Here is a 57,671-nt window from a genome sequence, read left to right as displayed (position 1 = left end):
TTTTTTAATCCCACCAATTGCTTGCATAGCAGCAACAACTGACTCAGAGCCCATAGATATTCTTAAGCCCGAGAAAGATTCGATACGATTTTTCCAAGCCTCTGCGCCTTTCGCTCCGCCGTAAAATGTTACAGCCGACATTCCCATTACAAGGTAGTCAGGGGCACAGGTAAGTACGCCTCTTACAGCTTCTTCTGTACCCTGGTCGATTAAATTTGTGCCCGCCATAAAACTCTCATTAGAGACCGCATTGGCGTTTTCAATCACGATACGACTGTAATGATTTGTCACTCCTGCTGGGCGCATATCATCAAATTCAGGTTGTACAATAGTATTAGTTGATGGACCTAACACACCAAATTTAGCTCGATATCCGAGTGCGTCTTTCATAATTATTCCTATTTGATTTTGTTTGCTTCTTCAAGGCTGGTAAACATGGCTTGTCGTCTAAGGAAAGCTAAACGTTTTTCGTCATCATTACAGATATCGTGCATTTCTTGTAAACGCATAGCATGGTTTTCTTCAGGGCTATGCTCTAACAACTTTTTGTTCTGCATGGTTTGCGCCTGAATAAAACTATGGGTAACTGGACGACGTTGGGCGTCATACAATTCAAAATTAGCGTCATCGTGACCTTCGGTAAGGTTTAACTTAATTTTATCTGCTAAATTCCAACCGTCATGAATACCGCTGTTCATGCCAAAGCCACCTAATGGGTTATTCATGTGACAAGCGTCACCCACTAAACAAACTCGACCATGATTAAATTTCTTGGCAACGCGCTGATGTACCCGATAAATCGTTCGGTGTTCAGTTTCCACATCTTCACGGCCAATAAGATCACGGAAAACTTGGTTTTTCTTTTCGTCTGAAAGTAAGTAATCGTCTGGTTGATCTTCACTCGCAGGTACCAAAATTCGCCATACACTTGGCACACGAAGAAGCACCATCCATTCTTTAGGATCAGAGACATAACTCACGTATGCAAGGTTGTCGATGTAGTCTTTTAGCTCAACTTTAGTAGATAAAGTTAGGAACTTCTCAGGATAAGTGAAGCCTTCAAATTCAACCCCTAACCATTTACGAATAATGGAATTACCACCGTCTGCTGCAACCAAATATTTAGCTTTCACTTTTTCGATGGCAAAAGGCCCCTCTAAAGCGACTTCAACGCCATCTTCGGTTTGCTCAAAATGGACTACTCGGTGACTAAATTTCACCTCTGCTTTTGGATGTTTATCTAATTTTTCAGCAACCATGCTGGCTAACACATGCTGCTCGCATTGTAAGCGATAAGGAAACTTCTCTTTGCCCTCTAATTCAGATAAATCGAACTCGACAACTTCGCCAGTAGCACGTTCGCGAAAATGATAAATTGGCGCTTTTAAACCACGTTCAATTAATTCATCCGCCATCCCTAATTCATCGAGCATTTCTAATGTTGGTGGATGAAATGTTGAAGCACGCAAATCAACTGCGCAATTTGGACCCGCTTCACATAACATTACATCAAACCCCATACTTGCAAGTCGATAAGCAGTAACGGTTCCCACTGGTCCTGCACCTGCCACAATGATTTGTGTTGATTTCATAGTTACTTAACCTCTTATAATAAGTGAGTGTTCACTTTTTCTATTAATCGCTTTTATAGCTAACATTCATAGGTTAACTCAAAGCAAAATTGCTCTTTATTTGCAGCTCAAATCAGACCAATATTGATGAATGGGAACTTGAGTGTTACCACTCTTTGTTCCCATTTTGCGTGTCACATATCTTGCAGTCTTTTAACTAGCAAAATCATCCTTCGCTGAACTGGGTTTACAATTCGTAAGACACACTAAGTCGCCAAGTCATTGGGTCAGCCATAAAACGCGGTTGCAATAAACTAAATCCAAAACCAGTAAAGGCGTATTTTTCATTACCTAGATTTTTACCTGATAAAGTGACTTTCCAACCGTCGTAGGCATAGGCCAAATAGGCATCAATTAATGTGACTGGCTCGATATGGCCGATTTCAGAATTGTCTGCAGTTGAATAGTAGTCATCGCGATGGTTAAGGTTGGTCCCCATCATCAAGGTGCCATCACCAATGTCTTTTGTATAATCCAGACCCATGGCATATTGGAACTCAAATACGTTGGTCATTTAATTTCCGACTAAACCACCGTTTGTAGCAACACCATTAACGTTTACCGACGTATATTCGCTATCCTGAGAAACACCGTTAGCCCAGAAATTTAAATTGGAGGTTAAACGCACATAGAGTTCAACTTCCAGACCAGTGTGCTCAGCATCATAGTTTTCAGTAACGAAAGAACCTACTTCGTCCACAGATTGTTGTTGTAAACTTGAGTATTCATTGAAGAATCCCGCAACATTGATTCGTAAACGGTTATTTAACCACTCACTTTTCATACCCGCTTCATAGGCGTCCATCACCTGCATATCAAACGGTGTATTTAAGCCTTCAGCATTGGATGCCAAACTATTATAACCACCCGCTTTAAAGCCTTCGGTAAAGCTAGTGTATAAAAGCAAGTCATCATTCGCCTGGTAATTAAAGGCAATTTTTGGTGTGAATTTTTTAAAGGTGTCTTGGCGTGCTACAGGAGCCGTTTCTAAAGTGGCATCGAGTTCTTTATCATCCCGAGTATAGCGAGCCCCAAGGGTGAGTCCCAACTTATCCGTAAGGCCGATATTGACCTGACCAAAGGCAGCATAACTCTTAGTATCAATATCAAAAGCACCATAGGAAGGTGCAAAAAATACTTCAGAATTGACTATTTGCTCGCCAGATTCAGTGAAATAATACAAGCCTGCTATATAGCTAACTTTGTTGTCATAGGCTTCACCCTGCAATTGCACCTCTTGACTAAAGCTTTTTTGGTCACTTGTTGAGATGCGGGTAAAGAGTTCTGCGTAACCATCAACGGGAACCCCTAGCAAAGCGTAATCCACACCACCACTAAAGCCCGTTGACCAGTCATTCTTTAATTTTGACCAAGAAGTAATAGACAACAGCCTCATGGACTCATTTATCTCTTTAGTCAGGTGTAAACTTGAGCCGTATTGCTTATCGTCAGTGAAAGATTCAAAAGGAGATAAGACTGTATCAAATTCACCTGAAGTAAAGGGTATTTCATCGTATTCGTTATCTAATTGCAGAGGATCAAGTGCCGATGCATAAAGCCCATCACTTTCATAATCGGTGTAAAACAACTTCCAGCGCGCCGTGAAAGTATCACCCTCATAAAACAAATCGCTTTGAAAACCTGAATAGTCTTCTGCGCCAACTTCTTTGTCTAAAGAAGCATTATATTGACGGCCACCATCACGTGTACGGATCATCCCGGTGATGCCGCCTCGCAAGCTTTCGTCGTCATTTAGTGGGCCGCTCACGGTAAATTTATCGTATATTTCGTTCCAACTACCTATTCCAAATTCATTTTTAAATCGAAACAACTCATCGGGTACGCGGGAAATAATTTTCAGGGCACCAGCAGAACTATTTCGGCCATACAGGGTACCTTGAGGACCCCGCAATACTTCTATTCGCTCGAGGTCTAAGGATTCAATAAATGAAGCAGCTAAACGAGGTTGATAGACATCATCAACGTAAATTCCAACTTCGGGTTCTGAGGTAATAAGCGCCCCATCAGTCACCCCTCCACCACGAATAAATGGAGTAATTCCAGCACTTCCCCCTGTTACACCTTTAATCATGACATTTGGCATAACTTGGCTTAGGTCCTTGGTATTATCAATCTGCATTCTCTCAATGTCTTCTGGACCAAGAGCAGAAATAGAAACCGGTGAGTTTTGAATATTTTCAGCTTTGCGCTGGGCAGTAACCGTTATTTTCTCAATAGCCAAATCATCTGCAGATGTCTGTTGAGCTAAGGTTGTACCTGATGTAGCAAGCAAGGAACCTGCCGCTAAACTTGCATAAAGTTTTATTTCAGCTTTTTTCATACTTTTTTCTCCGACCTATTTGTTATAATTTTTTTTATAGTGCTAGTTTTTACTTGGTTGGTTGAAAATCATGTCATTCTAATGTTTAAACTTTAAGCAAAATTCAAATTAACAAAATCCCTCTAACTACATGATTTAACGTGACTTTTTAAACGTTCGAAGCTATATTTATGCGTCGTCCGCCAGTTAAATCTATCCTTATCCAGCTCACTTCACTATGACATTTATCAATGTCTACTCACTAAATTCGTGACTTTTTAATGGGGTCTCTACATACATCGGTAACAAAATTGCGCCATGTAATTTTTTAACTGCAACGGATTCAGCAAGCACGGTTAACTCCCATACCAGAGGTATCAAAACTTCCTTGGGAATAGTAATCTTGAGGATTGAGCTTGTTCTGTAATAGTGTTAATTGTAATCGTTCTAACAAAAGCACAGGACCCGTTGCGTACACCACCACATTGCGAAGTTCCGGGCGCATATTCAAAATAATATCGAGTGCTTCTGTAACTTCTTCCGATAAATTTGCACAGCCAGGTGGCAAGGTTTGAATCACTTCAAATCCACCATAGGTGCTAGTTAAATCCAGGTAGAAATCTTCAGCAGCTTGACCTTGCCAAATGACAGTAACACTGGCGGCTTGCATTGCTTTTGGCAAAGCCTCTAGGGTTGCTAACATTGACAATACGGGAGAAACATTACGGCCATAAATGACAAAAAACACATCACGCTGGCTGACATTTCGTAAGAAAAACGCGCCTTTAGGTCCTTCCAGACTAAGTAGATCTGCAACTTTCGCCTGTTTAAACCAATAGAGGTCCATAGGATCTTGATTATTTGCTAATACATGCAATGCAATTTTTTGTGGTTGGGTGTTGCCATTTAGTTCAGTAACACAATATCGACTTGAAACCCCACCCGCCTGAGATAAGTCTACATACTGACCGGCAAGGTAGGAGAATTTGACTATCAGCGGTAACTGCAAAGTCACTTCTAAAACATCTGGAGTTAACCACTCTAGAGAATCAATAGCACATGGTATGGAGCAAACTTTAGGAACGGAGACTTGTTGCAGTTGGCCAGCATCAATGTGCACATCGGTCAGTGCAGTGTGGCAACAAGTTAAAATCCAATTCTCATCGATTTCTTGTTGTGAAAGTTGTTGGCAACGATAACTCTCAGATTGACCTGTTAGCAACTTCACTTTACAAAAACCACAGCGACCAGCACGACAGCTATGGTTGATTGGATAGCCGGCTTCAATACTGGCATCAAGAATGGTCTGCCCGTCTTTTTGCTGAAAGACTACACCATTTTGAGTGCTAATTTTCATGAATGAAACTTGCTCAGAAACCACATTATGCAACCGCTATCATTGCTCAGTTGCCATTTGAAAACCTTTCGGCAAACCGGCATCTGGAGTGAATCCAAACAATTCTACCTCAGCGGGTAAGCTGTCACGCAGGATCTGTCTAGCCAATAATAAACGTTGATAATTAACCCCAGTTTTTAGGCCCATACCTTCTAGTAAAAACACCAAATCTTCGGTGATGATATTGCCTGATGCACCAGGTGCAAATGGACAGCCACCAATGCCAGCCATCGACGAATCAATTGTTTTGAGGCCGACTTCCAATGCAGCCATTACATTTGCCAGGCCCTGACCACGGGTGTTATGAAGATGTATTCCGGTAAGTTTATCTTTACCCACTAAATCCCATATACCTAGGGTTAACCGTTTAACTTGGGTAGGCGTGCCAAATCCTGTGGTGTCAGAAAGGCCCACTTCATCACAGCCAGCTGCAATTAGTTTATCCGCCATCTCGAAGACTTTAGATTCAGGTACGTTACCTTCCAGGGTGCAGCCAAAAGCGGTAGACAGTCCCCCTTCTAAAATAATGCTATGGGGATTATCAGACTGATCAATAAGCTCACGTATTTTAACCACTTCTTCAATTACCTGAGCGTGTGTGCGACGCACATTTTTTAAACTATGGGTCTCTGAAACGGAAAGCGGAATGGTAATTTTATGGGCGCCAGCTTTCACAGCATTCTGAGCACCTCTAAAATTAGGAACAAGTACAGCGACATTTAAATTAGGAATTGAACGGGCAAATTCGACTATTTCAGCGGTATCAGCTAATTGCGGAAGAACGCTGGCGGGAACGAAGGAACCCACTTCAATTTCAGGAAGTCCAGCAGCGGCCAAAGCACTGATCCAACGCTTTTTATCAGCCGTTGACATAATCGGTTTAATACTTTGCAGACCATCTCGTGGGCCAACCTCACTAATTTCAACATCAATTTCTGACTTCATTCACTACCACCAACCAAATAAAGATATAACCATATATCATTCTATCTTTTACTTCAACAGTAACAAGCTAGAATCAATAGCAATGCCAAATTGAATTGGAGTCTGTAATCGTATCTAATCGAAAATTGAAGCTAAATTCACCCATATCTTAGGGAATCACCTGACGACTTATTGCATCAATGTTATAATAATAGTACATTATTAAATATTGTGTAATTCGGTTGGTTGAAAATTATGTATATTATTGAACCGAACTCATCACTAAACACTGCTATAGAAGTGTAACCAATTATATTTATGGAGAGCGTGTGAATACCAAAAGTAAAGCATCGATTGTTTTAGATAAGTTGGCTGGCATAGTTGGTCAAGACTACGTTTTAACTGATGCCGACTCATGTAGCTTATATGCACAAGACGTCTTTACTAAAGATATACCGGCCCTTGCCGTTGTTCAGCCAAGTTCGACCCTTGAGTTATCTGAAGTCGTGAAAAATGCAACCGCCCACAACTATATAACCATTCCCCGTGGTGGAGGTATGTCTTACACGAGTGGATATGTACCGCAACATGAAAACTCAATCATCATTGATATGAGCCGAATGTCAAAAGTGGTCGAGATCAATAAAGAAGACATGTACGTCACTGTCCAATGTGGTTGCACTTGGAAAGCACTTTATGAAGCGTTAAAGAATACCGGCTTACGTACTCCTTGCTGGGGAACCTTGTCGGGTATATACGCTACTGTGGGTGGCGGTTTATCACAAAATGGTATGTTTTGGGGTTCAGGTCAGTTTGGTGCCATTGCCGACTCAGTAGTGAGTATGGAAGTCGTCCTTGCCGATGGTTCCATACTAGAAACCGGTGCAGCAGCGCAAGTCAATGGAACCCCCTTCTTCCGCCATTTTGGACCTGATTTAACAGGTTTATTCGTAGGTGACACAGGTGCACTCGGCTTTAAAGCGCAAGCGACATTTCGCCTAATGCCAGAATTGACCGCCAGAGAATATATTTCTATGGACTTCAAAACTTCCGATGATGCATTGAGCACCATGAGTGAAATTTCTCGCCGTGGCTTGGCCATGGAGTGTTTCGGATTCGATCCTTTCTTGCAAGCTCAGCGCAAGCAACGTGAAAGCTTAGCCTCAGATGCAAAAGCCTTAGTTGGCTTCATGAAATCAGCAGGATCCATCGGTCAAGCTATTAAACAAGGTTCAAAGATTGCCTTCGCTGGTCGTGGATTTATGGATGATGTTGATTTTTCAATTCATGCATTTATTGAAGAACGCTCAACTCACGGGGCTAAACAATGCTTGGAAGAAATTCGAGCCATTGTGAAAAAGAACAATGGTAAAGAAATAGAAAATACAATACCTAAGATTTTGCGGGCCAATCCTTTTGGCCCAGTCAATAATATGGTTGGCCCACAAGGCGAGCGTTGGGTGCCGGTTCACGGTCAATTCCCTCATTCAAAGGTGATTCCCGCATTTAACGCTGCTGAGTCAATTTTTAATAGCCACAAAAAAGAAATGGAACGATTAAATATTGGTGTTGGTTATTTATTTGCCGTTATCTCTACCAATGCATTCGTAGTGGAGCCGGTATTCTTCTGGCAAGACTGTCTCAATGAACTACATGAAAAGAGCGTAGAGTCTGGGCATTATAATAAATTGAAAAAGTTTGACGAAAACATCGAAGCACGAGATACAGTAACCCGCATTAAAAATGAAATTGCCGCTAAGTTCAGTGAAATGGGAGGCGTACATTTCCAGATTGGAAAAGCTTATGCATATAAAGAAGGTATAAAGCCCACCGCTTTAGATCTTATTAAACGCATCAAAGAGCTTGTTGATCCCAACAGACTTGTTAACCCTGGATCTTTAGGTTTATAAACGACTAAATGCATCAGTATGTTGTAAAGGCATAATCATTGAAAAGGGCAGCGTGAATGACAAATAGTGTTAAAATGTTGGATGGTAGGTCAATACCAAAACTTGGTTTAGGTGTTTGGCAAGCGACGAATGAACAAGTTATCGAAGCAATTACCACGGCTTTCGAAGCTGGTTATCGGTTAATTGATACAGCATCTGTTTATGAGAATGAAACGGGTGTGGGTGAAGCGCTTAAGATGAGTACTTTACCCAGAGAAGAAATGTTCATCACCAGTAAACTTTGGAATCCGGATCAAAGCAACGTTGAACAAGCGCTAGAGGATAGTTTGACTCGTTTGCAACTTGATTATTTGGATTGTTATTTAATTCATTGGCCTGCACCTTCTTTAGGGCAATACACCAACGCCTGGAAAGGATTGATCAAAGCGCAACAAAGTGGCTTGATTAAGTCCATTGGTGTGAGTAACTTTTTACCCGAACATATCGATACATTGATTCAACAAACCGGTGTGACACCTGTTATTAATCAAATCGAAAAACACCCCCTGTTTAGCCAACAATCTCTGTCTGAATGGTGCACACAGAGAGGTATTCTTGTTCAAGCGTGGAGTCCGTTAGCACAAGGTGGAAAAGGTATTTTTGAGCAACCAGAAGTAACCACTATTGCCGCTAAATATGCAAAATCTCCAGCACAAGTCATTTTGCGCTGGCACTTGCAACACAACACCTTAGTGATACCAAAATCAGTGACAAAATCTCGTATTGTAGAAAATATTCAAGTTTTTGATTTTACCTTAACACCTGAAGAAATGACGTTAATTGATGGGTTAGACAAGCATCAACGACTTGGACCCGACCCTCTCGAATTTGTTTGAGAAAAATAGATACCTAAAACACAATGACTAACATTGGGAATAATATGAACAAACATTATCCATGGCTCATCGCCTTTATCGCGTGTATCGCATTGCTTGTCAGTAATGGCATGAGTATTTCCGGTTTATCCGTTTTTGATGAATCACTGCTTAACGAATTTGGTTGGTCGCGGGGCTCTCTCAAATTTAGAGATATGATCACCTTTGCCACCAGCGCATTACTCGCGCCTTTTGGCGGTATCATACTCGATAAAATCGGCGTTAAGCGTTCACTATTGTTTGGTTGGTCATTACTTGCCATTGCTTATACTTTGTATAGTCAAATTGAATCACTGCAAGGATTGTACGTGGTCCATGCGATGCTAGGCTTAGTGCTAATATTCTGTGGTCTAAACCCAGCGGTTATTTTGGTATCCAATTGGTTTACTAAAAAACGTGGAGCCGCCATAGGAATAGCGTTAGTGGGAACTAGTCTAGGGGGCGTATTATTTCCCCAGTATGGTTTATATATGAACGAGCTATACGGATGGCGTTCAGCAAAGCAATGGGCTGCGCTATTCCCAATTGCCATGTTGGTTATCGTGTTATTTTTTGTGCAAGACAATCCATCTAAAAGAAAACAAAACACTCAATCCAGTGATGAAGCAGAACCAGCCTTACCTCCCACCGGAATGGATTATTTAGACGCTATTCGCACTCGTACTTTTTGGGCGTTAACCTTAGTGGCGATGACAACATTCTATACGGTATTAGGGGTTCAAGCGCACTTATTCCTTTACATGCGCGATCTAGGATTTGAAGCAAGCACTGCTGCTAACGGCATTAGCTTATTTTTCACTTGTGCACTTATTGGGAAGTTTGTATTCGGATTTTTAGCCGACCACATTCACTTCAAAAAAGTGTTTATTGGCAATATTTTAGTGATGTTGAGTGGTTCTTTATTGTTAGCTTTGATGAACAAATCCATTTTATGGGAAGCAATTATTTTGTTCGGTCTTGGTTGGGGTGGCGTTTACACTACAATTCAGTTGTCAGCGGTTAACTGTTTTGGCTTAAAGTCGGCAGGAAAAATACTTGGAACCATCACGGTTTTAGATTGCCTAGGGGGCGGTTTAGGTATTTGGCTTACCGGTGTGTTTTATGGCATGAACTCAAATTACGACTTAGCGTTTTGGGTGTTCTTTGGTCTGATATTAGTGGCAATTCCTTGTATTACTCAAGTAAAAGAAACGGCTTTCACCCAATCCAGCAAAAATCCGACTTAGATATTAAAACATTCTATGGCTCTAATTCGTTAGAGTCATAGAAAATACTTGGCTATTTTTGCATTTCACCTAAACACATTTCTCATATTGGTTTCCAACTAGCCCATCAATTTAACCCTCCCCCCTTTGCATTAGAAAACCAGCCTGCTTTTTGAGACTACATTCTTTACCAATGTTGACGGATTACCCCGTTGAAATTAGGTGAATATCGAACTGATTCGCTTTTACTCAAAAATTAAGCAAAAAAATACCTTATTTTTGACTTTTGTTAAGGCGGCTAAATTTTATGCTGCATATGCTGGCTAGCACATTCGCACAATGTTTACGAGTGCAGGTTAACGATAAAATGTTACAAGCTATGAATAAAAACAAAATTTGTTAATTACACTAAAAAATAGCAAAGCATCACATAAAAGGAAAAATTATGAGCAACTTTAAATTACGCAGATACGTGTGTATGGCTGGAACAGCATTCGCTTTATCCCCCATAGCAACATCATTGGTACACGCTCAAGATGCTAACGCAGCAACGGAAGTCAATACGAACTCTCTTGAGAGAATTACAGTTAGCGCACGTAAGACCGATGAATCAATTATAGAGGTGCCATTATCAATTCAAGCCTTTACCAGTGCAGATTTAAAGGAAAAGGGTATCTCTGACTTAGAGGTTTTAGCTAATTTTGCACCAAATTTAGATTTCCAAAACGTGGGTAACTCTCAACCAGGTAGATATAACCCAGGTATTCGTTTTAGAGGCATGGATATAGCCATCACCACTCCTACCACACAAACAGGTGGTTTCTTGGTAGATGGAGTTGCCATGCTCGGTGGGGCAAGCTCAGTTTCATTTAGTGATATTGCCCAGGTAGAAGTCATCCGCGGTCCACAACCTGTCTATTTTGGACGTGGCACGTTCGGTGGTGCAATCAATTACACCACTGTAACACCAACCAGCGACTTTAGTGGCGGCGTTTCGGCTTCATACAGCCCTACTTTTGGTAGCCAGGAGTTAGAAGGTTATGTGGAAGGTGAAATTGTTGAAGACTTAAATGGTCGTCTCACAGCATTCACTCGCAAACAAGGTGCACCTTTTACAGCCAATGATGGCGGCGAGCTTGGAGAAGAAAAAACCACAGGTGTGTCGTTGATTTTGTCTTACACCCCAACTGACGATCTGAGTATAAAAACCCGTTTTGCTTATTCAGAAGATGATGATGGCGCGACCAGTGGTACATTTGTGCCTTTTTCCGTGTATAACAATATTTCAGCTGGTGAAGGAATTACTATTCCAACCAACAACGGCATTCAGGATGTTACCTTTACCCAACCTTGGCTTACTGGTTCCCTACCAACAATAGATGTGAGCAACAACGCGACGTTTTACGACCTTGTAGTTGCAGGGCAACCCATGTTTGACCAAGTACTTGCCGACGGCACTTACAATACCTTAGATTTACTAAACCAACGCCCTGAATCTGGCGATACACCAAGCCTTAATAAAATTGGCCTAGCTGCTGAGTTGGTGGTCTTTTCATTAGATGCTGAATACCTAATTTCAGATGACTATACCTTGTCAGTATTAGCTGGTTACAATAAAAGAGATACGACGCAAATTCGTGATAGCGACCAAACAGACAGTGAAGCCTGGATAACGGCAACATGGTTGGAGTTAGAGTCATGGTCAACAGAAGCTCGTTTCTCTTATGATAATGCGGGTCCACTGCGCTGGATGGTAGGTGTGAGTAAATCAGAAATTGACCAAATGGGTGACGTTGACGGCGGTTGGAATGTATTTAACGGTTTGTTTGGTGGTCTAGAATTTGGGTATGGTTCGAGCTCACTTGATGCTACCAACATCGCTTCTACGGGCGTTTTTGGTGCCATAGAATATGATTTTACTGACGAATTCACAGCAGTATTTGAAGGTCGCTATCAAGAGGACACCTCAATTACCCGTGGTGGTGTAAGCGAAGCAGCGTTAACTGATGCAGTTGAACAAGACTACGACGCTTTTTTACCTCGAGTGAGTCTTCAATACAAACCAAATGCTGATACCAATGTATTCCTTACTTATTCAGAAGCGCTATTGCCTGGTTCGTATAATGCGCAACTTGACTCAATAGACCAAGACGACGCAGCAGCATTCCTAGCAGACAATCCGAATGTACAAAAGACCACAGGTGAAGAAAGTTTAGCCAGTTATGAGCTAGGCTTAAAACAGGCTGTATTAGATGGTAGTGTGTGGTACTCATTAGTCGCATTTTATCAAGAATGGGAAGGCATGAAGTCTTCTGGTTTATATACATTTTTTGGTGCAAGTACGGGAACCCCTTATTTCTTAAACCCAACAATGGAAGGTTCAAGTACACAACAAGGTATTGAAGCTGAAGGTCGTTGGCAGGTTACCCAAAACCTAAACATTCAATTTGCTTATGGTTATACAGAATCTGAATACGATAGTTACTACAGTAACTCATTCCGTAGTGTATTAGGCTTGCCTTATGGAACTTTCCTCGAAACCGCTGGTAACACACTGCCTCGCTCACCAAAACACAGTGGCGCGGTGGGTATAAGCTGGAAAGATACGTTAAATAGTGAGTGGGACTACTCGGCACGTGCAGATCTAACCTACAGAGGCAAAACCTATACTGACGAACTTAATTTGACCACAATTGATTCATACTCATTAATGAGTCTAAGTTTAGGTTTCCAACATGAGAGTGGTATCGATGTTGAGTTGTACTGTAAAAATTGTACTGACGAAGATGGCTGGGCAACTGGACGTCGAAACACTGACTTTAGTGCAATACCAAACTTCTTCTCGTCACAGGGCGCTGTAGTTGACCCTATAATGCCAAGAGAAGTTGGCGTAAAAGTCGCTTATGCGTTTTAATTAGTAATACTTTTAGAAGGCGCCTACTTTAGGCGCCTTTTTTATTGCTGTTTATAAATATAACTTTAATGGCCAAACCATGAACACAACACAACTACAAAACACCGATTTACATAAAAAGCTAATCGTTAGGTTTAGAATCATTCTTATCTTTTTAACATACGCAGGAATGTCATTTATAGGCAATGCCGAAGATTTACAAACTGTACCGTTTTGGCAGGCGCAACAAGGACACTGGCTCAGCGAAAATACTTATATGGATGGTAAATACAACCGCAAAATTGCGCACTACGGGACTATCTTTTCTATCAATGTCGACGCTGAAGAAGCAACAGTAGTTGAGAGAAAATTTTATCCACCTGGTCACTTTCCTGGTTCTGCGGTAGGTTTAGAAATACCTGAGACTATGGGGGTTCAATTAATTCAAATTACAAAGGCGAAAACTATCGGCAGTGAAGATGCGCCTGGAAGTGTATTGTTTGCGCCACTAAATGCGTACACGGCAAATTCCGAAGATAGAATTCAACCAGTTACTGACAGTGCCGCACTTTTTACCTCTACGAATAAATCTAGTAACCAACTCACTTATCAGATGCTTATCACCCTTCCCAGTCCAAATACTCGGATTGTGGTCAATTTAGGTCTTAATCAACAGGATAAGATATATGAATTGGGCCCTTTGCGTGGGGTTTCGGTATTTTCAGCCGTTCGTATTGAGTTAAGTGATGTTGATAAAGAACAAAAACTACTGCGTGAGCGCTATAACACTGGGGTTGTGGTAACAACAGATGAAGATGGTAAATTCAAAGCCACTTGGTTAACTAAACAGTAACCACCTACTAAAATCAAAAAGGCCTTAACACCAACATGTTAAGGCCTTTATAAAATAATATATTGAAAGTCCTAGAAAGGTTTAGTTGCTCCTAAGAACCCAACGCCGGCAATAATAATCCAATATACATAGGCCAGATAGCGAGAGATTCGAATTGAATTTTCCAATTCAGCTTCTAAGGCATCATCTTGTTTTTCTGCTAACTGTCTAAAAATAGTCGTCCACTGACGCATTACGTAGCGCAAATACAAACCAATACATAATAATACTGAGAACAACAGAATCTTGGTTGAGAACCAACGCATTCCTTCAACCGCAATAAAAGGACCATGTCCTAATAGTGACGATACAGCGCAAATAGCAATCACTGGGATCAAGATATAACGTAATTTTTCGTCTATTTTAGTCAGCATCACACCGCGATCAGTTTCGCGGAAATAAAATGCGGACCAGCAAAGTACTAACCAAGCTGCAAATATGCCCCAAACTGTCGCTAACACCCAACCACCATAAGGTTGAATGCCCCAAATATTGCCCATATGGAAACCAAGTGGAAACAACAATAAAATACCTGTTCGCGCTAAGATATCAATGCGATAGGCGGTTTCTAGATGTCGCTTTCGCTCATCCATAGATAATTTTCTATTTACGACGTTAAATGCGATCTGGAAAACACCCCATTCACCACCTAACCAGTAGACCATGGCAATAATATGTGCCCATTTGAGAACGGAAAGTTCTACTATACCCATTTTGTAAACTCCTTCATGTAAGCTGAGTTTACAATACAGTCTGAAAATTTACCGTCCTTAACAAATATCAAAAAATCGTTAACTAGTTTAAAGCTCGGCTTAATAGTTAATTCTAAATAGGCGGCCAAGCAGCTATAGTTTAGAGTTGGTGTGCTAGGTCTATGTCGTTTCGTATGCTTAGGTTAACTTGCTATCAGGAACACTCTCAATTATGACAATTATCAAAGTGCATTGCGCCCAAAGCCTTTACACTAAAGTCAAATTTGCTTAGAAATTAATAGAGAAAAAAATGCTTAATACTATTGTGCAATTAAAACAAACCCCAGAAGGTGTACCCGAACCTAGTGACTTTCAATTAGCTAGCGCTGAAGTTGATGCATTGCAAGAGGGTGAAGTGCTTTGCCAAATCATGTATTTGTCTCTAGACCCTTATATGCGCAGTCAAATTTCTGGACTGCATATTTCGGGATCAGTGTTACCTGGCACTATGATGAACGGTGAAACCATAGCACGGGTGCTAGAAAGTCGTTCAGATGACTTCCAAGCCGGTGATATGGTTCGAGGCTTCGGCGGATGGCAACAATATGCAATTTTACCTGCAAAAGCATTAACTAAATTACCAGCCGATGCGACTAATTATTCTGCCTATTTGTCTGCTTTGGGTTCAACTGGATTAACCGCTTATGCTGCATTAATACTTAAAGGCGCACCTAAGCAAGGTGACACTGTTGTGATTCCTGCTGCTACAGGCGGTGTGGGTTCAACGGCTGCACAATTGGCGAAAATATATGGTTGCAAAGTGATTGGTATTGCCGGCGGTGAAGAAAAATGTCGAGTGGCTGTTGAAAAGCTGGGATATGATGCCTGCATTGATCGTAAAACAGAAAATGTTGCTGAAAAATTAAAAGAGTTGTGTCCAGATGGCGTCGATATATATCTAGATTTAGTGGGCGGAGAAACCCTAAATATCGTGTCCAGTCAATTAGCCATAGGCGCGCGCGTTATCCTCTGCGGGATCATGTCTGAAGTCAATAAAACTGAGCGTTCTGGTGGCCCAATGCCAGCTATGTGGATCAAGAGTCGAGCAACAGTATTTGGCTTTGTGGTTTATGACTTTGAAGGTCAACGAGCTGACTTTATTAAAGAGTGTCAGGGCTACATTGATGAAAACCGTTTAGTGCCATTTGAAGACGTCACTGAAGGTATTGAAAATGCTGCCGACGCTTTCTGTCGATTAATGAAAGGCAAAAACATCGGTAAAGTATTGGTCAAAGTTTCTGATTAAGTAACAGAGCATGACACGAATGAAAAAACACTATATTGACCTTCCTGGAGGTCAAATTCATTTTGTTGTTGCGGGCCAAGGCCAACCTGTTTTTCTGCTTCATCAATCGCCTATGAGTATTGCCGAGTGGGATGAGATTATTCCAGTATTGGCAAAAGACTTTATGGTATTCGCACCAGATATGCCCGGCCATGGTCAGTCATTTGATCCGAGTTATGCCATGCAAGTTGAGGATTTTGCTCAAGTAACCTTGCAGTTAATTAACAAACTAGGCTTTGAGAAGGTTATGTTAGCTGGTAATCATTCAGGCGCGGCTTTGGCAACCTGTATTGCGACCCAAGCTCCTCACAAAGTCTCTAAATTAATTATTTCCTGTGAAATGTTAGCCTCTAAAAAGCAAATCCACGAAATTATGGAAGCCTTTAAGAACAAGCCAATATCTCGAGAAATTCCCTTCGACGATGAAGGACAGTTTATTGCCGATGCATGGAAACGCTATCAGATGCTTGCCCCAACAAGTTCTTTGGATACGCGTTATAAACCTTTTATCATAGGACAAGCAGGTAGATTACGTCCCTATGATATTCATCACTGCGTTTTAGAATGGATGGAAAAACAAGATTGGGTAAGTCAAATAACATGCCCTACTTTGGTATTTGGTGCAGAAAATGACTTGTTTTATTCTCTTTCAGAGCTGCAAAATGCGCTGACCCGTATAAAGCAATGCGAAGTAACCACCATTTCCAATGCTGGCGCCTTATGCACCTTTGAGAACCCTTCAGAAATTAGCAGAAAATTCCACGAATTTTTAACTAAATAGAAATTAATCTGCTTGCAATCTCCAGTAGCTCGGTATCTTATCGGGCTAACTTAGTTATCTAAGACGGCTTTTTCGCGCTTATCATTTACTCAACATACCTCAAAAGTGTCAGTTAAACACACACAAAAAACCTCAGAGCATGGTTACAATGCATCTGAGGTTTTTAAGAAGTCGTATTAAATCAATTAATAGGACGCTGATATACTATATTTTAGGTGTAATACGGGTCTTTCATTGGTCCTAAGGACTTAGAACGTACAGGTTGTAATGGTGCTGGAGCTTCTGTTCCAGGATAATCTGGTCCCCAATTCACCGGATCGCCATGCATTTCCATCTTCGCATTATCCGTATACCAATCCACTAATCGGCCGTCGCAACGCAGTAGCCAAGTAGTACCTTCAGGTCCAGCCACAAAATCACCATGGCGAATCAAAGGCGGACGGAAGAAATACACGCCTGGCCATTGTTTACCAAAGTTAAACTCGAAGGTTCCTTCTAATGTATAAGCTTCTTCATACACAGGGTGATGAGCAAGTGGATGTTCTACCCAACCAGGCTTAGCTTTGATCAAACGAGTATAGAATTCAGTTTTTTCATCACGGAACAATAGTTTAATGAACAACCCAGGAACCGGTGTACCACCAGCTGAGAAATCCATGGGGCTGCCTAACTCTACCGGCACCCATTCCATTAAATTACTGTGCTTAACAACTAATTTCTGATCTTCACGAACACCTTCTTTATCAGCACTCGCTTCTTCAAATTCCCAAGTGCCAAATTCACGGAAATAAAGAATTTCTGTACCTGGTTTCACTTCAATAGCTGGGCACAATACGCCAGGAGGTGTGCACCAATAGCCACCTTCAGTCAGCACTTCGTCGCCAATTTTTACTTCGCCACTGAGTAAGTACCATTCAGTTTGGGCTACGTGAACACCAGCAGGTCTCTTCCAGGTAGTTTCGAATAATATTTTTGCAGATACAGAACCATCTTCTTCATCATAAGATAGGTTACGTTGTTTAGCTGTACCTTCAGTTGCACCGACTAGTTCCGAAGGATGCCAAATCAAGTCCTTTTCGTCGATCATTTCTACATGAGGTCTCATTATTTCTCCAATCAGTTATATTAAGAATGGTTAAAATTATGTTTTCTAAAGAGCTGACGATACCACTGTGCTCTGTCGAAGGTTGCTTAACTTATTCATTCTAAAAATAGGCTAAACAACGCTTAATTCACCAAGCAACTCGCTTGTAATTTAAAAGTCGACAATTTTTATGCCGCAACTTGTGCCATCAAACATGGCTTGTAGTGCATCAGGCGCAGACTCTAACCCTTTAAACACGTCTTCAGTCGACTTAAGCTGACCTGATTTGTACCATTCAATAAGCTCTTTCTCTGCTGCAGGGAATTGATTGAAATAATCCCACACAAAGAAACCTTCGATACGCGCACGTTTATATATGACATTGTAGTAGTAACGCGGACCAGGAAGCGGTGGTTCTTGGTATTCAGTTGCAATCATTCCACAGATAACAGCACGACCTTTTAACGCTATATTTTTCAAAGCGAAGTCAAGAATATCTCCGCCAACGTTATCAAAATACACATCAATACCATTTGGACAGTACTCTTTAAATTTTGCTTCTATATCGTCATTTTTATAATCGATAGTTTCATCGACACCAACGAACTCTTCTAGCCACTTGCATTTATCTTCACCACCAGCGATACCGATAACTTTGCAGCCTTTAATTTTTGCGATTTGGCAAACAATAGATCCAACACCGCCCGCCGCTGAAGATACAACTACAGTTTCACCTTTTTGCGGTTTACCAATATCGAGTAAACCGAAATAGGCTGAGAAAGCCGAAGAGCCAAGAATACCCAAATGTAAATACAGGGGTTCTTGAGGGTTATCTACTTTTTGCAGTGTTTTAACCAATAAATCCCCTTGGTCACCACTTTGAACTGAATAGTCCTGCCAGCCAGTAGAACATGCAACTATATCACCCACTTTGTAGTCATCATTATTTGATTTTAAAATCTCACCAACTCCGCGACCACGCATAATGTCGCCAATTTCAATGGGGGTATGAAATCTACTTTCTTCGCCCATAAGATAGGCGCGCTGAGCGGGTGAAAACCCGAGTGCAGTGGTTTTAACTAAAAACTCACCTTCACCTGGCTCAGGGATGGCTGTTTCTTTCATATCGAAAAGTTCAGAAGTGACTGCTTCACCCTGACGAATATTTCGACTCAAACAAAGTTGTCTATTTAGTGTCATTGATTCGACCTTAATTACGCTTGATAGAACCGTCTTTTCATTAATTTTATGGTAAAAAACCGGGTTTTAATAAAATAACCGTTCTGTTAATTTGTTGTATGTTGATAGGGTCTTTTTGCAAACATACGGTCAAACCGAATATGGTGCTTTAAAATTCTATTTGTAGAATTTTAGTTCTACCGTCAACTACGAATATTGACCGTGAATGTTTGGATAAACTTTTATCGCAGACATATCAAGAGAGAATATTTAAGCTATGCTGGATCTCGGTCAATGCTTAAATAATACGTTCGCTAATAGGGGTATTGGAATGATAATTGTCAATAAACCAACTAATTTTTACTATAAATAAGGAAACTAAGGCAACGTAAAATGATTAAATTTTCAGCTAAACAGAGGGCAATTTCGCTGATAAATTGATCAAATGAATATAAAGTGTAAGTATCTGTTGATTGTTTAATATGCAAGCATAGAATGAAAAGGTATAATGACGTAAACATAATTCTTTTACGAGTTCAATCCGTTAAAAACACACGACGACATAAAGGAAATAAATTTGTCAAAGTTAACAATAATTAAAACCCTTAAACAATATGGTCAGCACATTGGAATGGAATGGAATGGTCCTACACCGCTGTATCACAAATTATATAGTCTGTTAAAAGATCAAATCATCGATGGCACCATCAGTTACGGAGCGCAATTACCCACAGAACAAGAATTGGGTGAGGCATTCAAGCTGTCTAGAATCACAGTAAAGAGAGCTATGGATGAATTGGCAGCAGAAAAATTGGTGGAACGTCGTCGTGGCCGCGGAACATCTGTCACTTATAAATATAAGCCTAAGCCAGCCAAATCTCCGTTAGTAGGTTTACTCGAAAATATCGAAACTATGGGCCGACACACGCTGTCCAGAACCATCGAAATATCACAAACAGTGCCACCTGCGGATATTCGAGAAGCCCTGAGTCTAAAAGACACAGAGACCGCCTGTCGTCTACTTCGGGTTAGATTAACTGAAGATGAAAAAATCCCCTACGCTTATTACATTAGTTGGACTTTAACCTCTGCAGATACATTTAATGCGGACGCATTGAATAATCACACGCGGATTGAGCTACTGAGACAAACAGGTATCAATATTTCACGTATTGATCAGATTATTAGTGCTGAAGTGGCTAGTACAGAAGTTGCGAGAGAACTAAATATACGAGAAGGAAGTCCGTTGTTAGTGCTTGAACGTCGCTCTTACGACTCCGATGATAAACTCATTGATATATTGTATTGCCGTTATAATCCGTCCATTTTCCAATATCAAATGACAATGGATTTAGATGGTTATAAAGAAACTGTCTAAAACTTAATTAGACATATCGAATTGCGCCAAACTAATCTAGAAAAGACTAATTTGGCGCCGATTTAGTTTACGATTTTTTAACCGGTGCAGGAGTTTGTTCGTTAGCGTAATGCTCCAAACTAGACCAGCTAGGCTCAACCCACTCAGTTGGCGCTTCAAAATATTTAGGATAGTGTTTTTTCGCGTAGGCTAATACCTTCGGAGACATCATATCCATATTATCGTAACAGCCCATGATACAGTTATAATATGCGTGCCCTTCTGCTTCACCCATTAACATCCAGGGTAACCATGGAGTAATACGATTCCAGCTGCCAGAGAACATTAAGCCAGTCACTTTAGGATCGGCAAGATCTTCTTTATCGAAAACATACGTAAACATTTCAGAAACGCGATTCATCTCACCTGATGATTCACGGGGCCACTTATCCGGTTGCAAAGCATTTTTGTAATATAAGTGCGTATTACTTTGCAACATGACTTTATTATCGCCCACTTCAGTCCAAGGTAGAATCATTGGAATGTCAGGCAGATCAACTTTTTTGTTTAAACCGCCGTATGAAGGTGGTTTGGGATAAAATGGACCAATTTTAAAGTTAAATGGGTCGTTAGCAATATGGACGACTTTAACAGTTTCATCGGTATAAGGGTTTTCCCATTCTTCAAGAACTTCCCCGGTTTTCAGGTCAGTGTAAAAGCCAACTTCCCGTAGTAGTTTTTCATATACGCCATTACCAGCATCTTTAAGCCTGGCAAAAGAAAACCCTTCAAAACCGCACAATTCTCGGTTCTTCTCACCTTTTTTCACACCGATAACAGTACCGCGATACCAGCCAAACTTTTGCTTACCAAATTCGAGGTCGCCCATGATTCGAGCGAGTGCATCACGATTCCAATAGTTGTCACTGTATTTAAGTGTACCGGAGTCTTTAGGTAATTTTGAACTTACAGTTGGGTCTATAGTAATAGCGTGAGCCCGGCCAACGGCCATGCCAAGACCTGCACTAGCTACGCCTGCACCAATAAGACCTTTGGCAGTCTTACTTAAAAACTCACGACGAGAGCCGGTCTCATCTAAGTCATTTTTTTTCTTATCTTTGTCCATTACTTTCCTCGTTCTTAATTAAATATTAACTACTTAAAAAACTATCTTTTTAACAATCAAACTCTTTACGGTCGTTTCGACATTAACTAACTAAAAATGTTATTAGTCTTGAGCAACAACAGCACTATATAACCACTAAAGGACTGTCTATAGTTGCTAGCGCTTCAACACCGTCCTTAGTTATTCTTACCAAATCTTCCAAGTGACAATTCCCCCATCCCATTTCTAAACTGGGGAAGTCGACGGTTAAGGTCATATTTTCTTCTAGAATTAAATCATCTTTAACCTGAAACGGCAGGTTATCCCTGTATGGCTCATCGGTATGTTGTAGTCCTACAGAGTGAGGTACCACAATTAAGGGCGGCATTTTTAATCCAGAGCTCTTCATGGCGAATCGGGCGGCTTTTTCAATTTCGGAATAACGGACACCGGGTCGCATAATTTCTAGCGCGGCCTGCCAGCCAATTTGTAATAATTTAGTTCGCTCAAGCAGTTCTTTTGAAGGCTCTCCTGCAACCACTGTTCGACCAAAGTCACCGTGGTAATAGTTAATTTCACTGACTGCATCGACTAAAATTGGTTGGTTTTTAATGATTTCGCCATTGGTTAAACCTCCAACGGAACCTGCAGCTAACCAAGTCGCTTTTGCCCCGAGTTTAGCAGCCTCTATAGCAAACAACTGGTCAATATCTGCATTGCTAGCACCAACATCTAACTGCTGAATCATATTCATGGCAGCCTGTTGATTTACCGCAGCAATACATCGCATATGTCGAACTTCAACATCCGATTTCACAACCCGTATTTTTCGAAATATATTGTCGCCATCAACACATTGAGTCGTGTAATGACCTGCACTTTTTAAAATTTCCGTGAGCCTTAAATCGTCTACAGCTACTTTTGCGTGATCTAAGCCCGCTTCTTTTAATGCCATTACCAAAGCATGTTGTGGCGTAGGCATAAATTGCCCTTCAAATCGTTTCTCAATCCCTATCCAATCTAATTCTCTGGGTGTTAGGCCTGCCTCATTAATTTGTAAAATGGATGTCAAACCAGGCGCGGCCTCTAGTCCTGTATCTACAGATTCTTGACCGACAAAATCATGCCAATTAGTCGCGGCAGAATAAGGAATAATCTGTGCGGTTTCACGTAATCCATTTGATATTTGCCATAGATCAGTGCTCCCTACGACTAAGATTGTTGGCTTTTTTTCATCTCGCGGAAAAACCGCAAAACTAGGTTCACGTGTTTGAATTTTCACGTTAAAAGCGACGAAGTTACCAAGATAAAATATGTTTACCGGATTAAAAGCAACCAGCCCATCTAACCCTGCTTCGTCTAAAACTTTATAAGCCTGGGACTTATTCACCAGAGCGCTCCCATCGAATGATGCAGCGCTGTTGTTATTTCCCAAGCTTTTCACATCAAGCATACTCATCGCCCCACTATCCAGCAGTAAAACTAGTTGTAGTATTGAAGCATTGAGTAACTCGATATAAATGTGTCATTAATCAATCTTACCACTGGCGATATCGTCGATAACTTGATTAAAACGACTTTTACTATCGCGCGCTTTCAGTTCTGCAGACTCCTGATTCATCACGCTGAAAAGATTTCCTAAGAAGACTTGGCGTCTAGCTTCGCGCTCTTCCAATGTTGCTTGGTCAGGTGTATAGCTTTCAATTTCTTCCGCCGTCACTTGATTCTTTTGAGCGGATAATTTTTCTAAAGTATCCAGTCGATCACGTGTTGCTGATAATTCTTGTGCCAGAACCATTACCATATGCATTAGATAATCAGATTCTGGAGCCTCGTAAAACGCAGGGCGTTTACCTTTAATAACTTTATGTTGATTCATTTTTTCACCTATTAGACAATTTTATTGGGATGGAGCTACCAATAGCATTAAACAGCTTTTTGAGCTATCAACACTTCCCATCCACCACCAGGTGCATATTCTCCAGCGGTAAACTCTCGGTCAGTGAGTCCCTGCGCCATATCTTCAGAATAAGATTCACTCTGGCCTATCAACTCCATAATCGCCATTGGAGCAGTATCAAATTTAATATCTTCGCGCTTGAAGCCTGCTTCTACAGCCGTTTCTATTTGGTCCGTATTGCGCATAGCAGTCCAGAATGGTTCGTTGTTATACCAAGTTTCGTTATCTAGAATAAGTTGTGTGTACGGGTCCATATCGTCAAACGGAGGCAAGTCTGCGTGGATCATAATTCCACCAGGCTTAAGTAACCGCATGCACTCTTTGAAGATTTTTGGCATCGCATTTTTAGATGTTTCATGGAGTAAAATGTGAGAAACAATAAGATCAAAACTTTCATCTGGATAATCCGTTTTCTCAGCGTTTGCCAATTTGAAATGTACTGGCAATCCCAAACCTTCGGCACGATAGTGTCCGTAAGTAACACAAGCTTCAGAAACGTCAATTGCGTGTACTTCAGACTCTGGGAAAAGCTCGGCATAAGGCAAAGTGGAGTGGCCAACTGTGCAGCCCATATCCAAAATACTTGTTGGCTTAAAGTCTGGGTAGTTACGACTAATATAATTACAAACCGAACGACCCATGTCGTCATTGTTTGGTCCCATATAACCCAACGCATAAATATAAACGCCTCTATCGTAAAGTGCGCCAGTATATAATTTACTCACGTCGCTAGGCCCACAGTAACCGCCAGGCATACAGTGAATATCCAGTTCAGAAATATATTTGGGGACAACGAATCCTTCATCAATTTTTAATGTACCGCCAGCCTTTGGCACTGCTTCGGCTTTCTTCTCAAGTTCTGCTATTTCGCCTTCAATTCCATCAATCACCGAGAACCACTGTAATTCCTGGCTTGAACGATTAATACTAAGATACGCTTTGAATATAGGGTCATCGGCAAAGGCTTCTCGGGCTTCTCGATAATATTTCGGATCATGTTCGTGGGTCTTGTTAAATTTAGCCGTAGCGCGGGTTTGATAAGCATTTTGGACTAAAGGTAATATGTCTTGTTGAATGTAAGTTTTTAAGCTTTTCACAAACTCTTGTCTGGCGCGATCATCTGCATCGCCAACAACCAACATTGGATGTTCGTTTTGTTGAAATGTATTTAGTAAGCTTGATGTCATAATTATTTTTCCGTATATCTTGTTAATGATTTACTGTGACTATTCTGCTGTGCAGTTGAACGGCAATTAAGCTCAACCTCTGTGCTAGCTAAAGCGAAGCGAAATATGACGCTAAATCAGCAATTTCTTGGTCCGTTAACGATGAAGCATACAAATTCATCATGGGATCAATACGCTCTTTACTCCGAAAGAGTTTTAATTGAGCTTCCATATAGGGTCCATGCTGACTTGCTAGATTTGGCCAAACGGGTCCATAACTAATTCCTGCACTACCATGACAACCAACGCAACCTTTGGCCACCGCTAGTTTTTTCCCTGCCTCAACATCTCCGGCAAAAGCACTTAATGCTGTTACGAATGTGAGTAGTAGCACTAAGATGATTCTTACTTTTCTGCGCATAGTTAACTCCAACAATGCCTGTTTGAATATTTAGTCAAAATACGTGGTTAATATGTTTATGCCATACGTGACACAATTTCATTCGCTGCACGTTCACCAGATTCAAGCGCGCCTTCCATTCCTGAAGACCATTGGGCGGTATGCTCTCCGGCGAAATGTAATCGACCAGCGGGTTTAGCCATGGTTTCGCTATAGCGGCTGATTTGACCAGGTTGCCAAACAGCAAAAGAGCCTTTTGACATAGGTTGCTGCTGCCAAGAATTTACTTTTACAAATCTCACTGAGCCTTTTGCTTCAGGGAGTGCTTTGTAGAATTCTTTTTGAATAAGTGTACTCGCCTCAGAAATAGACATTTTATCTAGCGCTTCCACTGTTTTGCCGTTTATCCAAACAGTCAAATTAGTGATACGCCCTGTCTGACTAGGATCAGTTGCCATGATCCTTTCAATAATTGAATCAGACCACACATTTGGTAACACGCCTGAGCCTTCCCAAAATGGTTTTTCAACTTCAAAATATGCTTGATAGACTTGGCTATAAACTAACTTATTGATTGCTTCTGTTTGCAGTGCAGACAAGCTAGGCTGAATGGAAACATCGCGTAATGTGGAAAATGGCATTGCACTAATCACATAACTTGCTTGGTGCTTCGAACCATCAGCACAAGTCACTGTGACTTTATCTTTGTTTTGCACAATTGAAGTAACCACTTTATTCATTAGTATTGGGGCTTTGATGGATTTTGCCATCGCCTCAGGTAAACGTTGATTGCCCTGGTCAACCATCCATACACCACCAGGCGTTTGAATAGATTGATACAACAAAGCGTTAGTTCGATGCTGGAATAATAAAGATGTATCTTGTAGCGTCCGCCCGTAATTATTGCTCACGCCCATCATATCGATTGCTTGCGCGGAGAAACCTTTTTCGCTCAAAAGGTCAGCAACGGGTATATCTAAGTTAAAATTAGATTTTTGAAGCCAATCATCAGGAGAACTCAATGGTGGTTTACCTAACACACTTAACAAGGCATGTTCAGGGGGTAAATGTCGAAACTCTTTGGGAAAAGGATTTAACTTTGAGGTTACCCAGTCTGCAGGCATTACTCTTTGGTTTTGCGTATAAAATGTTTGACGAATAGGCTCATCGCCTAACATGAAATCAACTTGATTCATTTTAACGCCAAGACGCTTAGCCGTGTAAAGAGTGCGACCATAGTTTGAACCTATTGTTTGGCCACCCGCTTCAGGTTTACCCTGCACGTCATCCATAGTGAATAACCGCCCACCGATTCTATCTCGCCCTTCTAATACAGTAACAGACAAGCCAGCACGCTCTAGTAATTCAGCAGCATTCAAGCCAGATAATCCAGCTCCAATAATTAATACATCAGTTTTCCCATTACCCCACGCTAACGGCGGAAGCATTGCCGCTCCAACTAAGGTCGCGCCGGATTGGAGGAATCGTCTGCGGTTCAATTTCATATTAAAATTCCTTTACATGCGTGCCGTGTATTTATTAGGTGTTTTTTCCTACACTATTGTCTCGAGAGTATCCTAGGGATTGGGGTTGATCATTGACATATGTCAATACGAAAAGAAAAAGGCTTAATAGAAGTTTTGAGCAGGTTTAAGATAGTTTTCTATCCTGAATTGGGGCGCGTCCTTGCCCAATTTCAGAGTTGGATATAGTTAACATTCAGCCAATTCACTTACCGCTGGCAAATTTAAAATTTGTAAATGATTTAACTTTGGAAATGCAACTAATCCATCAGATTTTAGCTTAGCTAAGCAACGACTTACGGTTTCAATGGTTAACCCTAAATAGTCCGCCATATCTTGGCGCGACATGTATAGCTCAACGCGATCTGCACGTGCGCCGGGTAATCGTTCTAATAATTGCATAAACAAGAAACATAGGCGTTCAAGGGCTTTTTTCTGGCCTAAAACATACAGTTGCTCCATTACTCGTGAAAATATGGCCGATTTAATTTGCTCCATATTTTGCTTTAAGTGACCAACCTCTTCGCTCAACGTGTTTAAACGTTTACGACTGAATTTGTAGAATTCAACTTTAGTTAAACAGCGCACCGCACAATCGTAATTAGGTGAATGAGTCAGGCCAATGAAATCGCCAGGGAATAAAAACCCGATGATTTGGCGTCTCCCGTTAGTGAAAATACGCTCAATTGCTACAGAGCCTGAAATGACATTGTAGACAAAATCTGCAGGGGTATCTTGGCGAAACAAGTACTCGCCTTCTTCGCACTTAGATTGCTCAGCATAGTTCTCTAAACGATCCAACTCATGGGGTGTCATATCGTGAAATAACAAGCAATCGTTAAACACCGTATTCGAATAAGTAGGATGTATGTGTTTGGGTATAAATATTGTTGACATAACATTATTCCTTTTTAACAAAAGAATTACATAAATTTTTATTAGTAGCAAGTACTTAGCGTGTATTTTAACATCGATATAATCAAAGCAAACAGCATACCAAAATCTCTGTTTTTGATATTTATCAATATTTTTCAAACACTTATTAATAGCTTTTAGCGCAGAAAATGTACAAATGATATAACATTAGTATCAAAATAAGTGAAAATGATTCATTCTGGTGCAGTGATTTTGCTATTTAGAAAGCCCATTTTGGTTAAATGATCGCCACGAAATGTGAATATAAATGGGCGATGAGGATTATTTTAACCAGAAATTGATCATTTTGATCAGCAGATGACAATCAGTTTATTTGCTGGTCATTAATAAATGGTTTTACATTCTGATTGTTCACAGATGTGAATTTACCAACCAAAGTGATTTTTCTGGTTATGCAAACCCTATAGTTTGACATTTGTCATTGTCGATTTTGATAGAACAAGCAACACTATAAATGTTTCTTTTCAACCTCGTTTTTAGACACAAATGAAAAGGTAAATTAGCTTATACAACAAGATAAGTACTTTAGTTAGGTAGCAGCAGATGTTTGCACCACATTCTCACTATTTAAATTCGAAAGATGATCAGCAGCCAACAATTTGCTTCTGCTCAAATGAAATCTAAAAGATAACTTAACATTGCGCAGCTTTGATACAAGGGTGATTAAACGCGGTGCAAAAATTTAAAGTGACAAAGGAGTCGCTCATGAGTACCGTTGAATTCACCACTGCAAACAAAGTCATTTGTAAAATTGGCGCTGTTGAACAAATTTCTGCTCATTGTCGTTCACTGGGTATTAGTCGTCCGCTAATTGTGACGGATCCAGGATTAATTAAAGCGGGACTAATTGAAAGCATAACCACTCCCTTAAATAAAGCCGGTATCACTGCGGTCATTTATAGTGACATACAAGCTGATCCACCGGAATCTTTAGTTTTATCAGCCGCAGATTTTGCAAAACAATTAGAAGTTGATGGCGTTATCGGTTTTGGCGGAGGTAGTAGCTTAGATGTAGCTAAGTTGATCGCAGTGTTGGTGAAAAGCGAGCAAACGTTAAGCGACATGTACGGCATTGACCAAATTACTGGGAAGCGACTTCCGTTAATATTATTGCCAACAACCGCGGGAACGGGATCTGAAGTCACCCCCATTTCAATTATCACCACGGGAGCAACAACTAAGTCAGGCGTTGTGTCTCCCACTTTGTTACCAGATATCGCAATATTGGACGCCACGCTTACCGTGGGTTTACCACCGGCGATTACCGCAGCGACTGGTATTGATGCCATGGTGCATGCCATAGAAGCTTTTACTGGCAAAATTAAGAAAAATACCTACTCAGATATGTTAGCCAAAGAAGCGCTAAGGCTGATGTCGCAAAATTTATTAGAAGTGGTTAAAAATGGCAACAACTTGGAAGCTCGTTCTGACATGCTATTAGGGGCCTTAATGGCAGGGCAAGCCTTTGCCAACTCGCCTGTTGGAGCTGTGCATGCACTAGCCTACCCGTTAGGTGGCAATTACCATATTCCCCACGGTTTGAGTAACTCCTTAGTATTACCCCATGTTTTGCGGTTTAACGCACCCGATGCAACCGATTTATACGCACAACTACTGCCAAGTGTCAGCGGCGGCCACAAACATGAAACCGGATCCCAAGGTTGTAACCAGTTTATCGATTTTATCGACAATTTAATTACAGATGTCGAATTACCCAAAAACCTGAGAACGTTAAATGTTCCTCAAGAAGATTTAGGTAAGTTGGCAGACGAAGCAATGCAACAACAAAGGTTATTAATAAATAATCCTCGCGAAGTAACTCGCGAACATGCCCTCGGTATATATGAACTCGCTTACTAACAGATAAATGTGAAACAGCATTCATACACAACGAGATTTTATTGAAACGTGATAGTAAAGAGTTAACAAATGGCTAATCCAATACTTAGAGAAAAATTAGAAAAAGGCGAATTCGTATTTGCCCCCGGAATTCAAGATATGATCACTGCAGTGGTTGCTAACAAGGTTGGATTTGATGTTGTATATGGTACTGGGTATTGGTTAACAGCATCCGCTTATGGCATACCCGATGCGGGTATTGTTACATATACACAAATGGTTGATCGCATGCGAACCTTAGTACAAACCAGTAATTCAGCGGTAATCGCCGATGCAGACACAGGCTATGGTGGTTTACTCAATGTGCATCACACCGTGCGCGGGTATGAAGAAGCGGGAATTACTGCTATCCAAATCGAGGACCAAGAATTTCCGAAGAAATGTGGTCACACGCCAAATCGGAAAGTGATTCCAGTTGAGGATATGATTGAAAAGATAAAAGTCGCTGTTGATGCGCGTACCGATAAAAATATGTTAATAATAGCGCGCACCGATTCTCGTCAGGCGGAAGGATTGGATGCCGCAATTGCAAGAGCTCAAGCATATTATGAAGCGGGTGCTGATATATTATTCGTGGAAGCGTTAGAATCTAAAGATGAAATGCGTAAAGCGTGCAAAGAAGTAAAAGGACCAATGTTTGCCAATATTTCTAATGGTGGCTCTACTCCAATGTTAACCGTGGAAGAAATGAAAGAAATAGGTTACGCCATCGCAATTGCGCCTTCGTTGACGAGTTTAGCGGCCGCTAACGCTGCAGAAAAAGCACTTATTGCAATGAAACAGCAAGGTAGTCCGCAACCAGAGGGCGTACCTATTAATGACTTTGGTGAGTTCTGTTCATTGATCGGCTTTGAAGATGTTTGGGCTTTCGAAAAGAAGTGGGCAAAATAATAATTTAAAGAAAGAGTAATCACATGACTATTAGCGAAAATATCGATCAAAATTATGCAAACGTTTATAACAATAAAGTTGGCTACGGCAAGAAACCAGCGTTAGTACTGATAGACTTTGTTGAAGCCTATTATGATAAATCCTGTGAGTTATATGCAGATGTTGAAGATGCGTTAGCATCTGCTCAGCGTGTACTGGAAGCTGCAAGAAAAGCGGGGATTCTAGTGATTTATACCAATGTGGTGTATCACCCTTCAGGTGTCAACGGTGGCACATTCTTCAAGAAGGCGAAACCTTTACGCTATTTAACGGAAGGTTCGCCAATGGGTGCTTGGGCTGGAACATTAAAACCCAGCGAAGACGAATTAGTGATATCTAAACAATATCCAAGTGCATTTTTTGGCACATCTTTGAGCTCTACGTTAACAGCCTATGGTGTTGATAGCGTGATACTAACCGGCTTGACAACCAGTGGTTGTGTTCGCGCAAGTTGCGTTGATGCCTGCTCAAATGGTTTTATCCCAATTATTGTAGAAGAAGCTTGTGGCGATCGTCATGAAGCTCCTCATAAAGCAAACTTATTCGACATGAATGCCAAATATGGTGACGTTGTTACTGAAGCGGATGTCATAACTTACTTGCAATCATTGAATGCCTAAACCCATTGCCAATAAAAAAGTCAATCAACAACAGTTGATTGACTTTTTTATTTAGAGCGTCATATCGGCGATCGATAATCCCATCTAATTTTGTAAATATAACCAACTATGTTGCTTCTGTGTTTGCTGTTCAAAAGCCTTAATATCCGCTTCATACTGCAGTGTTAAACCAATACTGTCTAAACCGTTAAGCAACATTTCTTTGCTACCAGTTTCTATATCAAACTCAAAGTGAAGCCCCTTCTTGCTGCTCACTTTCTGTTCCTGTAGGTCTATTTCAATTTTCAACTTTTGAGGATCTTGCATTATTTCATCAGATAGTTGCATCACTGCTTCATTACTAAGTACTACCGGAAGAATGCCGTTTCGCATACAGTTCTGATAAAAAATAGCACCAAAACTTGGTGCTATTATGGCGCGAATACCATATTCGGCCAATGCCCAAACGGCATGCTCTCGTGATGAGCCACAGCCAAAATTGTTTCCTGTCAGTAAAATAGTAGTATTGGCGTATTCCGCTTTATTTAATATGAAATCAGGATTAAGTTCACGAGAGTCAGACATGACATAACGAGAAGAAGCGAATAACCCTTCACCTAGGCCTTTTTTAGACACACGCCGCATTTCTCGGCTGGGAATAATCGCATCAGTGTCGATATTGATTCGCAACAACGGGGCTGCAATACCACAATGGGTAGTAAAAGCTTTCATTAATTAGTCCTCATCATAGTGCGGGGGTCAGTAATACAACCATTTAAAGCACTGGCAGCTACGGTTTCTGGGCTGGCTAAATGAGTACGAGTCTCTGGGCCTTGGCGAGATTCAAAATTACGGTTACTTGTGGACAATACTCTTTGTTGCTTACCAAAGTGCTCTCCACCAGCGTAAAAACACATTGAACATCCACTTTCTCGCCATTCAAAACCCGCATCCAAGAAAACCTGATGCAAACCTTCACGCTCTGCCGCCGCTTTGACTTGTTGAGAGCCAGGGACACAAATTGCTTTTACATGAGAAGCCACTTTTCGCCCCTTAAGAATAGCTGCGGCTTTGCGTAAATCTTCGATTCTAGAATTAGTACAGGAACCGATAAATGCACAGTCTATCTTTAGATCAAGTAGTTTATCGCCTGGCTGCAAGGCTTGATAAGCTAAGGCCCGTGTGGCGGCAGTGCGGGCATCTTCTGAAGCCAATGATTCCAATTCAGGAACAGTTTGGCTAATTCCACAAGCGTGTTGAGGACTAGTTCCCCAAGTGATAGTGGGTTCAATCTCAGCCACATCAATCTTAATTTCAGTGTCAAACAAAGCATCATCATCGGTGACTAAGCTGTGCCAATACTCAACTGCTTGGTGCCATTGTTCACCTTTAGGAACGTAAGGACGACCTTCAAGATATTCGATAGTTTTTTGATCGGGCGCGACTAAGCCTGTAAACGCAGCAAACTCTACCGCCATATTACATAGGGTCATACGCGCTTCAATTGACAAGGCTTCAACTGTCGGCCCAGCAAATTCGATAGCATGTCCAGCGCCCCCGTGAGCACCAAACTTACTGATTAAGTGCAAAATCATATCTTTAGCAGTCACGCAGGAATTTAGCTCTCCCTCAAACCACACTCGCATCAATTTAGGTTTATTAATACGTAACGTTTGAGTAGCCATGGCATGTTCGGCTTCAGAAGACCCGATCCCCCACGCAGCAGCGCCTAAAGCGCCTTGTGTACAAGTATGACTATCAGGACAAACTAACGTTAATCCAGGTTGCACAATACCAAGTTCAGGACTAATGACATGGGCGATACCTTGTTGCTCGTCACCAATATCAAACAGAGTAATGCCTGCAGCTTTGGCTTCTTTGCGGGTAGCTTGAATGAAGTCTTTCCCTGAGGGCATTACGGTATCATCACCACGACCAGGAAAGGTATCGACGATATGATCCATGGTACAAAATACTTGTTCAGGATGACGAACCTTACGCCCAGCTTCTGCCAGACTTTGTAAAGCAATAGAGCCCGTTCTCTCGTGTAAAAAAACCCGATCTATATAAATTAAGTAGGTGCCATCGGGTAAAGATTTTACTTGATGCGCATCCCATATCTTCTGGAAAAGTGTCTTGGACATGCTTAACTCTTGTTTCAAGGATAAGGAGGGTCTACTTGACCCTTTCTATTTATTGTTGTGATTGCCAGCTTTGATAAATTTCGGAGGCGCTGGCACTCCAAACCCCTTCTTGACTGCTTATGTATTCAAGAACTTTTTCGAAACAGGCAATTCGATGGGGCTGACCAAGCATCCAAGGATGAATGTTCAAAGCTAACATGCGACCGCCTAGCGTTTCCGCTTCACTCAATAAGAGGTCACAAGCATCTTCAATTTGCTCTGCGTAGCTATCTTCACTGTGCAAATTATTTTGTAGAATAAAAAAATCATCCAGTTCGTTGGATAAAGGCATACTGGTGATAAGGCCGGAATCGGTTTTAAAGGAATAAGGCAAATCATCATTAACCCAATCGCACATATATTCGATACCTTGTTGCTGTAATAGCTTCGGGGTATTTGCGGATTGCAGACGGCCAGGACTCAACCAACCTTTAATCGGTTGCTCGAAACGTTCACTCAAAATTTGTACACTATTGGCAATCCACCTTGCTTCATCCTCTGCGGACACTTCTCCATGATGTAACATGTCCATTTGCCAACCGTGGGCAATCACTTCGTTACCTCTGTCTTTGATGACATCCATTAAATAAGGTGCACGTTCAACCATGGCTCCATTAATCGCGATAGTTGGTTGAATATTGAATTTATCTAATGCTTTAAAAAGTCTGAATATGCCAACCCGATTGCCGTAATCACGCAAACTAAAGTGGCGCAAATCAGGGTAAGGCATTTTCATGCCACCGGGCACAGGAACAGGATTTGTACGCTGATTTAAAGGGAAAAACTGCACATTCACATTTACCCATAGCGCTAGCTTTTTATTATTTGGCCAAACAATAGGGTTGCGAGCAGATAGCATTGACCAGTCATATAGATCATGGTCCATTCCGTATTGGCGTTTGGGATATTGAAGATAAGAATCATCTAAACTCACGATTATTTTCCTCCTTGCTTGGCAGCTATGTCGGCAACACTATCGTCGTAGCAATGTTGCATGTAATAGCTGGCTATTTCTCGTCCAGTCGCCACCCAAACATCACTATGTCCAGTGATGTATTCCAATGCTTCTTCGTAGGCTTTTAACCGGTGTGGACAACTCACCTGATAATTATGAGTTGGAATGCACATGATAGTCCCGCTCTCTTCGCCTTCTTGATACAAACGATCAAAATTCGCTTTTAACATTTTACCGTATTGGCGAGGGGTCACTTTATTAGTGACATAAGCAATGGTGTCATTCATTTCTAACGAATAGGGAATGGAAACAAACTTTTTACCAGAACGAGTATGAATCGGTGTGGGTTGATCATCGTGGAACAAGTCACAAGTATAAAAACCAGCCTCGTCACCAAATAGCTCGGTGCCAACTTCTGCGAACAAATCAATAGTGTGATCACTGTGAGATAGTGCAGGCGCTAAATATCCAGCGCATTTCTGTCCGGTATGCTTATAAATCGTTTCAATGGAGTCACGGATCATTTCTCTTTCCTGATCAACGCTCATTCCGTAGGTATAACGAGTGTTATAAATACCATGGCTGAAAAACTCCCAATCACGCTCCTTACATAAACTAATAATTTCTGGATGGTGATCACACAAAGCGGTAGAAAGTGAAATTGAACCACGAATACCGTATTTGTCGAGAAGTTGCATTTGACGCATATGGCCCACACGATTACCGTAATCGCGAATACCATAGCCCGCAATGGCAGGGTAAGGTTGTGGCCAAGCTTTCCGGGATGGATTAGCTGGGGCATCTAGCTCATAGAACTCAATATTCGGTGCGACCCAAAACGCGACTTTAGCACCGTTGGGCCAAGTTATTTTTGGGCGTTTGTCATATGGCCAATAATCATAGTATCCAGGATCTGTTAACATTAAAAACCTCCTTTTACTCTTTTCCTAACCAATCAAACACTTCTTGTACGGCCAGCACATCAGCATATTTCAATGACAGATCGGTCAGGTTGGCAAAGTGGTAACTTTCGTGTTTATCAGCAACACATTCAATCGGCACAATAGTGCGGTAGCCACGGGACAAACTATCAACTGCAGCGGCCCTAATACAGCCAGAAGTCGAACCACCAGTCAGTATGACGGTGTCGACTTGATGCCAAACACATAAACTCTGTAATTGAGTTTCAAAAAATGGAGAGGGCATTTTTTTGCAATAAAACACATCTTTTTTGCGGTCTAGTTGCAAACGGTCATCAAGCTCTGAACGCTCACTATCAAATTTGATATTTTGTAAACTATCAGGCGTATCTGTGCGCGTTCCCCAGATTCCAGCATCTTCTCCAGAGTCCATATACGCCACGTTCGTCCAGACGACTGGCCAATCTAGAGCTCTAAATTTTTCAGCTAGAGTATTAACATACTCGAGCTGTCGCGGGTCAGTTTCATAGGCAGTTTTAAATAAGTCAGTTCTTGTATATGCTTTTTGCAAATCAATATTGACCAAAATAGCTTTTTTACCGAAGCCAAAACGTTTACGGGCAGGATTTGCCTGAACTTCAGCGAAAATCTGTCGGGCTGTTTTATCAGATAATTCCATTGTCACTCCTATATGCAACACAAAACAATATTTACAATCGGGCTACTTACATTACTTTTTAGACCCCTTCAAAAGATATATTAGCATATCTTTTATACATGACCATCAATACTTTTAATCCACCGCTAAGTATATAATTTACAAGTTTTTTGCGGTTTTAATTTAGTCGACTGTTATTTCTTTTAGAAATCAAACAGGAAAAAAAAGGGCGAAAACGCCCTTCAAAACAACCATATTTCGGAGTAGGTTGAAAACTTATACAGTCTAAATTAGTTAGCTGGAATTGCTTTCACAATATTTAGACTAATCAATTCAGCGATTTGTTTATCGTTATAACCCGCTTCCTGCAGAACACGTATAGTATCTTCACCTTCCTTTGGTAAATCATGATGCAAAGTAGTTCGTTTACCATCTAGCTCGATGGGTAAAGATGGTAAATTGGCGATCCCCTGCGGCGTCGTAACAGGTAATAGACCACCACTGTTAAGCTGCGGATCTTCAAACAAATCAGATGGAGTGTTTATTGGCGCAAAAGGTATGCCCGCTCGCTCTAATCGGTCCATCATAGTTTGCTTGTCTAACTCACTAAAAATGGCTTCTATGACTGGGATGATTCTGTCTCGTTGAGTGACCCTATCATTATTTTTGTCTAAGCTGCTATCAGCTAAAAATTCGTTTAACTCGAACTCTTTGCAGAAGTGTTTCCATAAAGTATCGCTAACAACTCCTACAAAAACACGCTCATCGTTTTTGCAATTAAAAATCTGATAAACAGACCATGCACTTCGACGCACTGACATTGGCGGAGGTGCTTCACCTAATACAACCTCTTGGGCCATATGCTGGCCAACGAGATAGGCTGTAGTTTCAAATAATGAACTTGTAACATGACGACCTTTTGCAGTTATTTGACGTTCGTGTAAAGCAGACAAAATACCTATCACGCCAAACATTCCACCAGTAATATCAATAACAGATGAGCCAGCACGCATAGGACGATCAGGAAGACCGGTCATGTATGCTAACCCTCCCATCATTTGCGTCACTTCATCTAAGGCAGTACGATTTTCATAAGGGCCGGTTAAAAACCCTTTTAAAGAACAATAAATAAGTCCTGGGTTTAGCTGGCTCATAGCTTCATATCCGAAACCAAGCTTTTCCATTGCTCCTGGCCTAAAATTTTCAATCAACACATCAGCTTCACGTATTAAGTTCAACGCAACTTCTTTACCTTCGGCTGATTTCAAATCGATACACACGCTACGTTTATTGCGGTTATACATTGGAAAATAACCGGCACCAGAACCTTTAAGTCGACGAGTTTTATCACCTTCTAAAGGCTCTATTTTTGTCACCACAGCACCTAAATCAGCGAGAACAACACCAGTAGTCGGCCCCATAACCATATGTGTAAACTCAACAACTTTGAGATCTGCAAGTGGATATGAACTTCCTGATGACATAAATATTAATCCTATAAAAAAAGGGGCAGACAAAATGAGCTATTGAGCATATGTTGTAGCTTTATACCTTTTATATCAAGCATTTCTAACCTCTACATAAAAATAATGAAGAGTGCTAATGAGTTAAGAGTTAAAAATCTCAATATTTTAAAGGTGATTTTCTTATTGAAGTAAAAACAATATGAAAACTATGAAGCCAATTATTGTGTTAATTTAAAGAGGCGTAATAAGCTGCAAGCGCTTTGATATCATTGTCACTCAACGGCTTAGCCATTGCTGCCATCGTCGGTTCTTTACGATCACCATTGCGAAATGCTTTAAGCTGCTTTTCTAGATAAGCTGATTTTTGTCCGGCCAAATTAGGCCAGATAGGGCTAAGACTTATGCCAGCGCTGCCATGACAACTGGCGCATATCATCGATTTCGTTTTACCCACCGAAATTAACTTGTCATCGGCTAAAGTCTGCGTGACAAAAACCATGCTGGATATCGCAATCAAAACGTTACGTATTTTGACCATTTTCACATTTGCCTATATCAAAAAATCAGGAAGTCGTTATCAATTCGTGTTTGAACAATGGATAACCCTATTTATTCATGAGGTAAAGTGAAGGATGTAACAACAAAATAACCTCAGAGCGTGATTTAAATATACGTTTTATAACGAGGTGATACATTGACTAAAGTCAAAACTCAGTAAGGCACTTTATTTGCTGAAAAGTGACACGTGAATTGATTGGGGTATTGTCTGCGGGAAGCATACAAAATTTTTATGATGCAGCAATTTGAATGGATTTTGACAAAATGCGATATTTTGGTTTTGTCATGACAGAAGCTCTTAAGTGCACGCAAGATTGCTGCATTTGCAGCGCTGATTTATCGCTTTTTGGCTAGTAATTTCTCTACTACCATTGCACCAATCGCCATCGAAGCGGTCAATCCAGGAGACTCTATACCGTATAGATTAATTAGCCCCGCAATACCATGTTCAGATTCAGTTTGAATCATAAAATCTCTAGCTTCTTCTCCTTTTGCATGGAGCTTAGGACGAATTCCTGCGTAAGAAGGTTCTAACGAATCGTCTTTAAGATTGGGCCAATATTTTCTAATCTGATGATAAAACGCATCTGCTCGGGAAGGATCCACTGAGTAATCCAATTCATTGACCCATTCAACATCAGGACCGAAACGGACTGAGTTACCTAAATCTAATGTGGAATGCACCCCCAACCCGGCACTTTCAGGAATAGGATAAATTAGATGGCTAAATGGCGCTTTACCAGACAGCGCGTAATAGTTACCTTTTGCATAATGAATTTGAGGTACGCTGTTTTGAGGCAGGCCGTGAAAACGTTTAGCAATGTGCTGGGCGTGTAATCCTGCGCAATTGATTAGATACTTAGTGTTAACTTTTATGTTTTGGGTGCCACCGATATCCAGTAGAAATACACTTTTAGTACAATCGACTGAGCGCAATTCAGCACCAAGCGCTACTGCGCCGCCAGCACTTTCCAAATCACCTTGTAAATTTAGCATTAACCCATGACTGTCTATAATGCCCGTAGAGGGTGAAAACAAAGCACCGTAGCAAGCAAGTTCTGGTTCCAATGTTAAGACTTTTTGTTTGCTGTAAAATTCGAGATCTAATACGCTATTGGCGACTGCGTTATTTTTAATTTCGGTTAACTTTTGCAGCTGGGATTCGGAAGTAGCGACAATCAGTTTTCCGCATCGCTTATGGTTAATATTACGCTCATCACAATAAGCATAGAGCATTTTATTACCTTGCACACAAAGGCGAGCTTTAAGAGAGTTAGGCGGATAATAAATACCGCCGTGAATCACTTCACTATTTCGGGAGCTAATGCCTGTACCAATCTGAGATTGGCTTTCTATGACAATCGTTTCCACACCTTTTTGAGCCATTTGGCGCGCAACCGCTAAACCAACCACGCCAGCGCCAACAACAATGCACTCAACAGACTCAATCAATTAATTATTCCTATATCGTTAAGAAAAGACAGCATAGAGTATAAATCTTAGAGCGTTTCATCTGCTACCGCCTTAAAACACCAGATGAAAACGCTTTCAAACCTTAAACTGCATGAGTCGTTATAACTTATCGCGTTTTTTTTCAAATGAGTAGCAAGTAAATCTAGTTTTTCCTCTTGAGACCCTTTAGTGTTAGTAAGTCTAACTTTAATAACAAAGTTAGCTTAAAAACAAAAAATAATAATAAAAATATAAAACCCTACGGAAAAAAAGTTCATGAATACTGAAAAATTAACCAAATATTTAGACAAAAACGGCATTCTTGATGCCACGGAAATCATTCATAATCCATCCTATGAGTTTCTGTTTGAAGAAGAGACGAAAAGCGATTTAGTTGGTTATGAAAAAGGTATTGAAACAGAACTCGGTGCAGTGTCAGTAGACACGGGAATATTTACCGGTCGCTCGCCCAAGGATAAATACATTGTTCGTGATGACACCACCAAAGACACGGTATGGTGGTCTGATCAAGGTACAAACGACAACAAACCTATTAGTTCTGATGTGTGGAGCGATTTAAAACAAACAGTTACTCAACAATTAAGTAGTAAACGTCTATTTGTTGTTGATACTTTTTGCGGTGCAAATGCAGATACTCGTTTGAAAGTGCGGTTTGTCACCGAAGTAGCTTGGCAAGCACACTTTGTGAAAAATATGTTTATCCGTCCAACTGAACAAGAACTCGAAGATTTTGAGCCTGACTTTCTTGTTTTGAACGGTTCTAAAACCGTCAATAAAAAGTGGCAGGAACACGGCTTAAATTCAGAAAATTTTGTGGCCTTCAATCTTACTGAAAAAATCCAAGTCATCGGTGGTACCTGGTACGGCGGCGAAATGAAAAAAGGGATGTTCTCAATGATGAACTACTTTTTGCCCCTAAAAGGAATCGCTTCCATGCATTGCAGCGCCAATGTCGGTAAAGATGACGATGTGGCAATTTTCTTCGGTTTATCTGGAACGGGAAAAACCACGCTTTCTACCGATCCACACAGAAAACTCATTGGCGATGATGAGCATGGCTGGGATGACAACGGTATCTTCAACTTTGAAGGTGGTTGCTACGCAAAAACCATCAACCTAAGCAAAGAACAAGAGCCTGAGATCTATGCTGCAATTCGTCGCAATGCTTTATTAGAAAATGTGACTGTAGGCGCTAGTGGCAAAATCGATTTTGACGATAATTCAAAAACCGAAAACACCCGTGTATCTTATCCAATCGATCATATAGAAAACATTGTTCAGCCCATCTCCAAAGCCGGACATGCGACCAAAGTAATTTTCTTAACTGCAGATGCATTCGGTGTGCTTCCTCCCGTTGCTAAATTAACACCACAGCAAGCTGAGTATTATTTCTTATCTGGATTTACGGCCAAATTGGCGGGCACCGAGCGAGGAATTACCGAACCCACGCCAACGTTTTCAAGTTGTTTCGGGGCTGCATTTCTAAGCTTACACCCAACTAAGTATGCAGCCGTACTGCGTAAACGCATGCATGCCGTTGGTGCAGAAGCTTACTTGGTAAATACAGGTTGGAATGGCACAGGCAAACGTATTTCGATTAAAGCCACACGTGCAATTATTGATGCCATCTTAGACGGTTCGATTAATCAGGCGGAAATGGACCAATTGCCTATTTTCAACTTGTCGATACCTAAACATTTACATGATGTTGAAGACAACATATTAGATCCTCGTGATACATATGAACAAGCCGAACAATGGACTGAAAAGGCCACTAATCTAGCCACTTTATTCACTCAGAATTTCGTGAAGTTCACTGACAATGACGAAGGCAAAGAAATTTCAAACTCTGGACCTAAGTTATAGCCTATTAATTTTACTCCGGCAGTTTAAGTTGAACTGCCGATGCTGAAATGAACAAAGCGAGCATTGCTAACAAAAGCAGTAACTTGAGTGGATCAAGTTGCTGCTTTGTTTTAACTGGATTAGGTGACGCTCGCAGAATAATGAAAGGCGAAGTTTATAGCTTATTAATCACCGACAGACGCTCAATAAGCTTAGGCTCGAATACTCTTTGAATATCGTTATCAGACTCTTTATAAACATATTTGAGTACCCATTGTGCCGCCATTCGGCCCATTTCTAATACAGGGTTATCAATGGTAGTTAACTTGGGAAACATATGCTTTGCAAATAACACATCGTCAAAACCAATTACCGACAAATCTTCCGGTAAAGTTAAGCCATGCTCTCTGGCACAACTCATCGCCCCCGACGCCATTTCATCATTAGAGCAGGCTAACGCGCTAAAATTTTCACCTGAATTAAGTAGATAATTCATGCCAGCGATACCACCAGTTTCTAAATAGTCACCCACATAATGAAGCTTTTCATTAAAGGCAACACCATACTCTTGCAACGCGCGTTTATGACCGATTAAGCGCTGATTAGTATCATCTTTATAGGTAGGCCCGCTTATATATGCGATGTCTCTATGACCATGTTCCAATAACGTCTTAGCCGCCATATAACCGCCCGCTTGGTTATTCACGATGAAACACTGCTGTTGCATGCTATCGACCACGCGATTCATTACCAGAATGGGAAGTTTGTTGTTATTTAACGCTATTAAATATTCATCAGAAATGGCTTCTGAGTGAACGATTAATGCGTCACATTGGCGACTAATTAAAAAATCTATTCCGTCTTTCTCTTCGGCTTCTTCGTCATGTCCAGCTGAAATGATGACGTGCTTGCCCGCCGCTCTCAACTCAGTTTCAACACCACTCATCATTTGCCCAAAAAAAGAGCTATGCAGGTTAGACACTAAAAGACCAATGCTATTTGCTTTGTTAGTCGCGAGGGAACGTGCAAAGTTATTGGGCACATAACCGAGCTCTTTCATTGCATTCATGACTTTATCGCTCGTGCTTTGCCGAACTTTTACATTACCATTCATGACTCTAGAAACTGTTGCCAGAGACACGCCTGCATGTTTCGCCACTTCGTAAATCGTTGCCATAAATTTTGCTATTTTTTGCCCAAAAACTAGAGGATAGCTAGCCTACTATACAATCGTCACCTTGTAATGGTTATTTGCTTGGCATGTCAAAACATCCGATGTGTATTGCAAAGGTAAATATAAAAGGGATAGCGCCTTACCTCTCGCCCTAAGCCACAGCTCTTTGTCCCTTAAGTTCTAAGGTGATTTGTTGCTGTTGTTTGTCGCTAATAGGATAAAACAACATCAAAATTGCTGCAGCGACGCCAAAAATAGCAGGTATCCAACTCATCAATAATTTAATGCCAGGTAAGGTATCTGCAACAGTGCTGGGATCCATACCGTCGTACCCATAGCTAGACAACACAACCAATACTAATGCACCAGCAAAACCTCCCCCGGTTTTTTGCACAAAAGTGCCAGCGGAATAGACTAAACCTGTCGCTCTTCGTCCATTTTTCCATTCAGAATAATCGGCGGAATCCCCTAACATTGAAAAGAATAGTGTGGGAAAAATGGCCGCAAAAAACTCCGCTGCGCAGCCCAACACAAAGACTAAGGTAACATTCCCCTCTGGAATCCAATAAAAGCAGGCAGTAAAACCGCTACCAAACAACAAGGAACCAATAAACAGTAGTCTGCGACCAAAAACCCGAGTTAAGTAAGACGTACTTAGCGCACCAAAAATAGAGACCACCAGCAAGGCCACAAAAAACTGGCCAGTCATTAATTCATCACCAATAACATACTTAAAGTAATAGGCAATCACGCCATATTTAATGCCGTTGAACATCATAGTTAAGAAACCCATGCCCAATAGAATTAGCCAGGGTTTGTTGGTTATTAGATCGATCATATCCTGTTGAGTCGAGCTTATTTGCGATCTCGGTTTAGCCAGGAAGCGGTTGATTAAAAGCCAAGTCCCTCCTATGACAACAATAAATATGATCCCTGTGGTTAAATTTCGATAATAGAAAAATAACGTCATACTCATTAGGGGTACTAAAATAAACGGCAGATTTTTGGTTAGATCCGATAATTCAGCTTTCAATCCAGAACGGGTATTCATAACCGGTTTCACACGTTCTTTAGTAGATAAGAAAGTAAAGACCATAAGGGCAACTAATAATCCGGCAAACAGATACATAGTCGATTGGTAGCCTTGTACATCATTACCCTGACCAAATAAGTCAACAAAATAGGGTAGAAAGCCCATCACTAACAAACCACCTAGAAATGCCCCGGCGAATCGATAGGCAGATAAACTGGTGCGTTCAACATCGCATTCGGTCATTACCCCCATTAACGCTGAGTAAGGTACATTATTGAGGGTATAGCACAGAGTTAACCCGATATAGGTCACATAAGCATAAATTAATTTGTTACTCGCGGACCATTCTGGAGTGGTGAAACATAGCACCATAAACAGACCCAGTAAGGGCGTAGAGAATAAAATCCATGGTCTGAACTTGCCCCATCGGGTATCTGTTCGATCAGCAATCATGCCCATGATGATATCGGTTACACCATCGGATAATCTTACCACTAGGAACAACAGAGCTGCCGCAGCAGCGGTCAATCCAAATGTATCGGTATAAAATACTGCCAAATACGCAAGGGCTCCTCGCCATACTAAATTGGCTGCCGCATCCCCCATGGCATAACCAACTTTCTCGATTATCGGCAACCTGCTTACTTGGCTTTGCATAATTTACGACCTACTGGTGATGAGTTGCTTGTATGCCCGTCCACTATCTTTAATAATGCGATTCTGAGTGAGATAGTCTACATAAACAATACCGAAGCGCTTTTCGTAACCTTTCGCCCATTCGAAGTTATCCATTAAACTCCAGGCAAAATAGCCGGCAATATCAACTCCTTGCTGGGCAGCATAATCAACAGCATTAAGGTGGGACTGAAAATAATCGATTCTATCTTGATCATGCACTTTGCCTTGTTTAATTTCATCTTGCATAGCGGCTCCATTTTCAGTGATGTAAATAGGTGGCAGTGTATAACGCTGATGGAGTGATAGTAATAAATCAGATAGTGCTTCGGGATAGATTTCCCATCCCATATCAGTAGTTAAAACATTGTTGGGTTGCAACTCTTGAAACCAACCTTTGCCATCACAACGGTATTTTAAACGGGTATAAAAGTTAACTCCTAAAAAGTCTAACCTTTGACTAATTAAGTCCATATCACCCGGTAAAATATCGGGGCGATTTTGTGGTTCAATGAGTTCAACCACATCTGGATATAAACCTTCCATTACAGGACGCATGTACCACTGGTTAATATAGTCATCGGCTATTTTAGTGGCTTTTATATCCTTATCAGCCTGAGTCTCGGGATAACAAGGAGTAAAATTAAGTACAATACCGGCCAAAGCCTGAGGACAATTTCTACGTAAAGTACGTATTCCTAGACCATGGGCTAACAACAGGTGATGTGCGGATTTTCGGCCGTTGCCTTGGCCCGTTTTACCCGGTGCGTGCTCGCCGCTTTCGTAACCTAAGTAAGCTGAGCAAAACGGTTCATTTAAGGTAGCGTAAGCATAAACTCGATCACCTAAAGCTTTTGAGACTAAATTCACATAATTTTCAAAATGGAAAGCGGTTTCACGATTTAACCAGCCCCCGAGTTCTTCTAGGTGCTGGGGTAAATCCCAATGATATAAAGTGACAAAGGGTTTAATATTTCGCTTAAGCAACTCGTCTACCAAGTCAATGTAAAACTGTATACCTTTTTGGTTTAATGTCCCATCTTTCTTGATCACCCGTGGCCAAGAGATAGAAAATCGATAGGCATCCACGCCTAAAGAGTCAATCAACTCTACATCTTCTCGCCAAAACTTAACATGCTCACAGGCCACCAGCCCATTTGAACCATCGGAAATTTTCCCTGGTGTGGCACAAAAAGTGTCCCAAATAGACGCTAATCGGTTATCCGCATCCCCTTCAATTTGGAATGAAGATGTAGCAACACCGAACACGAAGTCTCGGTTCAATAATTTTGATGAAGATGGTAAAGATAGGTTGTTCATGATTGATAATTACTAATTCGGTTAATGGTTAATCGGTTTCTTTTTGGCGTTTTGATACTGCTAAATCGCGAAAAATATCATTAAAACCCACAAAATGAAAGCGCTTTCATTTAGAGGTTAGTTGGAACAGTATCAAAAAGCAATGATTAAGGTTAAAAAAATGTAAATGCCTGCTTCAAAAAGTCCTAAACTTCTAATTTAGCTAGTATTATTGCCTAGTCGTCATGATGGTTTTCGGTTGCCGACAATACTCTTGAATAAAGTCTTGATGAGTCGGTAAATGGGATACGCCTTTGGCTATTGATTGTTCCAATGAAGATAGGAACTTTTCTAACTCGTTCACAGGCATTCCCTGAACACTAGGGTGATATTGTTTAGGTTGAATTCCCTGGCCAAGCATAACTTGGGTCCAAGAATCCACTCTAAATAATTCACCATCGGCTTGAAATGCATGGGCGTGATCAGCGAACAGCCTGATTCTATGGGCTAAACTATCAGGTACTTCCATGTTTTTGCAATGTCGCCAAAACTCACTGTCTTGGCGTTGGGTAACATGATAATGCAACACAATAAAGTCGCGGATTTTTTCGATTTCATCAGTGGATTGTTGATTATATTCATTGATTACTGAGTCGGATATTTCACCACAGGGGAAAAGCCTCAGTAAGCGAATAATTCCCATCATTATTAAATGGATGCTTGTTGATTCAAGGGGCTCAACAAAACCACTCGCTAAACCAAGAGCCACACAATTTTTGTTCCAATGTTTACGTCGTCGACCAGTTCGATATTTGATCACTCTTGGTTGCGTAATCGCTTCCCCTTGAATATTTGCCAAAAGATGATTTTTTGCCTGTTCGTCGCTCATAAACTTACTGCAATAAACTATTCCATTCCCCACCCTGTGCTGTAAGGGGATCCGCCATTGCCAGCCACTGTGATGGGCAATTGATCGAGTAATAGGAGAGATTTCCCCCATTGATTCAGTTTGTACTGCAATAGCACTGTCACAAGGCAACCAATGAGACCAATCTTCATATCCAGTATGCAATGCTTGCTCAATTAATAGGCCTCGAAAACCTGTACAGTCAATGAACAAATCACCTTCAATTAGCTGTCCAGAATCCAGCTTTAAACTAGAAATAAAACCGTTTTTCGGGTTTTTATTTACTTCTGCAATTTTCCCTTCAAGCCGCTTCACCCCTCGAGATTCACTAAACTTACGTAAAAAGGCCGCATATTTACTTGAATCTAAATGGTATGCATAATTGATTGATAAGTTGTCTGATAACGCAAATTTGTTAGCCCTGGCGGCTTCCAATTCAAAGCAATACTTACCAAAGTCTTTAGCCACCCCCTGCTCTTTCCCATACAGCCAGAAGTGATGAAACGGCGCGATAAAACTCTCTTTACCTGTCATTCCAAAGGAATGGATGTAGCTATCGCCTTGCTTACCCCAATTATCAAACTGTATACCTAGTTTAAAGGTAGCTGACGTTTCCCGCATAAACTGAGATTCATCTATGCCCAAGAGTTTATTAAACACGCGCATGGGTGGAATGGTGGCTTCTCCGACACCGACGGTACCAATTTCATCCGACTCCACCAAGGTCACATTTATCACCGAGGACATCTGTTTAGCCAATGCAGCTGCCGCTATCCATCCAGCGGTTCCACCTCCCGCGATGACGACATTATTGATTTTTCTATTCACGTTTAAGGTCCATTTATCTGTTTAGTTTGTTAATTAACATGCTGCGAAGCTGGCGAGACATTATTTCATTCATTGGCCCAAGGAACCCTTGTGCTTCGGGGGGTAAGTGCTCAGTAGGCTGTTCACCTTCACCAAAAATATAGTAATCAAATACGTGCTTCCAACCGGCTTTCTCATGAGCCGGTTTATCGCGAAGACTTAACATGGCGTGATACAATACATTCATTGCGGCCCCCATGTATTTTTCAGCATCACTCCACCAATAATTCACTAAGATATTATATGGGCTTAATGCTTCAACTTGGTGCCACCACATACTTGGAATATAAATAGCATCGCCAGGTTCTAATTCCGCTACTTGTCCGTGGGCTAAGGCTTCTTTGATTTTTGGATATTTTTCAAAATCAGGATTGTGCAAGTCCACCATGGTAATAACTGGACCTCCTGGTGTAGGCGCTAGCGGACCAGGATATAAATTAGCAATTTGATCTGGTGGAAAAGTGATAAAACGGCGCTTTCCTGACACTACGCACGCAATGTTATCGGAGGCATCATAATGACATCTGGCAATAGACTTATTACCTATCCAGATACTCGCCACTGGTGGTTCGGTAGCAACCTGTTTTTTAGCCACTGGTATGTGTAAGTTGTTTTCCTGAGTCAATCCAGGAAAGTTTGTATCGATAACATTTGATGCGATGTAATAACTAGGTGGTTGCGGGTCATAAAGGTGCTGGATTATGAGTTCAAGAACCTCATCAACTTTTGCCTTTTTAGACTCATAATTTAGCTCAGTCGCATTTTCGTTGTACGCGTATTTGCCCTCTATTTCGGGCGCACCAAAATACGCGAATACGGGTTTTCCATTATAGAATGATTTTAAATAATCAACGCTTTTTTGCGCGGATTCCAAGCCAATTTCAACTAATTCCCAGTGCTTAACCAAACCTTTAAGCACAACAGGATGGGAATACTGATGGATATCCGTAGGTATTTTCCCTGGTTGGCAATCGGTTATGATTTCAGTTTGTTGTTTTATACTTAACATGTTTATTCTGAACTCGACTGGTAAGACGGATAATGCACTGATTAAGTTAGCAGGGCATTTTTGCGCTCTACCAACTTTCTAATATTAGTAACAGAAGCGATTGCTGCGTATGCAAACTGCAGGTAACCCAATTGGTTGAGTTCAAAAAGCTGTTCTGCTGACAAGGCTCTTAATTTCTCTTCATTAATAGTGAAATTACCAGTTAATTTGCACTTCTCTCCGTTGATTAAATCAAATTCGATATTAACCGGCTCTATCAAATCGCATGCTTGGAAGCAGTCAAACATCTTATCTTGGATTGCCATGCCTTCATGAATGGCCTGTAGGCGTGTGGCCACATGATTCAAATAGGGACTGTTGCCACCATGTTCGAGAAACAAGGGCTGTCCTTTTTCATTGGACACTTTGGGATGCTGCATATCAATATGAATAACCGGTGAGGGATCTGAAGGGGGATCCTGTTGCTGAAAGCCAATAAGAAAAGGCCCACGCTCCATCATCGCGGGTATGTAATCAGCATGCCAACCTAAAGGGCTCAGATTGTTTAAGAAAAGGTTTTCGTCTTTTTGCAAACCCAGTATTGCAACACATTGATATTTAATAGTTTGTTTGTCTAATTGAAAGAATATCGGATACTCTTTTTGCAACTCCACAAATTCGGGTGGGAAAACCAATACACTGGCTACATCATCGGCAAACTCTTTAGCGTAATGGGCTAGCACCCTCACATTTTTATGATGCACATTATTTAAAAGCACGTGTTTCGCCATTGTCTTCCCTCGACCTACAATTACTCATTTGTTAACTCAAACCAACAATTTAAAAATGAAATTATTCATATTTAATAAAGCTAAGTGTGCAAAACCAGTGTGCAACATCTTCAAATTCTATTCAAATATAGTCGCGTGGTTGCGCTCTTCGACAAAGGCAACAACACTTGATGTGTTGTTGCCTATTTCGCGCATAGTTAGAACTTGTAGCGAGCTCCCAATTGATAGCGTGCACCTAAATCTGTTGCATACCATAGCTGGGTTTCGTTACGAGCGTGTTCACGTATGTCTTCTTCAGTAATATTTAAACCTTCAAAAAATACCGTGAATTGATCGTTAATATCATAGCTGACGTTGACATCGAGTTGCGTATAAGACTCTACATAACGAGGGTTATTGGAACTACCTTTGTTCACCTCAGCCAAATATTTATCTCGCCAATTAAGGGCAAGGCGAGCTTGGAAGCCGTCTTTTTCATACATCGCCACAAGGTTAGCAGTATCACTTAACCCCACTAAAGCAAATTGCGATTGATTTGGATCAGCTTCATTATCAAAGCCCACATCTCCACGTACCACCGTATAATTTGCCTGCACACCAAAACCACTATCACCAAAGAAATGTTGTACCGCGAATTCAGCCCCATAGATTTTTGCTGCGCGATTATTATCGGGGGTGTTGGTGCGGAAAATGACTTCTGGGTCATCTTCATTGGCAAGCAAGTCCCAACCATCTGTTTCAGCTAGTTGTTGAATTTGCTCTGGTGTACCCGTGTAATCATCCGCACCGCCAGGAAACGCTTCCGGTTGACTGAGTAACACCATCATCGCGTAAAGAGAAGTATCATCTAGTGCGATATTACGATCAGCTAACGCTTGCGCTGCCGCTTCGGCACGGGGTCCACCGGTGACATCACGAATACCCAATAACGGTTGGTCAACTTGGCGGCTACCTAAGAAATTAACCACATCTTTTTGGAACAATCCAGCTGACACATAACTCGTTTCATCGTAGTACCACTCTAAGGATAAATCGACGTTAGATGATTCCAGTGGTAATAAAGCAGGATTTGACGCATCCGCCGTAGGTTGCGCGCCCAATAGTGTTGAACCGCCACCACCAGCAAAGTTTGAAGCAGAGACCCCTAAACTACCAAAACCAGCTCGAGCAATCGTTTTGCTATAAGAGAAACGACCAATTAAGTCATCCTGGATTTCCAATCTTAAATCTAAACTAGGTAATAAAAAGTCATAATCGCTATCCGCTGAAACATAACTTGTTTCCGAACCATCAACATAGGCAACTACGTCATTATTGTCTTCCCATTGGAAATAGTTACGACTAATCAATGATGTGGAAGTAACATCCGTAGTTTCATAACGAATACCAGTAAGGATGCTAAAGGGCATTTTGCCAATTTCACCTTCCAAGGATACCTGCACGTACGCAGCTAATGTATCTTCTTGAATCGTATCATCGAATGACAACGCATCTTCTACACCGCTTGGGATCCCTGGATAGAGGGCTTCAGCTGCCGTATATAAATCAGCGGCATTGGCAATAAATCCGTATCCACCAGATCGAGTGGTAAAGTCATCAAACTCTCCCGGCAAATCAAAAGGTTGGATCAAATCACCGAACTCCCCCGGATTCGCCACCCCCCAATTACCCAAGGCAATATTGTTACCTGCGGTTTGGAATGAACGAGACTCCATCTCGCGAGCTTCTAAACCGAAATCGAAATGACCACTGTCGAGGAAGTAAGTAGCATCAAGTTTATATTGAGTAATACTCGACTTTTGGCTGGCGTTTCTAATACGGGCAATTGACGATCCGACGTCTCCTGCATCCACCTGACCGTTATTGTTAGCGCCGCGAATACTGTCATCATAAACATTGCTATAAGTGGGTAAATCAGCATCCCAAAACCATTCTCTAGAGACGACGGTTGGCGCGCCTAAACCCACGGCTAACTCGCCAGATCCTCTAGGTCCGGTGCCGCGACTGTGCATGGTTGAATCGTGAGCATCAAAAACTATTTTGAAATCATCATTCACGTTGTATTCGAAATTGACCCCAACCGAATCAAGAGTATTGGTTTGTTCACGCCATTGCTGCTCATAGCCTTCATCAACGCCTCCGGCATAACTCTCGGAAATATAAATAGGCGTTTTTACGGCAGAGTTATCGAACTCAACGGTGCCCGTATTGGTTCCAATTTGTAGCCAGTTACCAATTTCTCCGCGCTGTTCGACAATTTCATTTTCGGCAAAGGTGTAATCAACTGATGCCTTAAAATCATCGGTGGGGGCGAACTGCAAAGTGAGTTGCATGTTGTCGCGAGTTCTTTGAGTATTTGAAAAAGCATAGCGGATATCATTAGGGCGAGCATACAACTGCCCTTGTTCTGGAGCATTAACATAATTGGCGTCAGCGTTGTTCCACATTCTATCTGGGTCTGCAATGTCATCCCAATAGTCAATATTCCAATTATTTACTGTTGCCCCTGTATAACCTGAGTCACGTTCTTGATGAACAGCCGACAAACTAACACCAAAGGTTTTGTCGTCATTGGCGTAACTCATAATGGCTGAAAGCTCCGGGGTTAAATCATCGCCGGTTCGATTAGTTGTATCATGCACGGCTTTTGCACCTACAGTGGCAACAAAACCTTCTTGGTCCATAGGTTTAGCGGTGATGATATTAATGGTTGCACCTATTCCACCAGTAGCGATATTGGCTTTCCCCGTTTTGTATACTTCAACGGCCCTAATACTCTCTGAGGCAAGGTTTGCAAAATCAAATGAACGAGTGTTTCCACCTTTGGTGGTTCCGTCAGCCCCTGTGCCTGCTCCATAGGTTATCGCCGCCGGCATAGTTCGACCATTCAAGGTGATCATGTTGTTTCCGCCACCAAAACCACGAACCGTCACTTCAGACCCTTCACCATTGGTGCGACTGATGGAGACCCCCGTAATACGTTGTAACGATTCTGCTAAGTTTGTATCTGGGAATTTACCGATATCTTCAGCAGAAATAGCATCAACAACCCCCGCTGATGAGCGTTTTATTGCAGCAGCCTCTTGTAAACTACCGCGTAATCCCGTTACTTGTATTACCTCTAAGTCTTCAGCTTCTTGCGCAACAAGTGGTGCACACATTGAAGCTCCTAAAACGAGCGACAGACTCTTTGCTAGATGGGTTTTTGCAAACCTTATTTTAGTCATGTTGTTTTCTCCCAAAAAACTAACTTGATAGTACTCATTACTACACTTTTACCCGCGCACTTCCTGCTCTTGCCACCCAAAGGTTGTAAAATTATTGTAATAACAAGCAAATGTAAGCGCTTTCATTAGGATAGAGTACGAAAAAGAGACCGTCAACTCATAATCATCCAATTCTGAAAAATTATTAACTAACCGTTTACAACTAAATCGATATAGCAACAATGCTTGAAAACCAAAAAACCCATTAGAAACATCAACTAAAGATTATAATTAAGCATTTATTATTTACTCGCCCGTCTGTAAAAATTAAATTTACCAAATCGAAAAAAGCAATAATTTTAACTAATAGTTAACATCAATCCCTGTTTCTTTGATATTTAGTATTTCTTTTTTATAGATTCGTTTGTTAACTATTTGTATGCCAATGTTTGATAGCTAATGCTATAAATTCAAGCTGGGAAGGAGTTAAAATTTACTCACAAAGTCAAAATATACTATTCAACTGACCTGGATCAATGTGGCTTTTTCAATACCTGATTAAATATCGCACAAGGGTTTTGAACAATAAGAGGCAACCTTTATGACTAACACCAAGGTAATGACATTGCTTAAAATGGTCATGTTCACGGGGCTGGGGTTAATTATGCTTGGGGTTTATTTACACCTTTTTAGTCAAACCATTGAAGAAATGGGAATACAAGGAATTATAATTAGTGCAGCCTGCGTTGCAGTGGGGATGGTTATGTCACTTCCGACTAAAATGATCATTACATTTATATTGGTTAAACGGGAATCAGAAGGGGTAAACCGTATTTTGAATAGCAAAGGTTAAACACAATGACATTTTAAAAGAATTTATGTGTCTATCTATTGACTAATTTTCATTCGATTATATACTGTATATATATACAGTTAAAATAGAGAGGATGTTATGACAAATGAATTAGTTAACCTGCACGATTCAATATGTGAGTCCGCTCGTTGTCAAATACAACAACAAAGAGTCAGTCAAAAAAACCAAGATAAAGCGACACGCGACAAACAATTCGAGAGCTTTATCAATCGCTTAGATAATCTACGAATGTTGGCGAAATCAAAAAATAAAAACACCAATACAGGGCGCAGAGTGCAGACTAGCTTCGCTTTTTAAATTGGGCTTTTAGGTTGGCTTTGTAGACTTGGTGTATAAGATTACTTAAAAAGTATAAATGCTAAATAGAGCTGGATTACCCAGCTCTTAGATTTTCAATACGCTTTTCCAGCGGTGGATGGCTTGCAAATAGTTTTTGTATTTTCCCCGCGTTAATGGCAAAAGCGGCCATTTCATCAGGCATATCAGGGCTTCCTTGAAAGCTCTTCAATTTCCCTAAAGCAGCAATCATATTTGCCTTTCCTGCGAGTTTTGCACCACCTTCATCGGCTCTGAACTCTCTGTACCGAGAAAACCACATCACTAGGGTCATCGCTAAAAAGCCAAGAATAATTTCAGCAATAATAGAGACAATCCAAAAAGCCGGTCCATGACCTCTCTCTACTTTGAATACGACTCGATCAACAATGTGTCCTATAACCCGAGATAAGAAAACCACAAAGGTGTTCACAACCCCTTGAATTAACGTCATGGTTACCATATCACCGTTTGCTACGTGGCTAACTTCGTGAGCCAATACCGCTTCCACTTCATTTTTACTCATCTGCGCAAGGAGTCCGGTACTAACTGCGACTAACGCATTATTTCGATTCCAGCCAGTAGCAAAAGCATTAGGCGATGGGCTATTGAAAAGACCAACCTCAGGCATGCCTATTCCAGCCATTTCAGCTTGTCTACGCACGGTATCGACTAGCCAACGCTGGGTAGTATCGGACGGCTGTTCAATAACATGAACGCCCATAGACCGCTTAGCCATAAACTTAGATAAGAACAAAGAAATGAACGCGCCGCTAAAACCGATAACACCTGAATAGATCATTAACGCAGTTAGATCTAAATCAACCCCATTTTCTGCTAGTAAGCCTTGGAAACCAAAAAGGCTAAATGTCAGACTTAATAATGCAATAATGGCTATATTTGTGCCTAGAAATAGAAATATTCTTAACATTCAGTACTCCTTTAATACAGAGGGAATTCCCCACTGAATTTAGTTACCAGTAGTCACGGTTAGAAAAGTTAAGAAACAAATCCACCGATTGCTCTTAATATGGGTCTTTAGCTAAGTTGTGCAATATATATTAATACTATTTTTTAAAATTTTTAGATGTTTATTCATGTAAACTTAGACGAAATATTAGTTTTGCTTCAATTCATACAAACTAGCGTATCTACAAATATGGGAAATTTGTTATTATTTGACCTAGAATTGTCACTTATTGTTAGTTAGAACAGACTAAAAAGAGTTAAACTCTCTAAATAAGTCAGATTACAGCGAAGATAAATAACAATTACAAAGTAAATTGTTGTTCAGTATCAATAACTCGCTATAATTTGTTATTCTTTATTGAGCGTTAGAATTTAAATTTAGATCGTTGGAGATTATTGTGAAATTAAAAGCGTTGTTGAGCGTGTTAGTAGGAAGTTTGTTGATGTTTGCCGTACAAGCGCAAAACATGTCTGAGGAAGATATCAAATCCCGCATCGAACCTGTAGGTTCAGTTCATGTTGCAGGTGCGAAAGCCGACTCAGCAGCTGCTTCAGGCCCTCGCTCCGGTGAAGACATTTATAATACCGCTTGTTTCGCTTGTCATGCATCTGGCGTGCTAAACGCTCCCAAACTTCACGATGCAGCAGATTGGTCACCGCGTTTAGAAAAAGGGTTAGATGAAGTTTTGCATAACGCATTAAACGGACTCGGTTCTATGCCTCCAAGAGGAACCTGTGGCGATTGCTCAGATGATGATATTAAAGCAGCAATTGAATACATGATTGAAGGTGTCTAACTTTAGTTGGTTGTATTAGTGCAGGGTTCTTTGAAGTTAATCTTTTATCGGATTAAATGTATTGTCTAAAGACTTTGATACAGACCAATTAACTGTTGAGGAACTGCGGGAAATAATCCCACAACTTCAGCAGTTAACAGAAAAATATAAGCGCTCTGAGCATATTCAAAGAGCGCTTTTTGACATATCTGAATTAGCGGGTTCTATCAGCGAACTTTCACGCTTATATGCTGCTATTCATGACATCATCGGTCAATTCATGAATGCCCAAAACTTTTTCGTTGCACTCTACGAAAAAGACGATGAATTTGTAGAATTCCCATACTTTGTTGACCAATTCGATGAAAATGTCATTAAACAAATTCCCGCCAAAGATTTACTTGGTGGTATCGCCGGTTATATCCTAAAAACTGGCCAGCACTTAGTTTTAAGTGAAGAAAACTTCGAAGCAGAATCAAAAAAACGTAACTTCAAAACCATTGGGAAAACCCCCGTAGATCTGATTGGTGTCCCCCTAAAACGTGGCAATAAAGTCATTGGCGCAATGGTGGTTCAAAGTTACGACAAAGCGGTTCGATATGTAAAAGACGAACTAGACTTACTGTTATTTGTTTCGCAGCATATTGTAAATGCTCTAGATAGAGTCAAAAGCAGGGAATTAACAGAGCAAACAATTCGCGAAAGAACTAAGCAACTTCGTGAAATTAACGATGAACTTCAAGATGAGATTTTAGAACGTCAAAAAGTTGAATCTTTGCAACAAGCCCTTTTCGAAATTTCCGAAATCGCCGCTTCGGTGGAGGGGGAAATGTCTGATTTCTATGCTAGTTTACACGATATTCTAGCCAGACTACTGAGCGCTCCGAACTGTTATGTGGCGATAATTAACGAAAAAAATAACACCTTAGAGTTTCCCTATTACAGCGATGAATTAAATGATTTTATCAAGTCAAGACCAATGAGTAATGGCCTCACTGAGTTTGTCTTGCGTTCGGGTAAAGCAGAATTAATAGACGCCGAACGAGTCACTGATTTAGCGGTTGAAAACCAACTAGATCACACCACAGTCAATAACATGATTAAACATAACAACTCATGGATAGGCTCTCCTCTTTATGTGGATGGGGTTATCTCTGGGGTTATCGCGGTTCAAACCTACAGTAAAGATTCGAAGTACACCCTTAGAGATCTAGAGTTATTAAAATTCGTTTCTCACCATATTGCTGTTGCTATCGAGCGTAAACAAACGGCAGAAGCCATTCAAAAGTACAACGTACAACTCAGTCGCAAAGTCCGTGAACGCACAGACGAATTACACCAAACTAATTTGTATCTAAAGAAGCAAATTGAAGAGCGTAAAGAAATCGAATTAAAACTTATTCATGATGCACATCATGATGCACTCACTGGCCTCCCAAATAGAGTCATGTTTAACAGTCGACTGGAGTTAGCTGTTGCGAATAAAAACAGATATCCTGAACATCAATTTGCGGTTTTATTCATAGATTTAGATAGATTCAAACAAATCAATGATAGCTTAGGTCACCATACTGGCGATCAGTTCTTAATTGAAGTATCTAAACGTATCTCTAAATGCATCCGCGCTCACGACCTATTAGCGAGATTAGGCGGTGATGAGTTTGTTATTCTGTTAGATAGTTTTGACGACTTTAGTGATGTTGAGGAAGTAGCCAGTCGTATCATTCAAACTCTGTCTATTCCTTTCACCTTTGATAATAAAGAAATGTTCTCTGGTGCCAGTATTGGAATAGCAAATATTGAAAAGGGTTATGAAACCGCTGATGAATTGCTTCGGGATGCGGACGCGGCTATGTACCAGGCTAAAGCACTTGGTAGAGGGCGTTATGTGATATTCGATACGAGCATGCGTCAAAAATTACTGGAAGAACTGGAGTTAGAGAACGAATTCAGGAAAACCCTGAATGAAGAGAACTTCGATTCTCAAATTCAACCCATTGTAAATTTTCAAACGAATTCAGTGTTGTATCACGAATTTTTCGTGCGCTGGATCCATCCAACAATGGGTAAAATTAAACGCGAGAAGTTCTGGAAAGTTGCCCAAGGTAGCGGATTAACGGTAGAGATAGATAACTTTATGTTAGACCAAGCGGTTAAGATTCTACAGCACTGGAAGAAAGTCGGCGATAACGAAACACACCGCAAAATCGCCATTAATTTATCAATAAATCATTTATCCCAAACTCGATTAGTGAATCAAATAATTGAAAGAGTAAAAGCAACTAATATTGACCCTTCTAATTTAGTTTTTGAGTTTGATGAAAATGAACTTAATCTTCGCTCAACTTTTATGCTTCCAGCGATAAAAAAACTGAAACGTTCAGGTGTTACTCTGGTGTTAGATAACTTCGGGAGCGGACTTGCTTCTTTAAGCTACTTATATAGCTATCCATTTGATTACGTTAAGATTGATCATAAATTCGTCAAATCAATCACTCGCTCAAAGCGGAATTACAATTTAATTCGCTCAGTACTAGCCATATCCAGCCAGTTATCCTTTAAGCTTATTGCTGAAGGGATTGAAAATGAAGAACAATATAACGCGTTAGTGGATGCAGGATGCACTTTAGGTCAGGGCCACTTTATCGAGTCTCCCGTTAGCATGACGTCCGTTTTACAACAAAATTCACTTCCCGCT

49 protein-coding genes (3 of these 49 running past the window's edge) are annotated in these 57,671 nt (G+C 40.9%); 16 read left to right on the top strand and 33 right to left on the bottom strand.

What is annotated here, in order from left to right; genetic code table 11:
* The 6 genes from ACYVIL_RS03100 to ACYVIL_RS03075 all read right to left on the bottom strand — a co-directional run.
* A protein-coding gene (locus ACYVIL_RS03100) for a maleate cis-trans isomerase family protein (protein WP_303473050.1) crosses the window boundary here: on the bottom strand, nt 1-390 show its 5' portion. Its footprint begins 357 nt before the window's first position; 390 of the gene's 747 nt are visible here — the first part of the coding sequence; it begins with the start codon at nt 388-390; its stop codon lies off the left edge, out of view.
* Between the two features lie 8 nt (nt 391-398).
* Entirely contained in the window at nt 399-1,592 is a 1,194-nt protein-coding gene (locus tag ACYVIL_RS03095) for an FAD-dependent oxidoreductase (RefSeq protein WP_303473048.1), read from the bottom strand.
* 226 nt (nt 1,593-1,818) lie between these two features.
* The gene (locus ACYVIL_RS03090; RefSeq protein WP_460311517.1) at nt 1,819-2,145 is read right to left on the bottom strand and encodes a hypothetical protein; all 327 of its coding nucleotides are present in this window, start codon (nt 2,143-2,145) and stop codon (nt 1,819-1,821) included.
* Entirely contained in the window at nt 2,146-3,972 is a 1,827-nt protein-coding gene (locus tag ACYVIL_RS03085; protein ID WP_460311516.1) for a TonB-dependent receptor, read from the bottom strand. It lies immediately after the preceding gene.
* Between the two features lie 322 nt (nt 3,973-4,294).
* Nucleotides 4,295-5,308 carry a 2Fe-2S iron-sulfur cluster-binding protein gene (locus ACYVIL_RS03080; protein WP_460311515.1) on the bottom strand — a complete coding sequence of 338 codons (1,014 nt, stop codon included), beginning with the start codon at nt 5,306-5,308 and terminating at the stop codon, nt 4,295-4,297.
* Nucleotides 5,309-5,347: 39 nt separating this feature from the next.
* A complete protein-coding gene (locus ACYVIL_RS03075; protein WP_460311514.1) occupies nt 5,348-6,292 on the bottom strand; it encodes a hydroxymethylglutaryl-CoA lyase in 945 nt (314 codons plus the stop codon).
* Between the two features lie 308 nt (nt 6,293-6,600).
* Between ACYVIL_RS03075 and ACYVIL_RS03070 the strand changes: the two genes are divergently transcribed.
* The 5 genes from ACYVIL_RS03070 to ACYVIL_RS03050 all read left to right on the top strand — a co-directional run bounded on the left by ACYVIL_RS03070 (nt 6,601) and on the right by ACYVIL_RS03050 (nt 14,046).
* Nucleotides 6,601-8,181, top strand: a complete 1,581-nt coding sequence (locus ACYVIL_RS03070; RefSeq protein WP_460311513.1) for an FAD-binding oxidoreductase — start codon at nt 6,601-6,603, stop codon at nt 8,179-8,181.
* 56 nt (nt 8,182-8,237) lie between these two features.
* A complete protein-coding gene (locus ACYVIL_RS03065) occupies nt 8,238-9,056 on the top strand; it encodes an aldo/keto reductase (RefSeq protein ID WP_460311512.1) in 819 nt (272 codons plus the stop codon).
* A 44-nt stretch (nt 9,057-9,100) separates the two neighbouring features.
* Nucleotides 9,101-10,321, top strand: a complete 1,221-nt coding sequence (locus ACYVIL_RS03060; protein WP_460311511.1) for an MFS transporter — start codon at nt 9,101-9,103, stop codon at nt 10,319-10,321.
* Between the two features lie 424 nt (nt 10,322-10,745).
* Nucleotides 10,746-13,214, top strand: coding sequence for a TonB-dependent receptor (locus tag ACYVIL_RS03055; protein ID WP_460311510.1), 2,469 nt, complete (start codon nt 10,746-10,748; stop codon nt 13,212-13,214).
* Nucleotides 13,215-13,293: 79 nt separating this feature from the next.
* Nucleotides 13,294-14,046, top strand: coding sequence for a hypothetical protein (locus ACYVIL_RS03050; protein ID WP_460311509.1), 753 nt, complete (start codon nt 13,294-13,296; stop codon nt 14,044-14,046).
* Between the two features lie 71 nt (nt 14,047-14,117).
* Here ACYVIL_RS03050 and ACYVIL_RS03045 read toward each other — a convergent pair whose 3' ends face one another.
* A complete protein-coding gene (locus ACYVIL_RS03045) occupies nt 14,118-14,798 on the bottom strand; it encodes a hypothetical protein (RefSeq protein WP_303473030.1) in 681 nt (226 codons plus the stop codon).
* 289 nt (nt 14,799-15,087) lie between these two features.
* Between ACYVIL_RS03045 and ACYVIL_RS03040 the strand changes: the two genes are divergently transcribed.
* Together ACYVIL_RS03040 and ACYVIL_RS03035 are read left to right on the top strand one after the other, a co-directional pair.
* The gene (locus ACYVIL_RS03040; protein ID WP_460311508.1) at nt 15,088-16,083 is read left to right on the top strand and encodes an NADP-dependent oxidoreductase; all 996 of its coding nucleotides are present in this window, start codon (nt 15,088-15,090) and stop codon (nt 16,081-16,083) included.
* Between the two features lie 10 nt (nt 16,084-16,093).
* Entirely contained in the window at nt 16,094-16,903 is an 810-nt protein-coding gene (locus ACYVIL_RS03035; protein WP_460311507.1) for an alpha/beta fold hydrolase, read from the top strand.
* Nucleotides 16,904-17,114: 211 nt separating this feature from the next.
* Here the strand turns inward: ACYVIL_RS03035 and ACYVIL_RS03030 are convergent, their stop codons facing one another.
* Nucleotides 17,115-18,008 carry a DUF4437 domain-containing protein gene (locus tag ACYVIL_RS03030; protein WP_460311506.1) on the bottom strand — a complete coding sequence of 298 codons (894 nt, stop codon included), beginning with the start codon at nt 18,006-18,008 and terminating at the stop codon, nt 17,115-17,117.
* Nucleotides 18,009-18,158: 150 nt separating this feature from the next.
* Entirely contained in the window at nt 18,159-19,187 is a 1,029-nt protein-coding gene (locus ACYVIL_RS03025; protein ID WP_303473023.1) for an NADP-dependent oxidoreductase, read from the bottom strand.
* Between the two features lie 556 nt (nt 19,188-19,743).
* Between ACYVIL_RS03025 and ACYVIL_RS03020 the strand changes: the two genes are divergently transcribed.
* Nucleotides 19,744-20,544, top strand: coding sequence for a GntR family transcriptional regulator (locus ACYVIL_RS03020; protein WP_303473021.1), 801 nt, complete (start codon nt 19,744-19,746; stop codon nt 20,542-20,544).
* Between the two features lie 67 nt (nt 20,545-20,611).
* Here the strand turns inward: ACYVIL_RS03020 and ACYVIL_RS03015 are convergent, their stop codons facing one another.
* From ACYVIL_RS03015 to ACYVIL_RS02985, 7 genes are all read right to left on the bottom strand, one after another.
* Entirely contained in the window at nt 20,612-21,649 is a 1,038-nt protein-coding gene (locus ACYVIL_RS03015; protein WP_303473019.1) for a DUF1838 family protein, read from the bottom strand.
* Between the two features lie 124 nt (nt 21,650-21,773).
* Nucleotides 21,774-23,081: a M24 family metallopeptidase gene (locus tag ACYVIL_RS03010; protein WP_460311505.1), complete on the bottom strand. Its 1,308-nt coding sequence runs from the start codon at nt 23,079-23,081 to the stop codon at nt 21,774-21,776.
* Between the two features lie 75 nt (nt 23,082-23,156).
* A complete protein-coding gene (locus ACYVIL_RS03005; protein ID WP_303473013.1) occupies nt 23,157-23,507 on the bottom strand; it encodes a hypothetical protein in 351 nt (116 codons plus the stop codon).
* A 47-nt stretch (nt 23,508-23,554) separates the two neighbouring features.
* Nucleotides 23,555-24,775 carry a class I SAM-dependent methyltransferase gene (locus ACYVIL_RS03000; RefSeq protein ID WP_460311504.1) on the bottom strand — a complete coding sequence of 407 codons (1,221 nt, stop codon included), beginning with the start codon at nt 24,773-24,775 and terminating at the stop codon, nt 23,555-23,557.
* Between the two features lie 88 nt (nt 24,776-24,863).
* Nucleotides 24,864-25,175, bottom strand: coding sequence for a c-type cytochrome (locus ACYVIL_RS02995; RefSeq protein WP_460311503.1), 312 nt, complete (start codon nt 25,173-25,175; stop codon nt 24,864-24,866).
* A gap of 56 nt (nt 25,176-25,231) precedes the next feature.
* Nucleotides 25,232-26,659 carry a flavin monoamine oxidase family protein gene (locus ACYVIL_RS02990; RefSeq protein ID WP_460311502.1) on the bottom strand — a complete coding sequence of 476 codons (1,428 nt, stop codon included), beginning with the start codon at nt 26,657-26,659 and terminating at the stop codon, nt 25,232-25,234.
* 207 nt (nt 26,660-26,866) lie between these two features.
* On the bottom strand, nt 26,867-27,574 hold the full coding sequence (locus ACYVIL_RS02985; protein WP_303473005.1) for a Crp/Fnr family transcriptional regulator: 708 nt from the start codon (nt 27,572-27,574) through the stop codon (nt 26,867-26,869).
* A 744-nt stretch (nt 27,575-28,318) separates the two neighbouring features.
* On the opposite strand from ACYVIL_RS02985, the gene ACYVIL_RS02980 reads away from it, so the two are divergent.
* From ACYVIL_RS02980 to ACYVIL_RS02970, 3 genes are all read left to right on the top strand, one after another.
* On the top strand, nt 28,319-29,473 hold the full coding sequence (locus tag ACYVIL_RS02980) for an iron-containing alcohol dehydrogenase (RefSeq protein WP_460311501.1): 1,155 nt from the start codon (nt 28,319-28,321) through the stop codon (nt 29,471-29,473).
* Between the two features lie 69 nt (nt 29,474-29,542).
* Entirely contained in the window at nt 29,543-30,403 is an 861-nt protein-coding gene (locus ACYVIL_RS02975) for an isocitrate lyase/PEP mutase family protein (RefSeq protein WP_460311500.1), read from the top strand.
* 23 nt (nt 30,404-30,426) lie between these two features.
* On the top strand, nt 30,427-31,062 hold the full coding sequence (locus ACYVIL_RS02970) for an isochorismatase family protein (RefSeq protein ID WP_303473000.1): 636 nt from the start codon (nt 30,427-30,429) through the stop codon (nt 31,060-31,062).
* A gap of 84 nt (nt 31,063-31,146) precedes the next feature.
* On the opposite strand, the gene leuD is transcribed toward ACYVIL_RS02970, so the two are convergent.
* The 8 genes from leuD to ACYVIL_RS02930 all read right to left on the bottom strand — a co-directional run bounded on the left by leuD (nt 31,147) and on the right by ACYVIL_RS02930 (nt 39,233).
* Nucleotides 31,147-31,773 (bottom strand): 3-isopropylmalate dehydratase small subunit, encoded by a 627-nt coding sequence (gene leuD / locus ACYVIL_RS02965; protein ID WP_303472998.1) that lies wholly within the window; start codon nt 31,771-31,773, stop codon nt 31,147-31,149.
* Entirely contained in the window at nt 31,773-33,185 is a 1,413-nt protein-coding gene (gene leuC, locus ACYVIL_RS02960; RefSeq protein ID WP_303472996.1) for a 3-isopropylmalate dehydratase large subunit, read from the bottom strand. The genes leuD and leuC overlap by 1 nt, the downstream gene beginning before the upstream one ends.
* Before the next feature lie 49 nt (nt 33,186-33,234).
* Nucleotides 33,235-34,158, bottom strand: coding sequence for a polysaccharide deacetylase family protein (locus ACYVIL_RS02955; protein WP_460311499.1), 924 nt, complete (start codon nt 34,156-34,158; stop codon nt 33,235-33,237).
* Between the two features lie 2 nt (nt 34,159-34,160).
* Nucleotides 34,161-35,102, bottom strand: a complete 942-nt coding sequence (locus ACYVIL_RS02950) for a polysaccharide deacetylase family protein (protein WP_303472991.1) — start codon at nt 35,100-35,102, stop codon at nt 34,161-34,163.
* Between the two features lie 13 nt (nt 35,103-35,115).
* The gene (locus ACYVIL_RS02945) at nt 35,116-35,778 is read right to left on the bottom strand and encodes an isochorismatase family protein (RefSeq protein WP_303472989.1); all 663 of its coding nucleotides are present in this window, start codon (nt 35,776-35,778) and stop codon (nt 35,116-35,118) included.
* 269 nt (nt 35,779-36,047) lie between these two features.
* Nucleotides 36,048-37,241, bottom strand: a complete 1,194-nt coding sequence (locus ACYVIL_RS02940) for a CaiB/BaiF CoA transferase family protein (protein WP_303472987.1) — start codon at nt 37,239-37,241, stop codon at nt 36,048-36,050.
* 208 nt (nt 37,242-37,449) lie between these two features.
* Nucleotides 37,450-37,761 (bottom strand): c-type cytochrome, encoded by a 312-nt coding sequence (locus tag ACYVIL_RS02935; RefSeq protein ID WP_460311498.1) that lies wholly within the window; start codon nt 37,759-37,761, stop codon nt 37,450-37,452.
* 356 nt (nt 37,762-38,117) lie between these two features.
* Nucleotides 38,118-39,233, bottom strand: coding sequence for an NAD(P)/FAD-dependent oxidoreductase (locus ACYVIL_RS02930; RefSeq protein WP_460311497.1), 1,116 nt, complete (start codon nt 39,231-39,233; stop codon nt 38,118-38,120).
* Nucleotides 39,234-39,509: 276 nt separating this feature from the next.
* Between ACYVIL_RS02930 and pckA the strand changes: the two genes are divergently transcribed.
* A complete protein-coding gene (gene pckA / locus ACYVIL_RS02925) occupies nt 39,510-41,120 on the top strand; it encodes a phosphoenolpyruvate carboxykinase (ATP) (RefSeq protein ID WP_460311496.1) in 1,611 nt (536 codons plus the stop codon).
* A 154-nt stretch (nt 41,121-41,274) separates the two neighbouring features.
* Here the strand turns inward: pckA and ACYVIL_RS02920 are convergent, their stop codons facing one another.
* From ACYVIL_RS02920 to ACYVIL_RS02890, 7 genes are all read right to left on the bottom strand, one after another.
* Complete coding sequence (locus ACYVIL_RS02920) at nt 41,275-42,276, bottom strand: LacI family DNA-binding transcriptional regulator (RefSeq protein WP_303472980.1); 1,002 nt, start codon at nt 42,274-42,276, stop codon at nt 41,275-41,277.
* Between the two features lie 148 nt (nt 42,277-42,424).
* Nucleotides 42,425-43,963, bottom strand: a complete 1,539-nt coding sequence (locus ACYVIL_RS02915; RefSeq protein ID WP_303472977.1) for an MFS transporter — start codon at nt 43,961-43,963, stop codon at nt 42,425-42,427.
* Between the two features lie 3 nt (nt 43,964-43,966).
* Nucleotides 43,967-45,301: a GH1 family beta-glucosidase gene (locus ACYVIL_RS02910; protein WP_303472976.1), complete on the bottom strand. Its 1,335-nt coding sequence runs from the start codon at nt 45,299-45,301 to the stop codon at nt 43,967-43,969.
* Nucleotides 45,302-45,509: 208 nt separating this feature from the next.
* The gene (locus tag ACYVIL_RS02905; protein ID WP_460311495.1) at nt 45,510-47,015 is read right to left on the bottom strand and encodes a tryptophan halogenase family protein; all 1,506 of its coding nucleotides are present in this window, start codon (nt 47,013-47,015) and stop codon (nt 45,510-45,512) included.
* Nucleotides 47,016-47,028: 13 nt separating this feature from the next.
* The gene (locus ACYVIL_RS02900; protein WP_460311494.1) at nt 47,029-48,063 is read right to left on the bottom strand and encodes a cupin-like domain-containing protein; all 1,035 of its coding nucleotides are present in this window, start codon (nt 48,061-48,063) and stop codon (nt 47,029-47,031) included.
* A gap of 41 nt (nt 48,064-48,104) precedes the next feature.
* A complete protein-coding gene (locus ACYVIL_RS02895) occupies nt 48,105-48,833 on the bottom strand; it encodes a SapC family protein (protein ID WP_460311493.1) in 729 nt (242 codons plus the stop codon).
* Between the two features lie 197 nt (nt 48,834-49,030).
* Nucleotides 49,031-51,994, bottom strand: coding sequence for a TonB-dependent receptor (locus tag ACYVIL_RS02890; protein WP_460311492.1), 2,964 nt, complete (start codon nt 51,992-51,994; stop codon nt 49,031-49,033).
* Between the two features lie 646 nt (nt 51,995-52,640).
* Here ACYVIL_RS02890 and ACYVIL_RS02885 point away from each other — a divergent pair.
* Both ACYVIL_RS02885 and ACYVIL_RS02880 read left to right on the top strand, forming a co-directional pair.
* Entirely contained in the window at nt 52,641-52,892 is a 252-nt protein-coding gene (locus ACYVIL_RS02885) for a hypothetical protein (protein WP_303472966.1), read from the top strand.
* A 99-nt stretch (nt 52,893-52,991) separates the two neighbouring features.
* The gene (locus ACYVIL_RS02880; RefSeq protein ID WP_303472964.1) at nt 52,992-53,210 is read left to right on the top strand and encodes a hypothetical protein; all 219 of its coding nucleotides are present in this window, start codon (nt 52,992-52,994) and stop codon (nt 53,208-53,210) included.
* Between the two features lie 76 nt (nt 53,211-53,286).
* On the opposite strand, the gene htpX is transcribed toward ACYVIL_RS02880, so the two are convergent.
* Nucleotides 53,287-54,159: a protease HtpX gene (gene htpX, locus ACYVIL_RS02875; protein ID WP_460311491.1), complete on the bottom strand. Its 873-nt coding sequence runs from the start codon at nt 54,157-54,159 to the stop codon at nt 53,287-53,289.
* Between the two features lie 436 nt (nt 54,160-54,595).
* On the opposite strand from htpX, the gene ACYVIL_RS02870 reads away from it, so the two are divergent.
* Both ACYVIL_RS02870 and ACYVIL_RS02865 read left to right on the top strand, forming a co-directional pair.
* A complete protein-coding gene (locus ACYVIL_RS02870; RefSeq protein ID WP_303472961.1) occupies nt 54,596-54,994 on the top strand; it encodes a c-type cytochrome in 399 nt (132 codons plus the stop codon).
* Nucleotides 54,995-55,055: 61 nt separating this feature from the next.
* Nucleotides 55,056-57,671: the 5' portion of a sensor domain-containing phosphodiesterase gene (locus ACYVIL_RS02865; protein ID WP_460311490.1), read on the top strand. The gene runs 6 nt beyond the window's last position; only the first 2,616 of its 2,622 coding nucleotides appear in the window; it begins with the start codon at nt 55,056-55,058; its stop codon lies off the right edge, out of view.
* Nucleotides 57,660-57,671, bottom strand: the 3' end of a protein-coding gene (rep, locus tag ACYVIL_RS02860) for a DNA helicase Rep (RefSeq protein ID WP_303472956.1). Its footprint extends 2,007 nt past the window's final position; only the last 12 of its 2,019 coding nucleotides appear in the window; its start codon lies beyond the right edge, outside the window; its stop codon occupies nt 57,660-57,662. The two genes, ACYVIL_RS02865 and rep, sit on opposite strands and share 18 nt — an antisense overlap.

The sequence above is a fragment of the Aliiglaciecola aliphaticivorans genome (assembly GCF_054782055.1).
Note: the sequence above shows the minus strand (reverse complement) of the source record. Positions and strands in the feature narration are given on the sequence as shown.

Excerpts from the sequence above, each read along its gene's own strand:
- ACYVIL_RS02945 (WP_303472989.1), bottom strand. The coding sequence starts at position 35,778 with ATGGAATTATCTGATAAAACAGCCCGACAGATTTTCGCTGAAGTTCAG.
- ACYVIL_RS02900 (WP_460311494.1), bottom strand. The coding sequence starts at position 48,063 with ATGTTAAGTATAAAACAACAAACTGAAATCATAACCGATTGCCAACCA.
- ACYVIL_RS03060 (WP_460311511.1), top strand. The coding sequence starts at position 9,101 with ATGAACAAACATTATCCATGGCTCATCGCCTTTATCGCGTGTATCGCA.
- ACYVIL_RS03075 (WP_460311514.1), bottom strand. The coding sequence starts at position 6,292 with ATGAAGTCAGAAATTGATGTTGAAATTAGTGAGGTTGGCCCACGAGAT.
- ACYVIL_RS02910 (WP_303472976.1), bottom strand. The coding sequence starts at position 45,301 with ATGAACAACCTATCTTTACCATCTTCATCAAAATTATTGAACCGAGAC.
- ACYVIL_RS03035 (WP_460311507.1), top strand. The coding sequence starts at position 16,094 with ATGACACGAATGAAAAAACACTATATTGACCTTCCTGGAGGTCAAATT.
- ACYVIL_RS03045 (WP_303473030.1), bottom strand. The coding sequence starts at position 14,798 with ATGGGTATAGTAGAACTTTCCGTTCTCAAATGGGCACATATTATTGCC.
- ACYVIL_RS02935 (WP_460311498.1), bottom strand. The coding sequence starts at position 37,761 with ATGGTCAAAATACGTAACGTTTTGATTGCGATATCCAGCATGGTTTTT.
- ACYVIL_RS03080 (WP_460311515.1), bottom strand. The coding sequence starts at position 5,308 with ATGAAAATTAGCACTCAAAATGGTGTAGTCTTTCAGCAAAAAGACGGG.
- ACYVIL_RS02990 (WP_460311502.1), bottom strand. The coding sequence starts at position 26,659 with ATGAAATTGAACCGCAGACGATTCCTCCAATCCGGCGCGACCTTAGTT.
- ACYVIL_RS02885 (WP_303472966.1), top strand. The coding sequence starts at position 52,641 with ATGACTAACACCAAGGTAATGACATTGCTTAAAATGGTCATGTTCACG.
- ACYVIL_RS03085 (WP_460311516.1), bottom strand. The coding sequence starts at position 3,972 with ATGAAAAAAGCTGAAATAAAACTTTATGCAAGTTTAGCGGCAGGTTCC.
- ACYVIL_RS02890 (WP_460311492.1), bottom strand. The coding sequence starts at position 51,994 with ATGTGTGCACCACTTGTTGCGCAAGAAGCTGAAGACTTAGAGGTAATA.
- ACYVIL_RS03095 (WP_303473048.1), bottom strand. The coding sequence starts at position 1,592 with ATGAAATCAACACAAATCATTGTGGCAGGTGCAGGACCAGTGGGAACC.
- ACYVIL_RS03005 (WP_303473013.1), bottom strand. The coding sequence starts at position 23,507 with ATGAATCAACATAAAGTTATTAAAGGTAAACGCCCTGCGTTTTACGAG.
- ACYVIL_RS03055 (WP_460311510.1), top strand. The coding sequence starts at position 10,746 with ATGAGCAACTTTAAATTACGCAGATACGTGTGTATGGCTGGAACAGCA.
- ACYVIL_RS03010 (WP_460311505.1), bottom strand. The coding sequence starts at position 23,081 with ATGCTTGATGTGAAAAGCTTGGGAAATAACAACAGCGCTGCATCATTC.
- ACYVIL_RS02880 (WP_303472964.1), top strand. The coding sequence starts at position 52,992 with ATGACAAATGAATTAGTTAACCTGCACGATTCAATATGTGAGTCCGCT.
- ACYVIL_RS02915 (WP_303472977.1), bottom strand. The coding sequence starts at position 43,963 with ATGCAAAGCCAAGTAAGCAGGTTGCCGATAATCGAGAAAGTTGGTTAT.
- ACYVIL_RS03050 (WP_460311509.1), top strand. The coding sequence starts at position 13,294 with ATGAACACAACACAACTACAAAACACCGATTTACATAAAAAGCTAATC.
- ACYVIL_RS03000 (WP_460311504.1), bottom strand. The coding sequence starts at position 24,775 with ATGACATCAAGCTTACTAAATACATTTCAACAAAACGAACATCCAATG.
- ACYVIL_RS02980 (WP_460311501.1), top strand. The coding sequence starts at position 28,319 with ATGAGTACCGTTGAATTCACCACTGCAAACAAAGTCATTTGTAAAATT.
- ACYVIL_RS02950 (WP_303472991.1), bottom strand. The coding sequence starts at position 35,102 with ATGTTAACAGATCCTGGATACTATGATTATTGGCCATATGACAAACGC.
- ACYVIL_RS03040 (WP_460311508.1), top strand. The coding sequence starts at position 15,088 with ATGCTTAATACTATTGTGCAATTAAAACAAACCCCAGAAGGTGTACCC.
- ACYVIL_RS03030 (WP_460311506.1), bottom strand. The coding sequence starts at position 18,008 with ATGAGACCTCATGTAGAAATGATCGACGAAAAGGACTTGATTTGGCAT.
- ACYVIL_RS03025 (WP_303473023.1), bottom strand. The coding sequence starts at position 19,187 with ATGACACTAAATAGACAACTTTGTTTGAGTCGAAATATTCGTCAGGGT.
- ACYVIL_RS02940 (WP_303472987.1), bottom strand. The coding sequence starts at position 37,241 with ATGTCATCAGGAAGTTCATATCCACTTGCAGATCTCAAAGTTGTTGAG.
- ACYVIL_RS03090 (WP_460311517.1), bottom strand. The coding sequence starts at position 2,145 with ATGACCAACGTATTTGAGTTCCAATATGCCATGGGTCTGGATTATACA.
- ACYVIL_RS03065 (WP_460311512.1), top strand. The coding sequence starts at position 8,238 with ATGACAAATAGTGTTAAAATGTTGGATGGTAGGTCAATACCAAAACTT.
- leuD (WP_303472998.1), bottom strand. The coding sequence starts at position 31,773 with ATGAAAGCTTTTACTACCCATTGTGGTATTGCAGCCCCGTTGTTGCGA.
- ACYVIL_RS02995 (WP_460311503.1), bottom strand. The coding sequence starts at position 25,175 with ATGCGCAGAAAAGTAAGAATCATCTTAGTGCTACTACTCACATTCGTA.
- pckA (WP_460311496.1), top strand. The coding sequence starts at position 39,510 with ATGAATACTGAAAAATTAACCAAATATTTAGACAAAAACGGCATTCTT.
- ACYVIL_RS03015 (WP_303473019.1), bottom strand. The coding sequence starts at position 21,649 with ATGGACAAAGATAAGAAAAAAAATGACTTAGATGAGACCGGCTCTCGT.
- leuC (WP_303472996.1), bottom strand. The coding sequence starts at position 33,185 with ATGTCCAAGACACTTTTCCAGAAGATATGGGATGCGCATCAAGTAAAA.
- htpX (WP_460311491.1), bottom strand. The coding sequence starts at position 54,159 with ATGTTAAGAATATTTCTATTTCTAGGCACAAATATAGCCATTATTGCA.
- ACYVIL_RS02985 (WP_303473005.1), bottom strand. The coding sequence starts at position 27,574 with ATGTCAACAATATTTATACCCAAACACATACATCCTACTTATTCGAAT.
- ACYVIL_RS02970 (WP_303473000.1), top strand. The coding sequence starts at position 30,427 with ATGACTATTAGCGAAAATATCGATCAAAATTATGCAAACGTTTATAAC.
- ACYVIL_RS02895 (WP_460311493.1), bottom strand. The coding sequence starts at position 48,833 with ATGGCGAAACACGTGCTTTTAAATAATGTGCATCATAAAAATGTGAGG.
- ACYVIL_RS02920 (WP_303472980.1), bottom strand. The coding sequence starts at position 42,276 with ATGGCAACGATTTACGAAGTGGCGAAACATGCAGGCGTGTCTCTGGCA.
- ACYVIL_RS02975 (WP_460311500.1), top strand. The coding sequence starts at position 29,543 with ATGGCTAATCCAATACTTAGAGAAAAATTAGAAAAAGGCGAATTCGTA.